This is a genomic window from Rathayibacter tanaceti, from assembly GCF_001634385.1.
Taxonomy (GTDB): Bacteria; Actinomycetota; Actinomycetes; order Actinomycetales; family Microbacteriaceae; genus Rathayibacter; species Rathayibacter tanaceti.
The window spans coordinates 1-52598 of record NZ_LIIN01000006.1; the positions used below are offsets into that span (position 1 = coordinate 1).

Below are 52598 nucleotides of genomic sequence, written 5' to 3' on the forward strand. Positions count from 1 at the left end.
AGGAGGAGAGCTGTTCGCGGGTCCGCCGCGTCGAGCCGTCGACCAGCTCGCGCGCCACGAGCAGGAACGCCTCGCGGCCGGCTCCCACGATCCGGGCGATGCCCGGGCGACCGGAGGAGGGATCGGTGTCCGCGCTCACGGCGGGCGCCTCCTCCGACGCGTCGACGACGAGCAGCGCGCCTCCGGTGCCGAGCTCGAGCGCGCCGAGGGGCGCGTCGAGCTCGCCGGTCGCGAAGGCGAGGACGGCGTCGTCGAGCCGTGCCCCACTCCGCTCGGCGACGGCGAGACCGGCCTGCGCGAGCTCGACGAGCTCGACCGGGTCTCGCCGACGACGACGACGCGCGCGCCCATCGCCGCGGTCGTGGTCGCGAGCTCTCGTGCCAGCGGCCCCGAGCCGATGACCGCGACGCGCGTGTGCGCGACGGAGAGATTGCTCGCGGCAGCCGTCGCCCGCAGGACCGCCTGGGCCCACGCAGCTCGGGCGAGCGTCGCGACGACGCGCGAGGCGGAGGCGTCGGCCGACTCCGGCGCGCCGCGCTGCTCCAGCAGGGCCCTCGCGCGCTCGCGACGCAGCGGGGTGAGGGTGGCGGACATGGTGCTCCAGGGGTCGGGTACTTCCGCCACCGGTCGCGCGCGGGGGGAGGCGCGGAGGGTCTCAGCGGTTAGCGTGTGACCATAGTCGCGCCGTGTTTCCGTGCCGTGCTCGTTTATTACGGCAGCGTGAAACATGTCTGCTCGTCGTCGATCCGGCTGGGGACGACGAGGCGCCGAGTGCCTCGGGATCCGGCGCTCCGTGTCGTTCAGCCGCGGATCAGCTCCTCATCTGCCGACGGCGTCGGCGTTCGAGGATCAGCAGGATCGCGGAAGGGCCCGCCCGACCCGATCCGGCCGGGGGCGGCCGCGAGCCCTGCGGACGCCCGGAGCGGCGGGTGCCGCCGACGACGCTGGTCCTCGGCGAAACCTGCGGGTGCGCCTGAGACGCGGACCTCAGGCGAGGGCCGCGAGCCGCCCGACCACGCCCTCGCCCAGCGTCGCGACGAAGCCCTCCGGGTCCGGCCCCTGCGGCGAGAGCTCGACGAGCGTGATCCCGAGCGCCGCGTACTCCTCCATCGCGCTCACGAACCCGTCGGGGTCGCCGATCGGGTCGCCGCCACCGATGATCGTCTTGGTGATCGAGTCGTAGTCTCGTCCGACGTCGTCGCAGTGGCGTCGCAGAACATCGAGCTTGTGCGCGATGTCGTCGCGTCCCGTCGCGAACAGGTTGCAGGCGTCGCCGTACTCGGCGACCAGCCGCAGAGTCTTCTTCTCGCCGCCGCCCCCGATCAGGATCGGCGGGCCCGGCTTCTGGATCGGCTCCGGGTGGTTCAGCGTCTCGGCCAGGCGGTAGTGCTCGCCCGCGAAGGGTCCGTCGTCGTCGCTCCACATCTGCCGGCAGATCTGCAGCGTCTCCTCGAGCCGCTCGAACCGCTCCTTCAGCGGCGGGTACGGCACACCGAGCCCGAGGTGCTCGCGCTCGTACCAGGCCGCTCCGATGCCGAGCATCGCCCGCCCGCCCGACAGCACGTCGAGCGTCGTCACGATCTTCGCGAGCAGCCCCGGGTGCCGATAGGTCACCCCGGTCACGAGCAGGCCCAGGCGGAGGCGCTCGGTGCGCCCCGCGATGAACCCGAGCGAGGTGTACCCCTCGAGCATCGGGTCCTCGCTCGTCGCGAACTGCTCCATCTGGAAGTAGTGGTCCATCAGCGTGAACCACTCGCAGCCGACGTCCTCCGCCGTCCTCGCCGTGGCCCCGAGGATCGGAGCGATCCCGGCGCTGCCCCCCGGCAGCGTGAAGTTCATGAAGTGAATGCCGACCTGCATGGTTCCTCCTGGTGTCTGAAGCGAGCACGACTCGGACATCGCGCGATGCCCAAGTGTGGCTGCACGGGGGCTCTCGGCGCCCGTGTCGTCCGAGCCTGTCACGCCTGCACGGGTCGGGTCGGACCTCGGAGATCCTTCCCTGCTGACACAGGCACGAGTACTGTGCCGTCCAAAGTATTCCAAACTTATGAGGTTTTCACGCCACGCGATGCATACAGCCATAGTTTTGGATAGCTTTGGCCGGTGACACCAGAGCGAGTACAGCAGCTGATCGATGGTGGTGAGACCCTCGTGGTCGAGTTCACGCGTGGGACACGCGCGCTGAACGACGACGCCATCGTCGAGGCTGTGACGTGCCTTGCGAATGGCGCCGGCGGCACACTCCTTCTCGGAGTAGAGGACGACGGGCGAGTGACGGGTCTCGCGCCCCGCCATGGTGAAGCCACTCAGCCGCACCTCCTCCAGGCCATGATCCTCAATCGAACGGATCCTCCCGTAGCGACCGGCGTCGAGATCATCGTGACCGAAGGACATCCCGTTGCAGTGATCGAGGTCCCCGATCTCGAGGCTCCCGTCGGCACGTCCAGCGGCAAGTACGTCAGGCGTCGCCTGGACGCGAGGGGCGAGCCGGAGTGCACGCCCTACCCGCTCCACGAGATGATGTCGGCCGGACTCTCGGCCCAAGGCCGGGACTACGCCGCGACGGTGGCACGTGGTGCCACGTGGGACGACATCGACTCGGCCGAGCTCGACCGCTTCCGAGCGCTGTGCGGAACCGGCCGAGGTGACGCCGCGCTCTCAGCTGCGACGGATGCGGACATCCTCCGGGCACTGAGACTGATGCAACCGAGTCATGATCTGACTCTCGGCGCGATCCTCTTGTTCGGCACGGCGGAGGCTCTGGAGCGATTCGTGCCTACAGCGGAAACAGTTTTCACCCATTTCTCCGGGCGTGCGATCACCTCTTCTGAGACGTTGCGGCGCCCGCTCCTTCAGACGGCGGCACACCTGCAGGAGCTCATCGCTTCCCGCAACTCCGAGCAGGAAGTGGTCGTTGGACTGCACCGTGTCGGAGTGAGGAGAGTGCCGGACATCGTGATCCGGGAGACGATCGCGAACGCGCTCGTCCACCGGGATTACTCGCTGCTCGGCCCGGTCACCGTCGAACTCGATGATCTCGCCTTCCGTGTCGTCAGTCCCGGAGGATTCCCGAGCGGGATCACCCTCGACAACCTGCTCGACGATTCACGCCCGCGCAGTCCGATCCTGGCCGACGCCTTCAAGCGCGCCGGCATCGTGGACAGAGCGGGCCGTGGCATCCGGGAGATCTTCGAACAGGTCCTCCGCGCGGGCCGCGGCGAACCCGACTACTCCCGATCGACCTCCTCATCAGTCGTCGTCTCGGTCCCGACGAGCGACACCGACATCGAGACCGTTCGATTCATCCTCGAGTTCGAGGACTCGACGAGAACGACACTGACCCTGCTCCAGTTGCGTCTCCTCCACGAATTGAAGGCGACGGGGCCACAATCGGTGGGTGAACTCGTCGCTGGCCTCTCGGAGGTAGAGGCGAAGGTGCGCTCCCAGCTGACGAGACTGGCAGAACTCGGACTGACCGAGGCTCGGGGGACTGGCCGCAACCGCCGCAATCACCTGACGGCGGCGTTCTACCGTCTTGCCGAGTCGAGTGAGTACGTACGACTGCAGGACACCGATCCCCTGCAGCAAGAACGCCTGATCGTGTCCTACGCCGAGCACTACGGTCGAATAACTCGCAGCAAGGCTGCTGAGCTCTGTCGTCTGAGCCCCGAACAAGCTCGGGTCGTGCTGCGACGGCTCGTCGTCTCGGGAGCCTTGGAACTCCGCGGCGAGCGCCGAACCGCGCATTACGTCGTGCCTTCCGAAGATCCCGCCTGACGGACCGCAGCACACATCGCGGCACCGGGCCCCCCGCGGCGGCGAACCGACACGCGAAAACCTGATGGAGCTCCCGCGGAGGCGCCGGGATGGCTGCGAACCGCGAGACGCGACCGGACACAAGCCTGCCGTCCCTTGCAGGGCTCGGCAGCGATCCGGTCGACCTCGCACGCACGGATGTCGTTCTCGTAGGCGCTCTCGCGGTGTCCAGGATCACTGTGTCAGCGTCCTGCTCGATCGAGCGCGACTCGCGGCGGTCGAAGATCGCGAAGAGTTCGGCTGCTCCGAGCACCTGTTCAGCCACGACCAGGCGTCAGGCGCCGACGCTGAACCTGCGCCCGCCGAATCCGACGACATCGCCGACCACCAGCTGTCGCCCACGACGGCGATCCACGACGCCGTTCACCGTCACGCAGCCCTCCGCGACAGCCTCCTTCACCTCGCCACCGGAGTCGACGATCCCCGCGAACTTCAGGAACTGCCCGAGGCGGATGGTCTCCCCGCCGATCGGGACCTCGTCGATCGGAGCCGGATCGGTCACGGGAGCTACACCGCCGGGATGTCCGCGAACCGCGAGAAGTGCCCGTGGAAGCCCACGGTCACGGTGCGCGTCGGACCGTTGCGGTGCTTGGCGACGATCAGGTCGGCCTCGCCGGCGCGCGGGTTGTCCTTCTCGTAGGCGCTCTCGCGGTGCAGGAGGATCACCATGTCGGCGTCCTGCTCGATCGAGCCGGACTCGCGGAGGTCGGAGATGGCGGGCAGCTTGTCGGCGCGCTGCTCGGGGCCACGGTTCAGCTGCGAGAGGGCGATGACCGGCACCTGGAGCTCCTTGGCGAGGAGCTTGAGCGCTCGCGAGAACTCCGAGACCTCCTGCTGGCGGCTCTCGACCTTCTTGCCCGAGGTCATCAGCTGCAGGTAGTCGATGACGACCATCTTGAGCCCGATGCGCTGCTTGAGCCGCCGGCACTTCGCGCGGATCTCGACGAGCGTGAGGTTGGGTGAGTCGTCGATGTACAGCGGGGCGTCGTTGATCCGGCCCCGGGTGGAGGCGATGGTCGTCCAGTCGCGCTGGTCGACCGTGCCCTTGCGCATGTGCTGCAGCGGCACCGATGCCTCTGCCGACAGGAGGCGCATTGCGATCTCGCTGCGCCCCATCTCGAGCGAGAAGAAGATCGTCGCCATGTTGTGCTTGATCGCGGCAGCGCGAGCGAAGTCGAGCGCGAGCGTCGACTTTCCGAGCGCGGGGCGCGCAGCGACGATGATCATCTGACCCGGGTGGAAGCCGTTGGTGAGGTCGTCGAGGTCGGCGAATCCCGTGGGGACCCCTGTGAATGCACCGTCCTTGTGCGCGGCCGCCTCGATCTCGTCGATCGCCACGGTCACCGCATCGGTCAGCGGCACATAGTCCTCCGCCGTCTCGGACCCGGTGACGTTGTAGATCTCGGCCTGCGCCGTGTTGACGAGGTCGAGCACCTCGCCCTCACCCTGGTAGCCCATCTGGGCGATCCGCGTGCCCGCCTCGACGAGGCGGCGCAGCAGGGCTCGCTCGGCGACGATGGAGGCGTAGTAGCCGGCGTTGGCAGCGGTGGGGACCATCGAGGTGAGCGTGTGCAGGTAGTCGGCGCCGCCGGCCCGCTGGAGCTCGCCCTGCTTGGTGAGCTCGTCGGTGACCGCGATGACGTCCGTCGGCTCGCCGTGCGAGTAGAGCGCCAGGATCGCGTCGAACACGATCTCGTGCTTCGGGATGTAGAAGTCGGTGCCCTTGACGCTCTCGACGACATCGGCGACCGCGTCCTTCGAGAGCAGCATGCCGCCGAGGGCCGACTGCTCGGCGAGCAGGTCGTGCGGAGGCGTCCGCTCGCCGCGCGACTCGCCGCGGCCGTGGTCGCCGCGACCGTCCGAGCCGGGTACCGCCAGATGCGCGATCGTCATGCCTTCGGCTCCTCTGTCGGGTGGCCCGCAGAGCGGGTGAGCGTGTCGGGTGCAGAGCGGGTGAGGGCCGGCCGATCCGCGTCGGCTCCAGGTCTAGCAGCGACCTCCGACAGCGGCACCGCAGCGCTCCGCCCGCTCCCCTCTCGGGGCGCTGCGCCACCCTACGGACCGCTCGCCTCGGCATGCAAACCGCCCTGTGGAGAGAGCTGTGCACAACATCGGGGAAACGCCGGACCCACTGTGGGCAACATGTGGAGAACCCTGTGGGAACTCGAGTGATCAGCGACTTTTTTCGACCCTCTGACCTGGCTTTTTCCTCTTTCCACAGCTGTGCGTGGAAAAGAGTCTCAAGAGCACGCTGAAGGTTGGTCGCGCCGGAGGGTGTATGTGGATGGAGCTGTGGACAACGGGGACGACAGAGGGCGGTGCGGCGGGACCGATGAGTCCCGTCGCACCGCCCTCTGCGGCGTTCTCGCGGCCCTACTTGGCCGCGACCACCTGCAGCTTCACGGTGGCCTGGATGTCGTCGCGCAGACGCACCACAGCCTCGTGCTCGCCGACGTGCTTGATCGCGTTCGCGATCACGATCTTGCGCTTGTCGAGCTCGCCGAACCCGGCCGCCGCCACCGCGCTCGCGATGTCGGAGGTCTTCACCGAGCCGAAGAGGCGGCCGTCCTTGCCGGCCTTGACGGTGAGCTTCACCCGGTTGGCCTCGAGGACCTGCTTGGTGTGCTGCGCCTCCTCGATGGTCTTGTGCTCACGAGCGGCTCGCGCCGACTTGATCTGCTCGACCTGCTTCTCGCCGCCGCGGGTCCAGGCGACGCCGAAGCCCTGCGGGATGAGGTAGTTGCGGGCGAACCCGTTCTTCACGTCGACGACGTCCCCGGCAGAGCCGAGCCCGTCGACCTCGTGGGTCAGGATGACCTTGGACATACCGTTACCTACCTTCCGCTGCCAGCGTAGGGCAGGAGCGCCATCTCGCGGGCGTTCTTGACGGCACGGGCGATGAGGCGCTGCTCCTGAACGGAGACGCCGGTGATACGACGGGCGCGGATCTTCCCGCGCTCCGAGATGAACTTGCGGAGGGTCGCGACGTCCTTGTAGTCGATGACACCCACGCGGACCGACTTCGCGGGGGCCGCGTTCTTCGCGCCCTTGCCGCGGATCGGCTTGCGGCGGTCGCCGCTGCTCTTTCCAGCCATAGTGGTTTCCTTAGATTCTGGTTCGCCCCCGACCCGCCGCGAGCGGTCGCGGTACGGGAGAGGCGGGATTCAGGTGAGGAGAGCGTCCGAGCCGAGGCTCAGAACGGCGTCTCGTCGTTGTAGCTGCCCGGCGTGCTCCACACGTCGCCACCGGCCGGAGCGCTGGGCGCCCACGGCTCCTCGGCCTGGCCGCCGCGGTTGCCGCCGGCGTTGCCGGAGCCCCCCTGGTTGCCGCCGCCGAAGCCGCCCTGACCGCCGCCGATCTGCCCGCCGTTGCCCTGACCGCCACCGGCCTGGCCGCGTCCGCCTCCTCCGGAGGTGCGCGTGACCTGAGCGGTCGCGTAACGGAGCGAGGGGCCGATCTCGTCGATCTCGAGCTCGATGCTGGTGCGCTTCTCGCCTTCCTTCGTCTCGTACGAGCGCTGCTTCGACGGCCGGTCGCGATGACGCGGCTCCCCTTGGTCAGCGTTCCCGCGACGTTCTCGGCGAACTCGCGCCAGACGGAGGCCCGGAGGAACAGCGCTTCGCCGTCCTTCCAGTCGTTCGCCTGCCGGTCGAAGGTGCGCGGCGTGGAGGCGATGGTGAAGTTCGCGACCGCGAGCCCGCCCTGCGTGTAGCGCAGCTCGGGGTCTGCGGTGAGGTTCCCCACCACGGTGATGATCGTCTCGCCGGCCATGAGCGCTAGGCCTTGGGAGCGGCCGAGGCCTTGGCAGCCTTGCGGGCGGCCTTCTCGTCGGCGAGCTTCGCGGCGGCCGCGACCTGGGCGATGCCCTCTTCGGCCCGCAGCACCTTGGTGCGCATGACGGCCTCGGACAGCTTCAGCTGACGGTCGAGCTCGTTCGCGGCGGCCGAGGTCGACGTGAAGTCGACGACGGCGTAGATACCCTCGGACTTCTTGTTGATCTCGTACGCCAGACGACGGCGGCCCCAGACGTCGACCTTGTCGATGGATCCACCATCGGTGCGGATGACGTTGAGGAACTTGTCGAGACTCGGAGCGACGGTGCGCTCATCGATCTCGGGGTCCAGGATGACCATGATCTCGTACTGATGCGTCACTAACCCACCTCCTTCGGACTGAACGGCCACGGTATTTCCGTGACAGGAGGGTATGTAGCATCTGCCCACTCCCGCGGACGCGAGCGCGTCTGGTCGTGGACAACCTGTACAGACTACAACAGGAGGGTTCCGACGCGCCGGTCGCGTCCGTTCGGCGCGATGTCGACGGCTCCGTTCAGCGCGACGCCCACCACTCGCGGAGGCGCTGCGTCGCGACCTCCTCGCCGAGCGGCCCCTCCTCCAGGCGCAGCTCCAGGAGGAAGCGGTACGCCGCTCCGACCTCGGGGCCGGGAGGCAGGCCGAGGATCGCCATGATCCGCGTGCCGTCAAGGTCTGGCCGCTTCGAGGCGAGCTCCTCCTTCTCGGCGAGTTCCGCGATCCGCGTCTCGAGGTCGTCGTACGCGTGCGCGAGCCTCTCGGCCTTGCGCCGGTTGCGGGTGGTGACGTCGGCGCGGGTCAGGATGTGCAGACGCTCGAGCAACGGCCCCGCATCGGTCACGTAGCGGCGGACGGCCGAGTCGGTCCACGCCCCGTCCGTGTAACCGAAGAACCGCAGGTGCAGTTCGATCAGACGTGCGACCTCGGCAGTCGACTGCTTGTCGAACGCGAGGGCGCGCATCCGCTTGATCGCCAGCTTCGACCCGACGAGGTCGTGGTGGTGGAAGCTGACCGCTCCGCCGGGTTCCAGCCGCCGCGTCGCCGGCTTGCCGATGTCGTGCAGAAGGGCGGCCAGCCGCAGCACCACGTCCGGTTCAGCTCCGGGATGCCGCGACTGCTCGAGCGCGATCGCCTGCTCAAGCACGGTGAGGCTGTGCGTGTAGACGTCCTTGTGGTGGTGGTGCTCGTCCTGCTCGAGGCGCAGAGCGGGCAGCTCCGGGAGGAAGTAACCGGCCAGACCGGTGTCGACGAGCAGCTCGAGTCCGGCACGCGGACACGCGGTCGCGAGCAGCTTCCTCAGCTCCTCCTGCACCCGCTCTGCCGAGACGTCGCCGATCCGCGCGGCGAGCTCGGCCATCGCCCACTCGACCTCCTCGGTCGTGCGGAAGCCGAGCTGCGAGGTGAACCGGGCGGCCCGCAGCATCCGGAGGGGGTCGTCGCCGAACGAGAGGTCGGGCTCGGAGGGGGTGCGCAGCCGGCCGGCGAGCAGGTCCTCGACGCCGCCGGACGGATCGACCAGGACGACCTCGGGCAGCCGGAGCGCCATGGCGTTGACGGTGAAGTCGCGCCGCACCAGGTCGCCCTCGAGCGACTCGCCGAACTCGACCTCGGGCTTGCGGCTCACTCCGTCGTAGCTGTCGCTGCGGTAGGTGGTGATCTCGACCGTCTCGCCGGCCACCCGGGCTCCGATCGTGCCGAAAGCGCGGCCGATGTCCCAGTGCGCCTCGGCGATCGGAGCGACGATGCTCAGGATGTCGTCGGGCCGAGCCGACGTGGTGAAGTCGAGGTCGTGCACCGCGTGACCGAGGAACGCATCGCGTACCGGCCCGCCGACGAGCGCGAGCTCGTGGCCCTCCGCCGCGAACGCTTCCGCCACCCTCGCCACAGTGGGCGTCCCCGCCAGTGTGCGAAGGGTCTCGAGAGCGGTCTGGACGCTGTGCATTCGCACGATCCTAGTGGGGGCGCGTGACCGGCCAGGGGAGAGCGCAAGGCCGTCACCGTCTCAGGAGGTTACGAGGACTCGACCGGCGCTCAGACGACGCACCGTCTGCCCGGAGGAGGCCTGCCCGTAGAATCACCCGCATGGAGGCCGAGTGAGTTCGATGCATCGGCGCGACCTCATCCCTCCCCGGCGCCCCCGGCTGCTCCGCACCCTCGGCGCGGCCGTGCTCTCGACCGTTCTCCTGGCGACCCCGGCCCTGGGCGCACAGGCGCCCACGGCACTGCGCGCAGCCACCGTCACGACCGGCACCGTGACGGCCACGGTCGGCGCGGCGAACAACGGCCTCCTCCTGCCGAACCAAGATCTGCAACTGTCGATCTCGGTGCGGAACGGCACTACCGAATCGATCGACGGTGCCCGCATCGAGGTCTCCCTCGACTCCGGCACGCTCGACTCACGGGCCGAGCTGGAGGAGTGGCTCGACGGCGAGGCCGACGACGACACCGAGCGGGCCGGTGACGGCGCCGACCTCCGTCTCCTGCCCTCGAGCGCGGCGCAGGCGACGGTCACCGTCCCCGTCGCCGCGATCCCCTTCTCCAACGATCCGGAGGCGCGCGGCGCCCACGCCGTCAGCATCGCCGTCACGAGCCCGGGCGGAGTCGTCGCCACCGCTCGCTCGGCGGTCGAGCTGACCGACGGCGTCCCCACCCCGAGCGAGACCGGAGTCAGCGTCCTCGTGCCGCTCACGGTCCCCGACACGACCGACGGGCTCCTCCCGGCAGACACGCTGCGCGACTACACCCAGTCCACCGGCACGCTCTCGCGGCAGCTCGACTCGGTCTCCGGCCGCGCGGTCGCCATCGGCGTCGACCCGCGCATCCTCGCCTCCATCCGGGTGCTCGGCACTGCCGCTCCGGAGTCGGCTGTGTCGTGGCTGGAGCGCCTCCAGTCTGCGCCGAACGAGGTGTTTCCGCTGCAGTACGCCGACGCCGACGTCGCCGCTCAGGCGCAGGCCGGTCTCGACACCCTCCTCGCCCCGAGCTCCTTCGAGTACGGCATCGACGACACACTCTTCGCCGATGCGCCCGGCACGGCGACCGCCGACCCCACTGACGCTCCCCCGGCGCAGCCCGAGTCAGCCGACCTCCCCGAACGTCCGAGCACCGAGTCCCTCCTCTCCTTCGACTGGACGCCGGGCGTCGGCGCGCTCGCCTGGCCCGACGCGGGAACCGTCCGCGCCACCGACCTCGACGTCTACACGGCGAGCGGATCGACACGCACGGTCGTCTCCTCGGCCAACCTCGCCCTCCCGGACGACGTCGACACCGCCACGCGAGCGAGCGTCGACGGGCACGAGCTCGTCGTCGCTGACAGCAGCCTCTCGGCGAGCCTCGACTCCGCGGTGAGCGCGACCACCGACTCCGAATGGCGGGCGCAGATGACGACGATCACCGCCGGGCTCGCCCAGGTGCAGCGCGAGGGCGAGACCCCCGACGTCGTACTCGCCCTCGACCGCGGCTCCGCCATCGACGGCGCCCGCCTGGCGCAGACCCTGGACGCCCTCGACGGCCTCCCCTGGGCCAGAGGAGCCTCGCTGGGCGACGCGCTGACGGCTCCCGTCACCGACGACGTCTCGATCGTCGACACCCCGGAGTCGTCCGAGCGGCTCTCCGCCGTCACCGACCTGCTGTCCGCCGCATCGCGGCTCTCCTCCTTCGCCGCTGTGCTGACCGAGCCCGATCTGCTGCGCGGCAAGAGCCGCAACGACCTCCTCGCGCTGCTCTCCGTGACCTGGCGCGGCGACGAGACGGGGTGGGAGGAGGCCGTCGGCACGAGCCGCGAGCGCGCCGCCACGACGCTGGCCGCCGTCAGCATCGAGTCCTCGGGCAGCGTGCTGCAGCTCTCCCGCGATTCGAGCATCCCGGTCTACGTCCGCAACGATCTGCCGTGGCCGGTCTCGGTGCGGATCGACGCCTCCACCTCGAACGCCGTCCTCGACATCGACGAGGGCTCGATCGAGTCCACCGCGGTCGACGCCCGCTCGCAGGGTCGCGTCCCCATCCCCGTGAAGGCCCGCGTCGGCAACGGCGAGACCGAGGTGCGGATGCAGCTCAGCGCACTCGACGGCACCGCGATCGGAGCACCCACGAGCGTCGTGACGAGCGTCCGCGCCGACTGGGAGACCCTCGGGACGCTCATCCTGGGCATTCTGCTGGTGATCGTCTTCGGCGCCGGCATCCTCCGCAACATCCGCCGTCGCCGTCGCGGCGACACCCCAGAGGACGAGGAGGATCCGAACGCCGTGCTCGCGGTCCAGCCCGGCCTCGACGACCAGCGATCGGACCCGCGTGGCTAGCTTCTCCCTCGGACGCGCGAGCGCCGTTCTCGCCTCCGGGACGATGGTCTCGCGGATCCTGGGCTTCGTCATGTCCATCGTGATGGCGAACACGATCGGAGCCGCGGTCGCTCCCGGTGCCGACGCCTTCACCACGGCGAATCTGCTGCCGAACACCATCTACTCGATCATCGCTGGAGGCGCGCTCAACGCCGTCCTCGTGCCCCAGATCGTGCGCGCTGGGCTCGAAGCCGATGGCGGGCGCGGCTACATCAACCGTTTGCTCACCCTCGCGCTCGGCCTGCTGCTGGTGACCACGGTCGCCGCGACCGTCCTCGCTCCGCTGCTCGTGCGCCTGTACGCGCCCGGCTACGGACCGGAGCAGTACCAGCTCGCCGTCGCCTTCGCGTTCTGGTGCCTCCCGCAGGTCTTCTTCTACGGGCTCTTCACCATCCTCGGAGAGGTGCTCAACGCCCGCGGCTCGTTCGGCCCCTTCACCTGGGCGCCGGTGCTCAACAACGTCGTCGTGATCGCAGGACTCGTCGCCTTCATGCTGCTGTTCGGCGCCGACCCCGAGGGGAACCGGCCAGTGGACTCGTGGAGCCCGGCGATGGTCACCCTCCTCGGCGGGAGCGCGACGCTCGGCATCGTCGTTCAGTCGCTCTTCCTGATGCTCTTCTGGCGGAGGGTCGGCCTCAGCTACCGCCCCGACTTCCGCTTCCGCGGGGTCGGCCTGGGCACCGCCGGACGGATGTCGCTGTGGTCCTTCGCGACCGTTCTGCTGACCATCGGTGCCGGAATCGTCGAGAGCCAGGTCTCGTCGACGGCCTCCGGAGAAGGGCCGTCGGCCGCCGCGCTGCAGAAGGCCTGGCTGATCTTCATGCTGCCCCACTCCGTCATCGCGATCTCGATCGCTATGGCCTACTTCACGAAGATGAGCGGTCACACGGCGCGCGGCGAGATGAAGGAGTTCCGCTCGGACGTCTCCACGTCGCTCCGCCTGGTGCTGATGATGCTGGTCTTCGCCGCGGCAGCGATCGTCGTCGTGGCGGTGCCCTTCGGCTCAGTGTTCACCGACACCTTCGCCGATGCGCAGGCCATCGGAGCGATCGCGATGGCGTACGTCGTCGCCCTCCCGCTCTTCTCGTCCATCGCGATCATGCAGCGCGCCTTCTACGCGCTCAGCGACGGTGCTCGTCCGTTTCTGTTCACCCTGGTGCAGGTCGTGGTGGCGGTCGCCGGCTACCTGGTCGTCCTGCGTCTCCCGGCCGACCGTGTGGCCGTCGGCATCGCGGCCGCCACCTCCCTCGGCATCTGCGTGCAGGCCGTCGTGGCGGCGCTCCTGCTGCGGCGGCGTCTCGGCGGGAGGGGCGGGAGGCGGATCCTCGTACGTCTCGTGCAGTTCGCGGTCGCCGCGGCGCCCTCCGCGGCCGCAGGCTACGGACTCCTGGTCGCGCTCGGCGGAACCCGCTCAGGTGGTTTCGCCGTCTCGAACTACGTGGAGCCGCTGCTCTCAATGGCCGCCATCGGCACCGTCATGGCGGTCGTCTACTTCGCGATCCTCTGGTTCCTCCGTGTGCCCGAGCTGCGCGCTCTCGCCGCCCCTGTCCTGCGCCGCCTCGGGCGCTGACCAGCCTCCCGAGGCGGTGCCCGGCGGGGCGGCCGCGCTCCCCCAGGCTCGCGGAATAGCGCCCACCTAGGATGTGTTGTAGCCCACGGAGCCGCGGTACGTCCGAGCGAGCGACTCCGGGGCACGGCCTGCGCGCCACCCGCTACCGCTCGTACAGAACCGAGGAGTTGCCGTGCGCGACATCGTCATCATCGGATCCGGCCCCGCCGGCTGGACCGCCGCCATCTACGCGGCGCGTGCCGAGCTGAACCCGGTGGTCGTCGCGTCCTCTGTCGAGATCGGCGGCGACCTGATGAACACCACGGATGTCGAGAACTTCCCGGGCTTCCCCGACGGCATCCTCGGCCCCGAGCTGATGACGGCCATGCAGGCGCAGGCCGAGAAGTTCGGTGCCGACACGTTCTACGACGACGTGACCTCCCTCGACCTCGAGGGGGAGATCAAGACCGTCCACCTGGGATCCGGAGAGAGCATCGAGGCGAAGACCGTCGTGGTCGCGACCGGCTCCGCCTACCGCAAGCTCGGCCTGCACGACGAAGACCGTCTCTCGGGACACGGTGTCTCATGGTGTGCGACCTGCGACGGCTTCTTCTTCAAGGGCAAGACCATCGCCGTGGTCGGCGGAGGCGACTCCGCCATGGAAGAGGCGACCTTCCTCACCAAGCACGCCGCGAAGGTCTATGTCATCCATCGCAAGGACTCCCTCCGCGCCTCGAAGGTGATGCAGAAGAGGGCCTTCGACAACGAGAAGATCGAATTCCTCTGGAACTCCGAGGTCGTCGGAATCACCGGTGAGAACCACGTCGACGGCGTGTCGTTGCGCGACACCGCCGACGGTACCGAATCGCACCTCGCGCTCGACGGCCTCTTCATCGCGATCGGCAACGACCCGCGCACGCACATCGTGCACGGAAAGCTCGACCTCACGAACGAGGGCACGATCTCGGTCGTCGGCCGTTCCTCACAGACCTCCGTTCCCGGCGTCTTCGCCGCGGGCGACGTGATCGACCCGACCTACCGTCAGGCCGTCACCGCCGCCGCATCCGGAACGGTCGCAGCCCTCGACGCGGAGCACTACCTGGCTTCACTCGCCGATGGCACCGCCCACACCGAAGGCTCACCCCGGGCCGAACTCATCACCCGCTGACCCTCCGGTCAACACACAGGAGCCGGTTCTCCGGCTCGTGAAGGAGAGAACATCCATGTCCACCGCGAAGAGCGTCACCGACGCATCGTTCCAGTCCGACGTCCTCGACTCCGAGAAGACCGTGCTGGTCGATTTCTGGGCCGAGTGGTGCGGTCCCTGCCGCATGGTCTCGCCCATCCTCGACCAGATCTCGGCCGAGCACGGTGACAAGATCGAGATCGTCAAGCTGAATGTCGATGAGAACCCGCAGACCGCCGCGAAGTACCAGATCACGTCGATCCCGGCGATGAAGGTCTACCAGAAGGGTGAGGTCGTCAAGACCGTCATCGGCGCCAAGCCGAAGCCGGCTCTCGAAGCCGACCTCGCCGCGTTCCTCTGAGTCCGAACGCCTGACGGCCGCCGAGCCGCCCTCGAGAACCCCTGTCGCCTCGCGCCGGGGGTTCTCGCCGTCCCCGCCTGTGTTTCACGTGAACACCCCAGGCCACCGTGACGGCAGTGGAGTCGTGAGCTCCCGCCGGGCCTCAGCGGCTCCCGGTACTGTGGAACGACCCGGTTGTCATCGGGTGATCCTGTCCACCGAGCGAAGCGACACCATCGTGACCAACCGCGGCACCAATCTCGACCCCTGGTACAACTCCTACGCGGAGCGCACGGCCGGACTGGCCGCCAGCGAGGTCCGAGCCCTGTTCGCGGTCGCCTCACGCCCCGAGGTCGTCTCTCTCGCAGGAGGCATGCCCTTCGTCTCAGCGCTCCCCCAGGACCTCGTCACCGGCGCCATCGAATCGGTGATGCGCGAGCAGGGCCCGGTCGCGTTGCAGTACGGGTCAGGGCAGGGCGTCCCGGTGCTCCGCGAGCAGATCCTCGACGTCATGGCGCTCGAGGGGATCTCGGCCAGCGCCGACGACGTCGTCGTCACCACGGGCTCGCAGCACGCGCTTGAACTCGTCTCGAAGCTGTTCCTCGATCCCGGAGACGTCGTCCTCTCGGAGGGACCCAGCTACGTCACTGCGATGGTGATCTTCCGCTCCTACCAGGCCGAGATCGAGCATGTCCCGATGGACGAGCACGGCCTCATCCCGGCCGCGCTCCGCGAGCACATCGCGAGAGTCAGGGCGGCCGGAAAGACGATCAAGTTCCTCTACACGATCCCGACCTTCCACAACCCGGCCGGAGTCACCCTGAGCTGGGAGCGGCGGGTCGAGATCCTCGAGATCTGCAAGTCCGAGGGGATCCTCGTACTCGAGGACAACCCGTACGGCCTGTTGTACTTCGAGGACGTGCCACCGAAGGCCATGCGCTCACTCGAGGAGGACGGAGTCATCTATCTCGGAACCTTCTCGAAGACCCTGGCCCCCGGCTTCCGGGTCGGCTGGGCACTGGCGCCCCACGCGATCCGTGAACGCCTGATCCTGGCGAATGAGGCGGCCGTTTTGAGCCCCTCCTCCTTCAGCCAGCTCGTGATCTCGAAGTACCTCGAGACCGCCGACTGGCGTGCACAGATCGACACATTCCGCGGTGTCTATCGCGAGCGGAAGGAGGCGATGCTGCGAGGCCTGCAGGCTCATCTCCCCGAGCTGAGCTGGACCGACCCGAACGGCGGCTTCTACGTCTGGCTCACCCTGCCCGACGAACTCGACTCGAAAGCCATGCTCCCGCGCGCGGTGAAGGAGCTCGTCGCCTACACGCCCGGCACAGCCTTCTACGGCAACGGCCAGGGGCGTCAGAACATCAGGCTCTCCTTCTGCTATCCGACACCGGAGCGGATCGGCGACGGCATCCGCCGACTCGCCACCGTTATCAACGGAGAGCTCGATCTGCTGTCCACCTTCGCCGGCACAGGAGCTTTGAATGGCGCCGACGCAACCAGGCGTGACGCCGTCCTGCCCCCGAACGTCTCCTGACTCCGCGCACCTCGATTCTAAGAAAGCCCTGGTCATGACCGATTTCTCTGCGCTCGACCGCTCCCTCGACATCGTCGTGATCAGCGGAGGCATCAGCCATGAGCGCGATGTCTCGTTGCGCTCCGGGCGTCGCGTCGGAGACCGCCTGTCAGCCATGGGCCACCGAGTCTCGCACCACGAGCCTGACGCCGCTCTCCTCTCGACGCTGCTCGATAAGCAGCCAGACGTCGTCTGGCCCGCGGTGCACGGAGCGAGTGGAGAAGACGGCGCGCTGCTCGGACTTCTCGAGGCCGCCGGATTCTCCTACGTCGGGTCCCGAACCGATGCAGCACGGCTCGCCTGGTTCAAGCCGACCGCCAAGACGCTCGTCGGTCGCGGCGGATTCTCGACGCCCCGCTCGGTCACACTCCCCCGCGAGACATTCCGCGAACTCGGCGCCGCCGGAATCCTCGAGCAGGTCGACGCACATCTGCCAGGCCCGCTGGTGGTGAAGCCTGCTCAGGGAGGCTCTGCACAGGGCGTGAGCATCGTGTCCGAATCGTCGCAACTCCCCCGCGCCATGGTCGAGGCCTACACCTACAGCGACGTCGTCCTCATCGAACAGCAGATAGGCGGCACCGAAGTCTCCGTCGGAATCCTCGACCTGGGGGACGGACCGTTCGCTCTCCCCCCGGTCGAGATCGCCCCTGTCGCGGGGCGCTACACCTTCGAGGCTCGCTACAACGCGGGAGAGACGCACTTCTACACTCCTGCGCGCATCTCGGACGACGCGACGACGGAGGTCTCTCGAGTCGCTGTCGCCATCCATGACATCCTCGGACTACGTCATCTCTCGAGGATCGACTTCATCGTCGATGACTCCGGCACGCCCTGGTTCTTCGACGCCAATGTGCTTCCGGGGATGACGGAGACATCCTTGGTGCCGCAGGCGATCGAGGCGTCCGGTCGCTACCTCGGCGATGTCTACTCGACGTTGGCCACACTCGCCGCGGCGGAGTAGTTCCGACCGTTCACGTGAAACGGTCGGCCAGACGAAGATAGGCGAGGCATGTCGACGCGGGCCTGCTGTGCCGGGCAGAGTTGACCGGGAGTGCGCCAGCCGCACCCCGCTCGTGCTCATCGGGAGGCACCTTCCTCCAGCGAGGATAGAAGTTCGCTGCGCTCGTGAAGATCGGGCCGGAGCTGTCGTGACGAGCACGTGGCCCGCCACTGGCCATTGCGGCGACAGCGCGGGGGAGTCAGCGCTGAGCGTGCCGGCCTGACTCGGCGCCACGAGGGCGGGACGGGTTGCGCACGACGGTCCGCCCTGCCGCCGCAAGGACCCGCTACCGAGGACGCCTACGACATTCACCGTTTCACGTGAAACGCTCTATGGAGCCAGAGAGACCTCAGTCGGCTCGCCAATCTCCGCCAGGATTCGATTCAGGTCCTGAATGGTCGCGAAATCGATCACCATCTGGCCCTTGCGCGCTCCCAGAGTCACCTTCACCCGAGTGTTCAGGCGATCACCTAAGTGATCGGCGATCGATGACAGATGTCCGGAGTGGCCTCCCTGCTCCTCCGGCCGAGCCCGATTCGCCGTCTTCGGCGCCTTCATCTGCGCCGCCGCGGCCTCAGCGCACGCACCGACAAGTCCTCGTTCACGATCTTGTCGGCGAGCCGGCGCATGAGCTCGACATCCTCGAGCGAGAGCACCGCGCGAGCGTGTCCGGCCGAGATCACTCCCGCCGCCACTCGAGACTGGACCTCTGCCGGCAGGCGGAGCAGACGCAGAGTGTTCGAGATCTGAGGGCGCGAGCGGCCGAGCCTCGACGCCAGCGCCTCCTGGGTGATCCCGAAGTCGCTCAGCAGCTGCTGATAGGCCGATGCCTCCTCCAACGGGTTGAGGTCGGCCCGATGCAGGTTCTCGAGCAGGGCGTCTCGGAGCATGTTCTCGTCAGCCGTGTCCTTGACCACCGCGGGGATCGTCGTAAGACGGCCGCCTTCGAGGCGCGGAAACGACGCTCGCCCATGACGAGCTCGTACTTCGCTCCGCCACGACCCATCACCGGGCGGACGACGATGGGCTGGAGCACACCGAATTCCCGCACACTATGCACGAGCTCGGCCAGGTCGTCGTGATCGAAGACCGAACGCGGCTGCGAGGTATTGGGGACGATCTCGTCGAGGGGGAGACGGGCAAGACGAGCGCCCGGAACCTCCAACAGCTCATCAGCTCTAGCCGAATCGCCGACCTGATCAGGAAAGAAGACGTCGACAGGCCGCGATCGCGTCTCATCTCCCGTCGGAATCAGCGACCCGATCCCCCGGCCGAGTCCTGTGCGCTTGGTCGCCATCAGCGTGCCTCTCCTTCATGAGCTGCTTCGGGAGTCTTCCGCGCCCCTCGGCGCGCGATCTCTGCTGCTGCCTCCAGATAGGCCAGCGATCCAGACGACTGCGGGTCGTAGGTGATGACGCTCTGGCCGTAGCTGGGTGCCTCCGAGATCCTCACGTTCCGCGGAATCACCGCCTGCAGCACCTCCTTCGGGAAGTGCTCACGGACGTCCGCAGCAACTTGCTGCGAGAGGTTCGTCCTCCCGTCGTACATCGTCAGCAGGATCGTCGAGACTCCGAGATTCGGGTTCAGGTGGCGCTCGATCAGGTCGATATTCTTGAGCAGCTGGCTCAGCCCTTCGAGCGCGTAGTACTCGCACTGGATCGGGATGAGCACCTCGCGTGCGGCGACGAACGCATTGATGGTCAACAGGCCGAGTGAGGGCGGGCAGTCGATGAAGACGTAGTCGAAGGGCTCAGACATCGCTTCGAGCATCCGGTCCAGCGCGCGGCGGAGCCGCTGCTCGCGCGCCACCAGAGAGACGAGCTCGATCTCGGCACCGGCGAGGTGAATGGTGGCGGGGACCCCATAGAGTGACGCGAATTCGGGGCTCTTTTGCACGACATCGGCCAGGGGAGTGTCGTTGACGATCACGTCGTAGACGCTGGCGGTCTCTGCCCTGTGCTCGATCCCGAGTGCGGTCGACGCATTGCCCTGGGGATCGAGATCGATCACCAGCACTTTCGCTTCGCCGCGGGCCAGGCCCGCCGCCAGATTGACCGTCGTCGTCGTCTTGCCAACGCCACCCTTCTGGTTCGAGATCGTGATGACACGCGTCGACTCCGGCTTCGGCAGCGGCTGAGCGTTCAACAGCGCGCGCCGTCGCGTCATGTCCGCGATCTCGCGAGCCAGGGGGGTCGAGGAGTCGAAGCCCCCGGTCAGTCCGGCGGAATCGGATTGTTTCACGTGAAACCTTCGCTCAGCGGGTGGGACGGTGGGCAACACCGACGAGTCGACGACCTAGGAGGCGGGGGATCACTGCATCGTCGTGGCGATCATCCCACTGTAGCCCGGACCACACGGGTCACCTCCGCGAGCACGCCGTCACCGAGCACGAGCACCTCGGGCGGAGAGACGCGGAAGCGGCGTATCTGCTTCGACGCGGCCTCAATCTCCCTCTCGGCGTTGATCCCTTTGAGCAGCACGAGTTCGCCACCGGGACGGACCAGCGGGGCGACAAGGGGGATCAGCTTCGAGAGAGCGCTCACCGCGCGGGCCGTGACCTGATCGAGCGGTTCTGCCAGGCGAACCTCCTCAGCCCGTGCTCGCAGAACCGAGACATTCTCGAGTCCTAGCGCATCGAGCTGCTCCTGGAGCCAAACGATGCGCCGCTCCATCGGCTCGATGAGCACGAATCGGACATCGGGACGAACGATGCCGAGCACGAGCCCCGGGAGGCCGGCACCACTCCCCACGTCTCCTACGAGGCCCGGACGCAGCAGAGGGGCCACCAGGGCGCTGTTGAGCACATGCCTGGTCCAGAGGCGGGGGAGTTCGAGCGGGCCGATCAGACCCCGCTCCTCACCCTGGTCGGCCAGGGTCTCGGTGAAACGACGGAGTACCGGCAACCGGTCGCCGGCGATCGCGGCGGCAGCGGCGGGCTCCGGCTCGAGAGTCGGCTCCACGGTGCTCAGCCGCGCGTGATGACGGTGTGGCGCTCGCGCGCCTCGCCCCGCGACTCCGAGACGAAGCCGCGTTCACCGACCATGTCGTGCACCAGCTTGCGCTCGTACGACGACATGGGCGGGAGGGACGCGGAGGTCGCCCCCTCCTCGATCCGCTCGATGGCGCGGTCGACCAACTGAGCCAGCTCGGCCTCGCGGGCGTCGCGGGACCCACCGATGTCGAGGATCAGGCGCGAGAACGCACCGGTCCTGGTCTGCACGGCAAGGCGCGTCAGCTCCTGCAGCGCCTGCACGGCGTCCGGACGGGAGAGCACACGGAGGTTGGAGTCGCCCGATGCGGTGACGGAGAGGTAGGCGCGGCCATTGCGCACCTCGATGTCGATGTCGCCGTCGAGATCGCAGATGTCGAGGAACTCCTCGATGTAGTCCGCGGCGACGTCGCCCTCGTCCTCGAGCTGCGAGAGCGTTGACTCCGGGGCCTCGACGGCGGCACCGGACTCATCCGGAGAAACGGACTCGTCGGGAGCGGAGCCCGTCTCAGCGCGGGTCTCGTCCTCAGTGAAGGTCTGCATCGGATCGGTCATGGCGGCTCTACTTCTTTCCGGCTTGCTTCTTGGCGCGGTTCTTACCCACGGGCTGCTGCCGTTGCACGGCCTTCTTCTCGACGAGGGTCACCTCGCCGGCATCGGTGGTGCCCTCGACGAGCTTGCCCTTGCGACGCAGGCGCTCCTCACGTGCCTTGGCTGCCTCGCTGCCCGGGGTCGGCATGTTCCGGATGACGATGAACTGCTGGATCATCGTCCAGATGTTCGAGGTCAGCCAGTAGAACATCACGCCGAGGGGGAACGCGAAACCCGAGAAAGCGAACACGAGCGGAAGGATGTAGAGCAGGATCCGCTGCTGCTTGAAGGTCGGCGACGCCTTGGCCTCGGGCGACATGTTCTTCGAGACGATCTGCAGCTGCGTGATGAACTGCGACGCGGTCATCAGAACCACCATGATCACGGCGATGACGATGACCGGCACCTGGCCGCCCTGCGCGAGCGCACCCTGGATGGACTGGTGCAGCGGTGCGACTCCGAACAGGTCGGCCTCACCGAACTGGCGGGCGAGCGTCTCGTCGAGCGGACCGACGCCCTTCTGGCTGTGCTGCGCCGCGTTGAGCACCGAGAACAGGCTGAAGAAGATCGGCATCTGGATCAGCAGCGGCAGGCACGAGGCGAGCGGGTTCGTCCCCGTCTTCTTGTAGAGCTCCATGGTCTCGCGGGACATCGCCTCGCGAGACAGCTGATCGCGCTTGCCCTTGTACTTGTCCTGGATCTTCTTGAGCTGCGGAGCGACCTCGAGCATCCGGCGCTGGCTCTTGATCTGCTTGACGAAGATCGGGATGAGCGCGGCGCGGATGACGATGACGAGGCCCACGATCGAGAGCACCCACGTGATGCCGGCGGCCGCCTCCATACCGGTGAACGTCAGCAACTGATGGAAGGCGACGAGGAGCAGCTCGACCACCCATTTGAGGGGCCAGAGGATCGTGCCGAGGAGGTCCATGGGGTGGGGTCAGTCCTTTCGAGGACCCACGACGAATCCGGCTCGCGTCACAGCGAAGCGGATCCGGCCGGGAGCCGGTCGGTGCAGGGGGATCGAGGTCGGGACGTCGTCGACGCCGCCGGCAGCCCACGGGTGGCAGCGGATGAGTCGACGGGCCGCGAGGACGGAGCCGAGGACGAGCCCGTGGAGCTGGACCGCCTGGAGCGCGTACGCGGAGCACGAGGGGTAGTAGCGGCAGACATCGCCGTAGAGGGGCGAAATGACCGCACGGTAGACGATCAGCAAGAGGATGCCGAGGTTGCGCGGCAGCAACATCAAGCCCCAGCCCAGCCGAGTCGGCCAGCCGGAGGTGCGGGGGAGCACCGCGGTCACGAGGACACTCCCGTCGTTCGGATGGCTCGCGTCCGCGCCATCGCGGCAACGACCTCCGCGCGGAGCTCGGACCAGGGGGCGGTGGCACTACTGGGCAGCGCGCGAACGACCACCTCGGTGCCCGGGTCGATCTGCGGGACGAGCTCGAACGCCACGGCCTTCAAACGACGACGCACGGTGTTGCGCGTCACTGCCGTGCCGACGGTCTTGGCGACGATGAAACCGAACCGCGGGGTGTCCGCGCCGGAGGACCTGCGGACATACGTGACGGTGTGCGGTCCTGTGGACCGCACACCGCGACGGACGACTGTCCGGTACTCGCCTCCGTGGACGATGCGATTGGCTCTGGCCAGCACCGCTGGTCGGTACCGCTCGGTACTACGCGGAGAGCTCGGTGCGCCCCTTGGCGCGGCGAGCGCTCAGGATGGCGCGGCCGGCACGGGTGCGCATGCGCAGACGGAAGCCGTGCACCTTGGCGCGACGACGGTTGTTCGGCTGGAAGGTTCGCTTGCTCATAATCAGATCTCCACGTACGGGTTCCACGACACGATCGAGGCCGCGCGCGTGAGCGGCGACTCCGGATCCTCCGGGAAGAAGGGGTGCCCGACTCCGACTCTGCACGGCCCGCGAAGGCCGGGCGGACGACACCGGGCAGGCGTCAACTGATTAAAACTACGGCCTGCACGGTCACCGGTCAAATGTCGTCCGGGCTAAACCTCGATTCTGCACAGGGGTCGCCACCTTCCGCGCATTGACACGCGGGTGTCGCTGTGATGGATTTGTCTCCCATCGGCTCCGTTCGTTACCGTGTTGAGCCGGAGTTATCCACAGGCTGCATCCGCGTCCTCCCGCGCCCACGCGGGATCCGACGAGGGACCAGTGGATGAGTCTGTGGAGAAGTCGACCCGAAACCGACCGCTCCGCACGCATCGCCCGTGGCCCGGGTGAACCCTGCGACGGGCGCCGGGCGAGCAGCTGGAGCCGGCGACTCACGACAGCGACTTCACAGAGCGACCGAGGACCGGAGACAGATGGCAGACGACACGTCGATGGTCGACGCGTGGAACGTGATCCTCGGGGCACTGTCACAGGACGAGCGGATCACCGCACCTCTCTACGGCTTCGTCTCGCTCGTGGAACCCAAAGGCATCATGGCCGGCACGTTCTACCTCGAGGTCCCGAACGAGTTCACGCGCGGCATGCTCGAGCAGCGCGTACGCGTGCCACTGCTTAGCGCGATCGGGACGCTCGACGACTCCTTCGGGGTCTCGACGTTCGCCTTCGTGGTGAATCCCGACATCGAGCACGAGCCGCTGAGCTCCCCCTCGCCCTCGGAGTCGATGAACCCGTTCGAGCCGATCACCGCTTCCTCCGGGTCCGCCGCGCCGGTGCGCGTCGTCGAGGAGCTGCGCACCGCTCCGGCCACCGACACCCGGCTGAACCCGAAGTACAGCTTCGACAACTTCGTCATCGGAGGCTCCAACCGGTTCGCGCACGCCGCCGCCGTCGCCGTCGCCGAGGCCCCCGCGAAGGCCTACAACCCGCTCTTCGTCTACGGCGACTCCGGGCTCGGCAAGACGCACCTCCTCCACGCCATCGGCCACTACGCGATGAGCCTGTACCCCGGGATCCGCGTGCGCTACGTGTCGAGCGAGGAGTTCACCAACGACTTCATCAACTCGATCGCGAACAACCGGGGCAACGCGTTCCACGGTCGGTATCGCAACGTCGACATCCTCCTGATCGACGACATCCAGTTCTTGCAGGGCAAGGCGGAGACGCAGGAGGCGTTCTTCCATACCTTCAACCAGCTGCACGACCACAACAAGCAGGTCGTGATCACCTCCGATCTGCCACCGAAGGCCCTCACCGGGTTCGAGGACCGGATGCGCTCGCGCTTCGAGTGGGGCCTGATCACCGACGTGCAGGCGCCCGACCTCGAGACGCGCATCGCGATCCTCCGCAAGAAGGCGGTCAGTGAGAAGCTGCTCGTGCCCGACGACATCCTCGAGTTCATGGCCTCGAAGGTGTCGAGCAATATCCGCGAGCTCGAGGGGACGCTCATCCGCGTCACCGCATTCGCGAGCTTGAACCGCACGCCGGTCGACATGTCTCTCGTGCAGACGGTGCTGAAGGACCTGATCACGCTCGACGAGGACAACGTCATCTCGCCGGTCGATATCATCAACCACACCGCCGACTACTTCAAGCTCACGGTCGACGACCTCTACGGTTCCTCCCGCTCGCAGGCGGTGGCGACCGCGCGACAGATCGCGATGTACCTCTGCCGCGAGCTGACGAACCTCTCCCTACCCAAGATCGGGCAGCTGTTCGGCAACCGCGATCACACGACAGTGATGTACGCGAACAAGAAGATCTCGGAGCTCATGAAAGAGCGCCGCAGCATTTACAACCAGGTCACCGAGCTGACCACTCGCATCAAGACCAACCGCTAGCTGGAGAGGCGGTAGCGGCGGTTCCGGCTCTGAGAAGGTGCGGCGGCGTCCGCCGTGGCGGATCAGGGTCCGGAGACGCTGCCGCAGCGAGAGCACCGAGCGCCGTGACGGAGCGGTGAGCTTACGCATCGAGAGGCTCTCGCTGAGCAGCGTGAGAAGGAGCGCATCCCCGATCTTCTGGTCCGTGGAGGGCACCGTCCCCAGATCGAGTTCATCCGATCGCCTCTCCGCTTCGACACGTCTGATCACGGCTCGGAATCCGGTGCCCGGACGATCGGGGAACGGAGCCGGTTCCCGCCGACGAGCCCGGCGAGAAGGTCCATCGCCTCTCTGGTGTCGAGACCGAGAAGAGCACGGCACGCCGTAGGACTTCATCTGACGGTCGCCGTCTCCCCACCCGCTCGTAGGTTCCCGTCTCGATACCCTGCGTCGTGACGAAGCACGGCTTCGCGGCCGGCTCCCGTTTGTCAACGAGGACGACCACCGCGGGCGCACCATCCACTGCCGAGACGTCGATGTGAGCGCGGGGAGAAGGAGCGACAGTGCCGGCCGCGTCGTGCCTGCTTCGCGGCCGAACACCCCGGCCAGGGCGTTCTGGACAAGCGGAGGCATCGAATCCGGCGGCGGGCACGAAACGCACTGCCTCGTCGAGACCGAGGAGGATCAACCCTCCGTTGCCGGTGGCGAAGGCTCTCATAGTGGGCCAGAAGCTCTTCGAGCTCCGCCGTCGACCCTGTCGCCCCGACATCCTGGGCGATTTCCACAGTGTGAGGAACCTGTGGATAACTGTGGACAACCGGCCCGTGACTGTGCGGGCGGAGCGGTCGCCTGTGGAAGGCGTTCGGTCGCTCCGGATCGCTCCACAGGGCGTCCACCGGCGCGCTCACACTCCCTCCACAGGGACGGTCCACCCCGATCCCTGTCCGCAGTAAGGGTCCGAAGCGTTTTCCACAGTTTCCACACGTGTTAACACTGTTAACGCAGTTCTCTCTTTAATCAGACGTCGACCGACAACCTCTCCACACCCGGCTCTCGCCGCTCGAGAGCAGCCCGCTTCCGAGGGGAGCGAGCCCTCCGGGTACGATGGGCGACGGTCTTCGTCCGCAACTCGTCAGGGGTGTACTCGTGAGGTTCCAAGCCAACCGCGATGTCTTCAGTGAGGCGGTGTCGTTCGCGGTCAAGCTGCTGCCGCAGCGCACGACACTGCCGATCCTCTCCGGCGTGCTCATCGAGGCGACAGCCGAGGGTCTGACCCTCTCCTCCTTCGATTACGAGGTGTCGGCCCAGACGCAGATCGCGGCCGATGTCGAAGAGACCGGGACAGTGCTGGTCTCCGGCCGCCTCCTCGCGGACATCGCCAACCGGCTGCCCAACGCGCCCGTGCGCATCGCCACGGAGGAATCGCGCGTCTCGGTCTCGGCGGGCTCGGCCCACTTCACGCTCCTCCAGATGCCGGTGGAGGAGTACCCGAGCATCCCCGAGATCGACGCCTCCACCGGGCTCGTGCCGGCCGACGCCTTCGCCGCGGCCGTGTCGCAGGTGGCGGTCGCAGCCTCCCGCGACGATGTCACCCCCGTGATCACCGGCGTGCAGCTCGAGATCACGGACAACACGATCGGCCTCGTGGCGACCGACCGCTACCGGGTCGCCGTCCGTGAGATCGACTGGGACAACGGCGAGAACCCCGCTCCCGCGCAGCCGGTCACCGCACTGGTGCCGGCGCGCACTCTCCAGGAGGTCGGCAAGACCTTCGGCCACTCGGGCACCGTCTCGATCGCGATCACCAACCGCGACGAGCGCGAGCTGATCGCGTTCACCGCCGACCGGAAGACGGTCACGTCACTGCTGATCAAGGGCAACTTCCCTCCCGTGAAGCGCCTCTTCCCCGCCTCCGTCGAGAACTACGCCGTCATGGCGACGAGCGACCTCATCGAGGCGACCCGCCGCGTCTCGCTCGTGCTCGAGCGGGAGGCCGCCCTCCGCTTCAGCTTCAGCAGCGACGGGCTGACGCTCGAGGCGATCGGCTCGGAGCAGGCGCAGGCCTCAGAGAGCATCGACGCGATCGTGACGGGAGACGACGTGGTCGTCTCGCTCAAGCCGCAGTTCCTGCTCGACGGCCTCGCTGCCGTGCACTCGGAGTTCGTGCGCATCGCGTTCACCAAAACCGAGAACCCCAACAAGCCCGGCCCCGTCCTCATCACGGCACAGACCTCGCGCGAGCAGCCCGGCAGCGACAGCTACCGCTACCTGCTCCAGCCCAACCTGCTGCTGCGCTGACCAGCTCCCGGATCGCAGAGCCGCGACCGTCCCGCTCCCGACGAGCGCCCGCCCGCCGGATATCGAATCCAGGAAGGTTCACCATGCACATCGGACTCGTCGGCCTCGGCAAGATGGGCGACAACATGCGCTCCCGCCTCCGCGAGAAGGGCGTCGAGGTCACCGGATACGACCGCAACCCGGAGGTCTCGGACGCCGCCTCGCTCGACGAGATGATCGCCGTGCTCCCCGCGCCCCGCGTCGTCTGGGTGATGGTCCCGGCGGGTGAGATCACCGATTCGGTGATCAAGGACCTCTCGGAGAAGCTCAGCGAGGGCGACCTCGTCATCGACGGCGGCAACTCCCGTTTCACCGAGGACTTCAAGCACGACGCGCTGCTGAAGCCGCTTGGGATCCACTACATCGACGCCGGCGTCTCCGGCGGAGTCTGGGGACTGCAGAACGGCTACGGCCTCATGGTCGGCGGGCCGAAGGAGCTCGTCGAGTACGCCATGCCCGTCTTCGACGCTTTGCGCCCGGAGCCCCCGCGAGGAGGGCTTCGTCCACGTCGGTGAGGTCGGCGCGGGGCACTACGCGAAGATGGTGCACAACGGCATCGAGTACGCGCTGATGCAGGCGTTCGCCGAGGGCTACGAGCTGCTCGACACCCGCAAGGACATCATCAACGACGTTACCGGCACCTTCAAGGCCTGGCAGCGCGGCACGGTCGTGCGCTCCTGGCTCCTCGAGCTGCTCGTCCGCGCCCTCGAGGAGGACCCGGAGTTCGAGCACATCGAGGGCTACGTCCAGGACTCCGGCGAGGGACGTTGGACGATCGAGGAGGCGATCAACAACGCCGTCCCGGTGCCCACGATCAGTGCCTCGATCTTCGCGCGCTTCGTCTCGCGCCAGGAGGACTCGCCGGCGATGAAGGCGGTCGCGGCGCTGCGGAACCAGTTCGGGGGGCATAGCGTCAAAGCCGTCGACTGAGCGGAGCTCAATCGACGGGCTCGGCCGGTCCCTGCCCGTCCTCGCGGCGGTCGGCTTGTCCAGGTAAGGGCGATTCGCAGAGCCGGTGACGGACTACGGACTGCGGCCCCCGTGAGGCAGGGATGCTCTCGCGGGGGCGGCGGGCCTTCGGCCGCCTTACCTGGTGGGGCGGCGGGCACATGCTGGTCCATGTGGCCTGCAGGGTGTATCGAGACTCCGAGACGAGCGGCGGAGGAGAGGAGCGCGACGTGCACGTGACGCAGTTGGCGCTCAGCGACTTCCGGAACTACGGGTCGGTCGACGTCGCGCTCGTTCCGGGATCGAACCTCTTCGTCGGGCGGAACGGACAGGGCAAGACGAACCTGGTCGAATCGCTCGGGTACCTCTCGACGCTCGGGTCGCACCGAGTGTCGAGCGACCAGGCGCTCATCCGCGCCGGCCGCGACAGCGCGGTGATCCGCGCCAGGCTCCGCAACGGCGACCGTGAGCTGCTCGCGGAGGTCCAGATCAACCGCTCCTCCCCCAACCGCGCTCAGATCAACCGCGGCGGCATCAAGCCGCGCGAGCTCCCCCGCTTCTTCTCGAGCGTCCTCTTCGCACCGGAGGATCTGCTCCTCATCCGCGGCGACCCGTCGGCCCGCCGGCGTTTCCTCGATCAGCTGGTCGTCCTCCGTTCCCCGCGGATGAGCGCAGTGCAAGCCGACTACGACCGGGTGCTGCGCCAGCGCAACTCCCTCCTGAAGTCGGCACGGACGAGCGGGATCCGCGACACGTCGAAGCTCGGCACCCTCGACATCTGGGATGAGCGTCTGATCGCGCTCGGCTCCGAGATAATGCAGTCCCGCATCACCCTTGTGGACGAGCTGAACGGGCCGGTCCGTGCCGCCTACGAGGCGGTCGCCGGAGCCGATCAGCGCCCGATGCTGCGCTCACGGTTGAGCATCGAGGGCGCGGTCGACGACGAGGGTGAGCCGGTCGAGCAGTCAGGCGCCTCCGAGTCGCCCGCGGTGGGCGAGGGGCTGGCGGAGGCGTTCGCGTCCGCCCTGGTCGGGGTGCGGCGCCGGGAGCTCGATCGGGGCGTCTCCCTCGTCGGCCCGCACCGCGACGACGTGCAGTTCGAGCTGAACTCGCTGCCCGCGAAGGGCTACGCGAGCCACGGCGAGAGCTGGTCGTTCGCGCTGGCGCTGAAACTGGGCGCGGCGGAGCTTCTGCGCCACGACTCCCCGATGGGCGACCCGGTGCTCATGCTCGACGACGTCTTCGCCGAACTGGATGCGCGCCGACGCGAGCGCCTCGCCACCGTGGTCGCCGACTACGAGCAGGTGCTGATCACTGCGGCGGTCTTCGACGACGTCCCGGAGGCACTCGCCGCGCAGACGGTGCGGATCGAGGCGGGCCGGATCGTGGGGACCGGAGCCGCCGCCGCTCCGATCACGGCACCTGAGCGGGAGTCGATCGTCGCCGAGCCCACTGCGGCGGAGCCGGCCGATGACTGACCCCGCCCGCCGCGGAGCCCCTGCCCCCGACTCCGAGGCCGCCCGTGTCTACCGGCACCTCAAGGAGGTGTTCGGCGCGGACGGCCCGCGCCGCGTCCGCCGGACCGTCGAGCGCGTAGAGCCCGCGGGCGACGCGATCCCGTTCGGCAAGGGTCGCGACCCGCACGACCTCGGCGACGTCCTTGACTCCCTCACGGTGAAGCTCGGCTGGACCGCGCCACTGGCGCAGGGCGACCTGATGTCGTCGTGGACGGCGATCGCCGGCGAGGAGACCGCGAAGCACTCGACTCCCGTCGGCGTCGTGGACGGCGTGCTCACCGTTGCGTGCGAGTCGACCGCGTGGTCGACGCAGCTGCGGCTGATGCGGATCGAGATCATGAACCACATCGCCGTGAACTTCCCCGACGCGGGTATCGCCTCGATCCGATTCCAGGGACCCGACGTCCCGAACTGGAAAAAGGGTCCCAGGTCGATTCCAGGGCGTGGTCCGCGCGACACCTACGGCTGACAACGCATTTTCGGTCGACCGTTCAACTTTCGCGCCTCAGATCGCCGTCCAGCGCTTCGGAACGGGCTCGTACGCGATAGAATGGGGGGCCGCCGAACCGCAGCGACTCCGCCCCGCGGGTGATCTCCAGATCTTCGCGTGCGCCGCGACGGACCGTCAGAGGAGAACTCCACAGCTATGACACAAGAGCCGAACGACTCCACGTCACCCGCAGAGAACGACCTGGACGCGAACGGCTCCTCCGGCCCCGCCGCTCCGCACGAGAGCATGTCGACGAAGTCGTCCGGCGACTACGGCGCCAATCAGATCCAGGTGCTCGAGGGTCTCGAGGCAGTTCGCAAGCGACCCGGGATGTACATCGGGTCCACCGGGCCGCGCGGTCTGCACCACCTGGTCTACGAGATCGTCGACAACGCCGTCGACGAGGCTCTCGCGGGCTACTGCGACAACATCGAGATCGTCATGCGCGCCGACGGAGGCGTCACCGTCGCCGACAATGGTCGCGGCATCCCGGTCGACATGCACCCCACCGAGGGCATCTCGACCGTCGAGCTCGTGCTGACGGTGCTGCACGCCGGCGGCAAGTTCGGGGGCGGCGGCTACGCGGTCTCCGGCGGTCTCCACGGCGTCGGCTCCTCCGTGGTCAACGCCCTCTCGACGCGGCTCGAGGTCGAGGTCAAGCGCCAGGGCGCGGTGTACCGGATGAGCTTCACCGATGGCGTCCCCGATTCCCCGCTCGAGAAGGGCGAGGCCAGCGACGAGACCGGCACCACGATCACCTTCTGGCCCAACGCCGAGATCTTCGAGACGGTCGAGTTCGACTACGAGACCCTCCGGGCGCGGTTCCAGCAGATGGCGTTCCTCAACAAGGGCCTGCGGATCGCGCTGACCGACCGGAACGAGGTCGAGTTCGAGGGGGAGGGCGAGGCCGAGACCGAGGGCGACCGCACCGACGTCTTCCACTACGAGAAGGGTCTCGTCGACTACGTCGAGTACATCAACTCGCTCAAGAAGTCCGATCTCGTGCACTCCGAGATCATCGACTTCGAGTCGGAGGACTCCGAGCGGCGCATCTCCCTCGAAGTCGCGATGCAGTGGACCACGGCCTACACCGAGAGTGTCCACACCTACGCGAACACGATCAACACCCACGAGGGCGGAACCCACGAGGAGGGCTTCCGCGCCGCGCTGACCTCGCTGGTCAACCGATACGCGCGCGCGAACAACCTGCTCAAGGAGAAGGACGAGAACCTCTCGGGTGACGACATCCGCGAGGGGCTCACCGCGGTTGTCTCGATCAAGCTCGGCGAGCCGCAGTTCGAGGGCCAGACGAAGACGAAGCTCGGCAACACCGAGGCCAAGGCGTTCGTGCAGCGCGTGGCCGGCGAGCAGCTCGCCGACTGGTTCGACCGCAACCCGAGCCAGGCCAAGGACATCATCCGCAAGGCGATCCAGGCCGCCTCCGCCCGCATGGCGGCGCGGAAGGCGCGCGAGACCGCCCGGCGCAAGGGCCTGCTCGAGGGCGGCGGGATGCCCGGCAAACTCAAGGACTGCCAGTCGAAGGACCCGTCGATCTCCGAGATCTTCATCGTCGAGGGCGACTCCGCGGGCGGATCCGCGGTGCAGGGCCGCAATCCCGAGACGCAGGCGATCCTCCCTCTGCGCGGCAAGATCCTCAACGTCGAGAAGGCGCGGCTCGATCGCGCGCTCGGCAACAACGAGGTCCAGGCGATGATCACGGCGTTCGGAGCCGGCATCGGCGAGGATTTCACTCCCGACAAGGCGCGGTACCACAAGATCATCCTGATGGCCGACGCCGACGTCGATGGCCAGCACATCACCACCCTCCTGCTGACCCTGCTGTTCCGCTACATGCGCCCGCTGATCGATCTGGGCTACGTCTACCTCGCTCAGCCGCCGCTCTACCGCCTCAAGTGGTCCAACTCGGCTCACGAGTACGTGTACAGCGACCGCGAGCGCGACGCGCTCCTCGCGCACGGTGCCGCCTCCAACAAGCGCATGCCCAAGGAGAACGGCATCCAGCGCTACAAGGGACTCGGCGAGATGGACTACAAGGAGCTCTGGGAGACGACGATGGACCCCGCCACGCGCACCCTCCTCCAGGTCACCCTCGACGACGCGGCCGCCGCAGACGAGATCTTCTCCACGCTGATGGGGGAGGACGTCGAGTCGCGCCGTTCCTTCATCCAGAAGAACGCGAAGGACGTCCGGTTCCTCGACATCTGAGATCGCGTCGCGATCTCGAGGGTCGAGCACAGACAGCAGCTCCACGCGCCACGGCAGCGGAACCCGACCACCTCGCCACGGCGACGACGGCCCGCAAAGGGCCGCACGACCACCGCCGAACCTCCACCCCGAGAACATTCCGAACGACCACCTGACACCCAGCGCGACCGCCGCCCCCACTCACCAGGGGCCCGGAACCATCTGAGAGACCAGAGATCATGGCAGACGAAGCAGACACACCCACCGGCCCGGACGACAGCGAGGACATCGTCACCGAGACCGGTGTGGTGATCCACGGGCACGACAAGATCGAGCCGGTCGACCTCCAGCTCGAGATGCAGCGCTCGTACCTCGACTACGCGATGAGCGTCATCGTCGGCCGTGCACTGCCCGAGGTGCGTGACGGTCTGAAGCCGGTGCACCGTCGCGTGATCTACGCCATGTACGACGGCGGCTACCGCCCCGACAAGGCCTTCTCGAAGTGCTCCCGCGTCGTCGGCGACGTCATGGGCCAGTTCCACCCGCACGGCGACTCCGCGATCTACGACGCCCTCGTGCGCCTCGTGCAGCCGTGGAGCCTCCGCTACCCGCTCGCTCTCGGCCAGGGCAACTTCGGCTCCCCCGGCAACGACGGCGCCGCGGCCCCGCGGTACACCGAGACCAAGATGGCGCCGCTGGCCCTCGAGATGGTCCGCGACATCGACAAGAACACCGTCGACTTCCAGGACAACTACGACGGGCGCACCCGCGAGCCGGCGATCCTCCCGGCACGCTTCCCCAACCTCCTGGTCAACGGTTCCGTCGGCATCGCGGTCGGCATGGCCACCAACATCCCGCCGCACAACCTCCGCGAGGTCGCTGCGGGTGCGAAGTGGGCGCTCGAGAACCCGGAGGCGACCCGCGAGGAGCTGCTCGAGGCGCTGCTCCAGCGGATCAAGGGCCCCGACTTCCCCACTGGCGCGCAGATCCTCGGCGTGCGCGGCATCCAGGTTGCGTACCGCACCGGCCGCGGCTCCATCACGATGCGCGCGGTCGTCTCGATCGAGGAGATCCAGGGCCGCACCTGCCTCGTCGTCACCGAGTTGCCGTACCAGGTGAACCCCGACAACCTGGCGGTCAAGATCGCCGAGCTGGTCAAGGACGGCCGCGTGTCCGGCATCGCCGACATCCGCGACGAGACCTCGGGCCGCACCGGGCAGCGCCTCGTGATCGTGCTGAAGCGAGACGCGGTCGCGAAGGTCGTGCTCAACAACCTCTACAAGCACACGCCGCTGCAGGAGAACTTCGGCGCGAACATGCTCGCGATCGTCGACGGCATCCCGCGCACGCTCTCGCTCGACGGCTTCATCCGGGCCTGGGTCGACCACCAGGTCGAGGTCGTCGTGCGGCGGACTCAGTACCTCCTCGACGAGGCGGAAGCGCGCATCCACATCCTGCGCGGCTACCTCAAGGCGCTCGACGCGCTCGACGAGTCATCGCGCTCATCCGCCGCTCTCCCACCGTCGAGGAGGCGCGCGACGGCCTGATGGAGCTGCTCGACATCGACGAGGTGCAGTCGCGGGCGATCCTCGACATGCAGCTGCGCCGGCTGGCCGCGCTGGAGCGCCAGAAGATCATCGACGAGCACGACCGGATCCAGGCCGAGATCGAGGACTACAAGTCGATCCTCGCGAGTCCTGCGCGTCAGCGGACGATCATCTCGGACGAGCTCGACGAGATCGTCGAGCGGTTCGGTGACGATCGCCGCACCGAGATCCTCTTCGGCTTCGACGGCGACATGAGCGTGGAGGACCTGATCCCCGAGGAGGAGATGGTCGTCACCGTCACCCGCGGCGGCTATCTCAAGCGCACCCGCAGCGACTCCTACCGCGCCCAGCACCGCGGGGGCCGGGGCGTGCGCGGCGCGCAGCTGAAGGCCGACGACATCGTCGAGCACTTCTTCGTGACCACCACGCACCACTGGCTCCTCTTCTTCACCAACACCGGACGCGTGTACCGCGCCAAGACCTACGAGTTGCAGGAGGCCGGCCGCGACGCGAAGGGCCAGCACATCGCCAACCTCCTCGCGCTCGAGCCGGGAGAGCAGATCGCTCAGATCCTCGACATCCGCGACTACGAGGCGGCGCGCTACCTCGTGCTCGCCACTCGGGACGGCCTGGTCAAGAAGACGGCCCTCTCCGAGTACGACACCAACCGCTCCGGTGGGATTATCGCGATCAAGCTGCGCGACGGCGACGAACTGGTCTCGGCGCTCCTGGTGGAGGAGGACAGCGATGTGCTGCTCGTCTCGCGCAAGGGCATGTCGATCCGCTTCACCGCTTCCGACGAGGCGCTTCGCCCGATGGGCCGCTCGACGTCGGGAGTGCGCGGCATGGCGTTCCGCGGAGAGGACCGCCTTCTCGACGCGAACGTCGTCAGCGACGAGGGCTTCGTGTTCGTGGTGACCGAGGGAGCTTCGCGAAGCGCACCGCCGTCGACCAGTACCGCCTCCAGGGCCGCGGCGGTCTGGGCATCAAGGTGGCCAAGCTCGAGGAGAAGCGGGGCGATCTCGTGGGCGCCATCATCACCGGAGAGGACGACGAGGTCCTCGTCGTCCTCGCCAGCGGCAAGGTGGTACGCTCTGCCGTGGCCGAGGTACCGGCCAAGGGTCGCGACACCATGGGAGTCGTCTTCGCACGATTCGCGGAGGACGACCGCATCATCGCACTCGCCAAGAACACCGAACGCAATCTCGACGCCCAGGACGAGGATCCCGACGCCGCGGCGCCGGCCGAGTCCGGCCCGGTGTCGGAGGAGGATGGGTCCGTAGATGAGTAGCACCGTCGCCGAGAAGCTCGCCAAGAAGTCCGCGAAGAGCCCGGCGGCGAAGCAGGTCCGCCTCAAGTTGGTCTACGTCGACTTCTGGTCGGCCGTGAAGCTCTCGTTCCTGATCGGCCTCACGCTCGCGATCATCACGATCGTCGTCGTCTACCTGGTCTACACGGTCCTGGCGCAGACGAACGTGTTCAACGAGGTCAACGGTCTCGTTCAGGACATCGCGGGCGCGGAGACGTTCGACCTCAACTCGGTCGTCTCACTTCCCCAGGTCATGGGGTTCGCGATCGTCGTGGCCGTGCTCAACACCATCGTGACCACCGCACTCGGGGCCATCGTCGCGGTGCTGTACAACCTCAGCGTGAAGATCACCGGAGGCCTGCTGGTCGGTTTCACCAACCAGTAGGGCGCGCGGAGCCGCCGATTGGGATTCTGACGTCGCGTCGGGTAGAGTCTCATCTGGTCATTTCGGGGGTATAGCTCAGGCGGTTAGAGCGCTTCACTGATAATGAAGAGGTCCCAGGTTCAAGTCCTGGTACCCCCACGGTGCCCATTGCGAGAGCCGCTCCCAGCGCGGCTCTCCGCAGTCGGCTCGTCGACGTGGCCCGTTCCACGGAGCGGGTCACGTCGGCTACCGAGAATCGCTGGCACGCGGTTCTCGCCTCCCGCCTTCATCCGGCGGTAGAACCCTCCTGATCGGCTCGCTGATCACGGGGCCTTAGCTCAGTTGGTAGAGCGCCTGCTTTGCAAGCAGGATGTCGGGAGTTCGATTCTCCCAGGCTCCACACTTCCTCCCAGCGCTCCGAGGTCGCCCTTCTGTCGTGCGATCGCGGTGGCCGACGACCGTGAACGTCTCGTGTGCCGCGCACCGAAGGCGTCGAGCGCCGCCAGTCCATTGGCTGGACGTATCGGTTGCGGCGTCCGGTGCGGCCCCGCCGCGACAGAACCTCTGCGTCGACAAGTGTGCGAACGGAGGAGTCGGCAGCGGGACAGCTGATCCGGCGAGAGGCGACCTCGTCTCCGGCTCGCTGCCATGGTCGTGACTCGAAGGTCGTCCGGGGCCACGGAGGCTGTGGGTGCTCCGCATCGCATCCGGTGATCACTCAACCCGCCTCTCCAGCCCCACCGGATCAAGCGCGGAGAAGACTCCAGCGGGCGAAGGGCTCGGGGTCGTGGTCAGGACTCCTCGCAGGCGAGACCGAGGAAGTTCTCGACCGAGAGGGTCTGGGAGGTGCCGTCGCGGATGTCGCCGACGATGACTTCGCCGACCGAGAGGGTGTCGAACTGCTCGGCGGTGAAGACCACCGGCCGGGCGACCACCGGTTCGCCGTCCGCATAGGCGCCGAGGACGTAGTCGACGCCCGGAGCGAAGCGGTCGATCACGGTGTCCGCGGGCCAGACGGTGCGCCCCACCAGATCCGTCGCTCCGAGCTGAGTGACGACGTCGGGGGAGACCCAGCGCGTGATCCTCCGCACCCCGTCTCCGATCTTCAGGGGAGAACGGTCGTCGACGGCGAGGTCGAGGCCGTTCACGATCCCGGAGCAGACCACGACGACTCCGAGCACCTCGGCGCGCTGGCCACCGCGACCGATTCCGACGGTCGCTGTCGACACCGGGCCTTCGGCCACGCACCCGGAGAGGGCGGCGAGCACGACTCCGATGCTCACGAGAGAAGAGCACCGGCGCATGGGACCTCCCCCGGTCACCCTACGCGGGTAGTGCCAGGGCGAGGGCGGTCAGAGCCTGCGGGAGCGTCGGCGCGCCCTCTGCGCGGAAGACGCCGGCGCCGGCGCTGTCTCTGACGACGATCGTCGGCGTGGAGCGGACGTCCGCCGCCTCGGCCTGGACGGGGTGGAAGGCGACGTCGAACTCGCGGATCTCGGCCGCAGGCACCAGCTCTGCCGCCCTGTCGAGCACCGACCGCGCAGTATGGCAGTCGCCGCAGAAGGCGGAGGTGTAGAGCTCGACGATCACCACAGGGGCAACGCTCCCGCCGATCCGGCGATTCCCGAGGTCAGCGCAGGAGCCACGCCTCGTTCATGGTGAGAGCGGCGTCGATCAGCTCGACGCGCTCCAGCTCCTCCACCTCGCCGACCGGGAACCACGCTGCGGCATCCGTGGACCCGTCGATCTCGTGGGTCAGCTCTCCCGAGACGATGCGGGCGCGATAGACGACGCGGATCGCATGCAGCGGGCCTGCGTCAGGGTCGCTCCGGCGGTGGGCCGGGATCACATGCGAGTCGACGCCGATCAGCGCCTCGAGCTCGGCGTGGTATCCGGTCTCCTCGAAGATCTCGCGGACCGCTGCGTCGGCCGGGGACTCGCCCTCGTCGATCCCGCCGCCCGGCAGCGTCCACGCCGACCAGGGCCCCTGGCTCCAGTGCGCGAGCAGCATCCGCTCACTGTCGATGATCACGCCGTACGCGGCGACCCGGATGTCCATCGTAGAAGCCTAACGCGCCTCTGACTCTGCCGCGGGCGCACGGACGAGCCGGACCCGCTGGGGCCCGGCTCGTCCGTGATGAACGTCAGGAGGCGGTCGAGGCCGCGTTCTGCGCGGCGCTCTCGGGCTCGTCCTCGGCCACCCAGAGCTCGTCGTCGGCGCGGAACGTTTGCCAGACGGCGTACCCGATGCCGCCGACCGCGACAAGAGCGGCACCGATGGCGAAGACCGTGCCCGCCTTGTTCTTCTTCTTCGGGGGAGTGGTCAGCTCCTCCCAGCGCGCCTTCGAGATCTCGGCGAGCTTCGCGCGGTTCTTCGAGTCCTTCGCGGCCCCGAACGCGGCGGCAGCGGTGCCCCCGACTGCCGCGACAGTCGGTGCGACGCGATGCTTGTAGGCGTCGCGTGCCGAGGAGTAGGTGCCCTCGACGGCGGAGACACCGTTGTCGTAGACGGGCTTCACGCGGGAGCGGTACGTGTCCTTGACGAGGGGCACGACCTCCTTCTTCGCGTACTTCGTGGCGTGGCGGCGGCTCTTCTCAAGAACGGCGGCCGCGTGCGCCAGCACCTCCTGCTGCTCGCCCCAGACCGCCTCGGCGTTCTTGCGAAGACGCTTGAGGTCCTTCTTGTGCTTACGTGACAGACCCATGTTGGTCCTCCATCGGCTACGAGCAGCGAACGCATCAATACTGCCACTCATCGATCGTCGTCCGCATCGCGCGCCCAGCGCATTGACACCGGGCGTTGCTGGGGCCTACAGACGCGCTGTGCGAGAATCCCTCCATGCCTTTGCACACCGCCGTCGCGACGTTCCACACCAACAAGGGCGACATCGTCGTCAACCTCTACGGGAACCACGCTCCCAAGACGGTCCGCAACTTCGTCGGTCTCGCGACCGGCGACATCGAGTGGACCCACCCGGCGACGGGCGCGAAGACGAAGGAGCCGCTCTACAACGGCACCGTCTTCCACCGCATCATCCCCGACTTCATGCTGCAGGGCGGAGACCCGCTCGGCCAGGCGTCGGCGGACCCGGCTACCAGTTCGACGACGAGATCAGCCCGGAGCTCGACTTCACCGAGCCCTACATCCTCGCCATGGCGAACGCCGGCAAGCAGGCGGGGCGCGGCACCAACGGCTCGCAGTTCTTCATCACGGTAGCGCCGACCACCTGGCTCCAGGGCAAGCACACCATCTTCGGCGCTGTCGCCGACGAGGAGTCGAAGAAGCTCGTCCAGTCGCTCTCGGCCATCCCTACCGACGGCCGTGACAAGCCGCTCGACGACGTGGTCATCGAGAGCGTCGAGATCACCGAGGCCTGATCGCCTCGTCCACCACTCACTCGAGGGCCGGGTCCGTGAGGATCCGGCCCTCGTTCTCCCCGGAGGCACGTCCGTGACCCAGGTCCCGCCGAGCAGCGCGTACGCCTGCTACCGCCACCCCGATCGGCAGAGCTTCGTGCGCTGTCAGCGGTGCGGCCGCACCATCTGCGGCGAGTGCCAGACGCCGGCCCCGGTCGGCGTGATCTGCCCGGACGACATGGCGCAGCAGCGCGCAACCGCTCCGCGCACCCGCAGTCCGCTCGTCTCGCGCGTGCGAGCGATGACCCGGGCCGACCAGCCGACGGTGACCTACGCGATCATCGCGCTCTGCGTCGTCCTCTGGATCCTCGAGATCCTCCCGTTCGTCGGCGGTCCTGTGATCAACGCGCTCCTGTACGCCCCCGCCTACACGCTTCCCGGCTTCGGCGCCGACTTCGAGCCGTGGCGGATGCTCACCTCGGTGTTCCTGCACAGCACCTCGCTCTTCTTCGTCATCCCGTTCCACCTCGTGCTGAACATGTACACGCTGTGGGTGTTCGGGATGGCCCTCGAGCGGATGCTCGGCCGCGGGCGCTACCTCACGCTCTTCCTCCTCAGCGGATTCGCCGGCTCGGTGGGCGTGCTGCTCCTTGCCGACCCGCTGACGCCGGTGATCGGTGCCTCCGGGGCGATCTTCGGGCTGATGGGCGCGTACCTGGTGATCCTCCGGCACCTCGGCGGCCAGGCCTCGCAGCTGCTCGTACTCGTGGGGCTCAACCTCGTGATCGGTTTCCTCCCCGGGATGAACGTGGCCTGGCAGGCGCACGTCGGCGGCCTCGTGGCGGGTGCTCTGATCGGTCTGGTCTTCACCCGCACACGGCAGCGCTCGCAGCGGCGGTCACAGGACCTCCTGGTCGGGCTGATCGGCGTCGCCCTCGTGGCGATCACCGCGGGGGCGTACGTCCTGGCCTGATCCGGCGGCCCAGGTGCGCGGTGGGACCCCGCGGCGTCCCGGATCTGCCGCGGGCTGGGGTGTCCGCGGGCTGGGGAGGAAGTTATCCACAGAGTTGTTAACACTGGGGAGAACGAGGCGGGTGTCACCCGGAGCAGGACGGCGGGCGGGCGCGAGGGGGCGGCCGGACCAGCGTCAGGCCGCCGATCGCGGGCGTCGGCGTCTCCGATCGGCTCTGGGCCGTTCGGTCGCGGATCTCTCCACAGTAGTTTCCACAGCTGGGGATAATTACAGCCGTGTAGTTCGCCGGCGGCGGGCCACGACCACCGTCGCATCGCGATCGTCGTCACGGAGGACGGACGCACTGAACCCCGAGCCCTCGAAGGCGGCGGCACTCGCCCGGGCCTGACGCTCCCCGACCTCGATCACCACGGCGCCGTCGGGAGCGAGCCACTCCGACCCCTCGGCGGCGATGCGCCTGTGCAGTTCGAGGCCGTCCGGGCCACCGTCGAGCGTGAACCGCGGCTCGTGGACGCGCGCCTCGGGAGGCATCAGGCTGATCGCCTCCGTCGGCACATAGGGCGCGTTCACGACCACCACGTCGATCCTCCCCCGCTCGTCCGGCGGGAGCGCGGCGAAAAGATCGCTCTCGACGACCGTGGCCAGCTCCTCGAGGGTCTGCCGCGCGCACGCGACCGCCGCGGGGGAGAGATCGGCGGCGAGCAGGCGCACGTCCGGGCGCTCCTCGGCGATCGCGCGGGCGATCGCACCTGCCCCGCAGCAGAGGTCGAGCACGGTCGCGCCCGGCCGCAGCAGCGGCAGAGCGGAGTCGACCACCCACTCCGTCCGCACGCGCGGTACGAAGACACCGGGAGTGACCGGGACGCGCAGGCCCCGGAAGGCGACCCAGCCGAGGATCTGCTCGAGCGGTTCCCCTGCCTCGCGCCGGCACAGGAGGAGCTCCAGAGCGGAGGAGGACGCGGCCGCCTCCTCGAGGAGCACCGCTTCCTCCTCCGCGAAGACACAGCCGGCGGCGCGCAGGCGGGCCACCGACGACGAACGCCCCGTCGGCGGACCGGACGGGGCGTCGTTCACAACTGCGGGCTCAGCGCCAGCGGGTGGTCATCAGGAAGCCGATGAAGGCGATCCCGAACCCGATCAGAATGTTGAGATTGCCGAGATCGGGGATCGGCAGGATGCCCTGGCTCACGTAGAAGACGATGATCCAGATGAGGCCGAGCAGCATGAAGCCGAACATCACGGGCTTGAACCAGACCGGATTCGGTGCGTTCTCGCCGGTCCGGGCCTCGTCGCGCTCGGGCTTCGGGCTCTTCGTCGCTCGTGCCATGCCGACAACTGTACCCGGCGGAGGCTGGTGCCCGGGAGCAGGCCCGCGGCGCCCGACCGGGCCGGTCGCCGATCCGCGCGGTCCACGGCGTGGATCGGCACGACTCCGCAGGACGGGTCGTGCCCTCACAGCGTTGCGGATCGCGAGTCGTCCACAGGGCGCCGAGGACCTCCGCGGCCGCGCGTGCAGCACGCCTAGACTCGTCGCATGAGCGCCCAGAACACCGACGGGACGGCTCTGCGGCCGCGAGGGAAGCGGCGCAGAGCCCGCCCGGCCCGCCGCCTCTCGATCTTCGGAGTCGTCGGCGAGCTCCTGATGACGGCCGGCGCCCTCGTGCTCCTCTTCCTCGGCTGGCAGCTCTGGTGGAACGACGCGGTGATCGCCGGCCAGCAGACGACGCAGGCGGCCGAGCTGCGCGAGAGCTGGGGCGGCGCTGCTCCGCTCGACACCGCCGACACCTCGGCTCCCACCGAGCCGGTCGTCGCGACCGCGGCGGCGCTCGACACCTCCTTCGGCAACCTCTACATCCCCCGCTACGGCGACGGCTGGGTGCGCACGATCGCCGAAGGGATCGACGCCGAGAACGTGCTCGACGAGGGCAGCATCGGTCACTACCCCGGCACGCAGATGCCCGGGCAGCAGGGCAACTTCGCGCTCGCCGCCCACCGCAGCGCGTACGGCGGCGGGATGCATCTCATCGACGAGTTCCAGCTCGGCGATCCGATCTACATCGAGACCGCCGACGGCTGGTACACCTACCGTTTCCGCAACCTCGAGTACGTGCAGCCCTCCGACGTCCAGGTGATCGATGCGGTGCCGTGGACGCCCGATGCCTCGCCCGGCGACCGTCTGATCACCCTGACCAGCTGCAACCCGCTCTACTCGACCGCCGAGCGCATCATCGCCTACGGCGTCTTCGACTCGTTCCAGCCGCGCTCGGCCGGTGCCCCCGCCGAGATCGCCGGCTCGCTGGCTCAGGAGGGCTGAGCGTGTACGCGGCGCTGTGGCGCCTCCTGCCGGGACCCTGGTGGGTGCGGCTCCTGATCGTGCTCGCCCTGGCGGCGGCGGTGCTCGTCGCGCTCGACGAGTGGGTGTTCCCGTGGGTGCAGTCGCTGGTGCTCGACCGGAACGTGACCGTCGGCTCGTGATCGCGGGTGCGGGCCTGCGGATCCTGGTGGTCGACAACTACGACAGCTTCGTCTTCACGCTGGTCTCGTACCTCCGCGAGCTCGGAGCCGATGTCGACGTGGTCGAGGGAACGGAGTTGGGCGTCGACGGACTGCTCGCCCGCGCGCGGGGTGCCGACGGGGTCCTGATCTCGCCCGGACCGGGCCGACCGGAGGACGTCCCTGCCTCGGTGGCTCTGATCGGGCAGGCGCGCACTCTTTCGCAGCCACTCCTCGGGGTCTGCCTCGGACACCAGGTGCTCGTCCATGCCCTCGGCGGGCGCGTGCAGGAGGGGCCGGACCCGGTGCACGGGCGCACGTCGCGAATCCGTCACGACGGTGACCCGCTGTTCGCCGGGCTCCCCTCGGGCTTCGCGGGAATGCGATATCACTCCCTCCTGGTTGACCGCGAGTCCCTGCCGGGTGAGCTCCAGGTCATCGCTGTCTCGGAGGAGGGCATCGTCATGGGCGTGCGCCACCGTGAGGCTCCGCTCGTGGGCGTGCAGTTTCATCCAGAGTCAGTGCTGACCGAGGGCGGCCACAAGCTGATCGACAACTGGCTCGCCGACATCGCAGCGCGGAAACCGCCCGCGCGCTGATCCCGACACGCCCGGGCATTCGATATCGAGTGTTCTGCCGGATCGATTTCGGGCCGCTTATCGCCCTCTTTATCGTGGCGAGAGTGTGAGAATGAGCGGTGCTCTGTGTACCCCGAACGGGGGTGGGAGTTCCGCGTCAGGTGGGGTGCAGAATCCGCCAATTGACGGGTAAGAAAGAGGGTAAGACTGATCCGTGCCGGACGTTCCCGCGGGGCGGCGGCGCTCAGTCCCCTGCACACCCCCCGATCAGGTGTCGTGATGTGACGGGTCCGAGGCGGCGAAGGAGACCCCTTCTCCATGCATAATCGGAGGGCGTCAGCATGGGGACTGGCAGCGAGAGAGACTACCGGGGGAACAGATGGTCAAATCGATATCCTGGGCCTTTTCAGGTATTCGCGAGCTCGAGAACCTCGGGCCGCGGATCGTGGCGAAGCCCGGAACAGTCCCGAGCATTTCCGGCTCGGGATTCGGCACGGGCGACCTCAGCGTCGTACTGATGACCGTCTCACCCCTGCGGATCCTCCGCGGGACCTGGGCGGGAGACGACACCTCGTTCCTGAACTTCACCTTCCTCATCGACGGCTTCGTGCGCATGGTCGCGCCGGAACGCACGGTGCTCCTGCGCCCCGGTTCGGTCTCGTACCAGCAGGGCAACACGACCTTCACGACCGAGTCGACGACGCCGGCCACCCTGCTGCACGTCTCGATCCGCGCCGATGAGATGCGACGCTACGGCTTCGACACCGCGTCCCCCGTCCATGCGCTCGATCCCGACGCGCGCTCGACCCGGGCGGCTTACGCCTTCACCACGGCGTTCGCCCTTGCCGCGGAATCGGGAACCGGACTGCCCGGTGAGGGAGAGGTCACCGGCTTCGCCCACGTGGTCAAGCAGCTCCTGACGAGCGCATTCCTCGCTGCCGCCAGCGTCCAGCCTGGCACCACCAGTGTGCGGGCCGCGACGCTCGGTCGCGCTCGCACTGTGATCGACCGCACGCACCGCACTCCGCGCTGCACCCCGGAGGCGGTGGCCGACGCTGTCAACGTGTCGACCCGCTCCCTCCAGCGGCTCTTCGAGGACGCCGGTACCACGGTGGCCAGCGAGATCGAGCGGGCTCGTGTCGCGAGTGCGGTCGAGCTGCTGCGCCGTCGCCCGCGGGAGGTGCCCCTCGAAGCCATCGCCGCAGCATCCGGCTTCTCGTCCGCCGACCACCTCCGCAGGGCGTTGAAGCGCCGCGAGGGGCTCACTCCGAGCGACATCCGCGCTCGGACGACCCGACGCTCGAGCGACGCGACCCAGGGCGAGGTCGTGCGGCTGCAGCCTCCGCTCGCGGGAGTGCGCCGCGCCTAGCCCGCCCGTGGCTCAGCCCGCGCAGTAGCCGAGCTGGATGGTCGAGCCCTGGGGTACGTCCCCGGGGGCCCTCGACTGCGTGGTGATCGGCGGATTCGCGCGGGTCGCGTCGCAGCTCTCGTCAGGCACCTCGACCCCGACGAGCTGCAGCTTCTCGGAGGCGAGGGTCGCCAGCGCGCTGCTGAGGGAGGTGCCGACGAGGTCGGGCAGGGTGACCTGGCCGGACGAGACGACCAGGTCGATCGGAGTGCCGGGGGCGACCTGCTGGCCAGCTGCGGGAGAGGCGGACAGGACGACGTCTCCCGCCACGGTCGGTGAGTTCTCGCGCGTCTGAGACCCCTCGACGAATCCGGCCGCGGTGATCGCCTCGATCGCCTCGGCGAGCGTCTTCCCGGCGGTCTCGGGCACCGCCACAGGTTGCGGGCCCTGCGAGACGACGACGCGGATCACGGTCTCGGGGGCCACGATGGTGCCCGAACCGGGATCGGTCCGGATGACCTCGCCCTCGGGAACGCTCGTGCTGTACTCGGTGACCTGGCTCGGGACGAGGTCGATCGCCGTCAGTGTCTCCTGCGCGCTCTCGTAGGTGGTTTGCGTGAGCGAGGGGACCTCCCGCGACTGCGAGGGCAGGGTCGAATCGGGTTGCAGAGTCAGCACCCAGATCACCAGCGCGGCCACGATGACGGCGAGCACGACGATCGACGACCAGATCCAGAGCACCGGAGGGCGCCGCTGAGTGCGCACGATCGAGTTGTCCTCGGCCAGCTGGCGCAGGGCGAGCTCGGAATCGGTGACGCCGCCCTGGCTGCGGGCCGCGAAGAGCGAGGTCGTCAGCTCGTCGATCGGGCGGTGGTCGGGGAGGCGGCCGGCCGCGGCCTCGCGCAGGTCGTCGCGGAACTCCGCCGCGCCCTGGAAGCGCTCGTACCGGTCCTTCGAGAGGGCGCGCGCGACGACGGCGTCGAGGGCGGCGGAGACGGTGGGGTTGATCGAACTCGGCGCCGGCGGCGTCTCGCTGACGTGCTGATAGGCGACGGCGACGGGGGTGTCGCCGCGGAACGGCGCGCGACCGGTCAGCAGCTCGAAGAGCACGATGCCGGCCGAGTAGAGGTCGCTCCGTGCGTCGACCTGCTCGCCCTTGGCCTGCTCGGGAGAGAAGTACGCGGCGGTGCCCAGGATCGCGGTGGTTTGGGCGACGGTCGCGGCCGAATCGGAGACGGCACGGGCGATGCCGAAGTCCATCACCTTCACCTGGCCGGAGGGGGTCAGCATGATGTTGCCGGGCTTGATGTCGCGGTGCACCACTCCTGCCCGGTGTGAGTACTCGAGGGCTGTCAGGATGCCCTCGGTGATGCGGACGGCCTCGTCGACCTCGACGGGACCCTCGGCGATGACGTCCTTCAGCAGGCGCCCCTCGATGTGTTCCATGACGATGAAGGGACGGCGCGACTCGCCGCCGTTCTCGTCGACGGTGACCTCCTCGCCGGCGTCGAACACGCGGACGACGGTCGGGTGCGACATGCGCGACGCAGCCTGCGCCTCCTGCCGGAAGCGGAGCCGGAACGCGGAGTCGGAGGAGAGGGAGAGCTTCAGCTCCTTGATGGCCACGGTGCGGCCGAGCCGTGTGTCCGTTCCGAGGTGGACCTCGGACATCCCTCCGCGGCCGAGGCGGGGCCCGACCTGGTACCGACCCGCGATCAGGCGACCCTCATCCGTCACGCGCACGCTCCTGCCCTGTACTTCCGTGTGCCACGGCCCCGAGGGAGCCAGGGCAAGTGTACCTACGGGCCCCGGGTGTTCCCGGTGGGCGGCGCGGTGAGGGGCTCAGCCGCCCGATCCGGCGTCCGGTCACGCGATGAGGCCGCCCGGACCTCGCGGTCGGGCGGCCTCATCGGAGCGCGGCTACCGTGTCGACGGGGTGGCGGTACCGGACGGAGTGCTCGGCGACGGCGACGGCGTCGGTGCATCGACGGCGACCGTGAGGGTCGGCGAGGCCGCCGACTCCGTCTCGCCGCAGAGGACCGTGTAGGTGACGGCGATCTCGCCGGCGGCGGGGCCGGCCTGGATGCTCGCGGTCGTCGAGGTCGACGGGTTCGTGCTGGTCACGCTCGCGCCGTCTCCGGACGCGGCAACCCGGTAACCACTCACGGAGGTTCCACTCGGGCACTGGTTGTAGTTGCTCCAGGTCACGGTGAAGGTGGCTCCTGCGTCGACGCTCGATGCGGCCGGGGTCACCGTGGGCACGGCCGTCGGGGCGTCGGGAACAGCGACCGCCGTGTAGACCGAGACGTCGATCGTCGTGCCCTTGACGACGTTCGCGGTCGGATTGACGTCCTCGACGAGGCCGACCTGGTCGGCGGTGGGAGCGCTCGGCCCGTCGGTGCGGCGGACGCCCATGCCCAGCGCGTCGAGCTCGGTCTCGACCTCATCGAACGCACGACCGACGTAGTCGGCCTTGTTGATCACGACGGTGTTGGAGGTGGGTGTCGGCGTCGCGCTCGGAGTCTGCGACGGCGTCGGCGAGGGCGCCGTGCTCTGCGGGGCGCTCGCCGTGGGACGGGCCTGGGAGTCGCCTCCGGTCGTGAGAGCGAAGATCGTGCCTGCGATCACGACCGCGAGGATGACGATGAGGGCGATGAGCGGCCAGGTCCACGGGCTGCGCTTGCGCGGCTCCTCGGCGGGAGGTGCGGGCTCGTCGAGCGCCGCGAACGGGTCGGCCGCAGCGGCCGCGGCGGAGGGGAGCACCGTGGTGGCCTGGGTCGCGCCCTGAGGGGAGGGGAGGACCGTGGTGGCCTGGGTCGCCGCGAGATCGCCGGCGACGGCGGGCACGGCCACGGTTGCTCCGCGCACGTCGCCCGAGCGCAACGCCTGGGCCGCGCGGGCGAGGTGCGCCGCGGTGGCGGGGCGATCGGCCGGCTTCTTCGAGATGCAGGAGTAGACGAGGTTGCGCACCGGTTCCGCGACCGTGACCGGGAGCTCCGGCGGGGTGTCGTTGATCTGCGCCATCGCGATCGCGACCTGCGACTCGCCGGTGAAGGGGCGGCGACCCGCCAGGCACTCGTACGCGACGATGCCGAGCGAGTAGATGTCGGTCGCGGGGGAGGCGGGCTGGCCGCTCGCCTGCTCCGGAGAGAGGTACTGGACGGTGCCCATGACCTGGCCGGTCGCGGTCAGCGGGACCTGATCGGCGATGCGGGCGATGCCGAAGTCGGTGATCTTGACGCGGCCGTCCGGAGTGATCAGCAGGTTGCCCGGCTTGACGTCGCGGTGCACGAGGCCCGCGGCATGCGCGGCGTGCAGGGCCAGAGCCGTCTGCGCGACGATGTCGAGGACCTTGTCGGTGGAGAGGACGCGTTCGCGTTCCAGCACGGTCGAGAGCGCCTCGCCGGGGACGAGCTCCATGACCAGATAGGCCGAGCCGTCCTCCTCGCCGTAGTCGTACACGTTGGCTATGCCTCGTGGTTGACCAGCGCCGCGTGGCGGGCCTCAGCGCGGAAGCGCTCGAGGAAGCCGGGGTCGCCGAGGTACTCGTCCTTCAGGATCTTGATCGCGATCGTGCGGCCGATGACCAGATCGGTCGCCTGCCACACCTCTCCCATGCCGCCGATGGCGATCCGGGACTGCAGCTCGTAGCGTCCCCCGAAGGTGAGGCCTGTCGTGGGTCTCATTTGTTCAGCACCGCCTCTAGTACCTGTTGTCCGATGGGTGCGGCGATCAGGTTGCCGTACCCGTTCTGGCCGAGCCCTCCACCGTTCTCCACGAGCACGGTGATGGCGTACTGCGGGTCGTCCGCGGGCGCGAAGCCGGTGAACCAGAGGGTGTACGGGTCGTCCGCGCCGTTCTCGGCGGTACCGGTCTTACCGGCCACAGTGACGCCCCCTATTGTTGCATTCGTCGCCGCGCCTCCCTGGACGCTGGCGACCATCATCGCCTTGACGGCGTCCGCGGTCTGCGTGCTCACCGCCCGGCCGAGCGACCTCTCCTGGAACTGCTGCAGGACGCTGAGGTCCTGCGAGCGGATGGAGTCGACCAGGTTCGGCTGCATGACCTCGCCGCCGTTCGCGATCGCCGCCGAGACCATCGCGATCTGCAGCGGCGTCGCCTTGACCTCGTACTGCCCGAACGCGGTGAGCGCCGTCTGCGCGTCGTCCGTGGCGGAGGGGTACTGGCTGGCCTCGACCGACATCGGGATCTCGAGCTCCGTGTCGAAACCGAACTTCTCGGCCTGCGAGCGGATCGCGTCGGCCCCGAGCTGCACGCCCATCTCGGCCATCGGCACGTTGCACGAGAGCGAGACCGCGGTCGCGAGCGTGACCGTGTCACCGGGGCCGCAGAGGCCGCCTCCGGAGTTGGTCACCTGAGAACTCGACCCGGGCAGCGTGAAGGACGCGGCGTTCGGGAAGCTCGAGTCCGCCGTGAAGCGCCCGGACTCGAGCGCAGCGGACGCGACGACCAGCTTGAAGACCGAGCCGGGCGGGTTCAGCGAGCCGCCGATCGCGCGGTTGACGAGCGGCTGCGAGGAGTCGTCGTTCAGGGCGCGGTAGGCGGCGAGCACGTCGCCCGTGTCGTGGGGGGTGAGAGCAGTGGGGTCGAAGCTCGGCTTCGAGACCATGGCGAGGATCCGCCCGGTGGCCGGCTCGGTGACGACGACCGCTCCGGTGTAGTCGCCGAGGGCGTCGAAGGCGGCCTGCTGGGCGACCGGGTCGATCGAGAGCTCGACCGACGCGCTTCGGGTCCTGGCCGGAGACGAGGTTGTTGATCTCGTCGAAGAACTGCGAGTTCGAGGTGCCCGAGAGATAGTCGTTGAGCGAGCGCTCGACACCCGTGGTGCCCTGGTCGAGAGTGAAGTAGCCGGTGACGGCCGAGTAGAGCGGGCCGTTCGCGTACTGGCGCTGGAACTTGTACAGATCGTCCGAGGGCGTCGAGGAGGCGATGGGCTGCCCCGCGACGAGGATCGGCCCGCGCTCGGTCGAGAAGCTCTCGTAGAGGGTCCGCGTGTTCCGTCCGTCCTCCGCGAGTGAGTCGGCCTGGATGACCTGGATCGTGGTCGTGGACAGGAAGAGGGCGACGAACATCGTCAGCACGACGAGGCTCACGCGTTTGAGTTCTCGGTTCATCGACGGATCACACCACCAGACGAGGCTGACTGCGGACTGTGTCGGAGAGGCGCAGCAGCACAGCCACGATCATCCAGTTCGCCACGAGGGAGGAGCCGCCGGCCGCCAGGAAGGGCGTGGTCAGGCCGGTCAGCGGGATGACGCGGGTGACGCCTCCGATGACGATGAAGCACTGCAGGGCGATCACGAACGAGAGGCCGACTCCCAGGAGGCGGCCGAAGTCGTCCTGCCCGGCGAAGCCGATGCGGAAGCCCCGCGAGACAAGGAGGAGGTAGAGGCCGAAGATCGCGAACAGGCCGGCCAGGCCCAGCTCCTCGCCGAGGCTCGCGATGATGTAGTCGGACTGCGGGACCGGAGTGACATCCGGCATTCCCTGGCCGAGCCCCGTTCCGAGCAGGCCGCCGTGCGCCAGGCCGAACAGACCCTGGACGAGCTGGTAGCTGCCTCCCGGGTCGGCGCTGTAGCGCTCGGCGCTCAGAGGCTCCAGCCAGTTCGCGAAGCGGTTGCCCACGTAGTCGAGGGTCTGACTGGCCAGCAGCGCGCCTCCGAGGAACAGGCCGACGCCGATGAGCACCCAGCTGGTGCGCCCCGTGGCGACGTAGAGCATCACCAGGAACAGGCCGAAGTAGAGCAGTGCGGTGCCCAGATCGCGCTGGAAGACGATGACGCCCATCGTGACGGCCCAGATGACCAGGATCGGCCCGAGGTCACGCAGGCGCGGGAAGCGCATCCCGAGCACGGTGCGGCCGACCATCGAGAGGGAGTCGCGGTTGCGCACGAGGTAGCCGGCGAAGAACACGGCGAGGGCGATCTTGGCGATCTCGCCGGGCTGGAAGCTCGCGACGTCACCGATGCCGATCCAGACGCGGGCGCCGCTGACCTCGCGACCGATGAACGGCAGCAGCGGAAGCAGGAGCAGCGCGATCGCGACGAATCCGGCCACGTAGGTGTAGCGGAACAGCACGCGGTGGTTGCGGATCACCAGTAGGACAACGATCGCGGCGACGACCGCGAGGCCGCTCCAGAAGAGCTGCCGTACGGCGACCGAATCCCAGCCGGTGACTCCGTCGGCGATGTCGATGCGGTAGATCTCGGCGACGCCCAGGCCGTTCAGCACCGTCGCGATGGGCAGCAGGAAGGGGTCCGCTGCCGGGGCGGCGAACCGCAGCACCACGTGGACCGCCAGCACCAGGCCCGCGAGACCGGCGCCGAGCGAGACGAGCGTGCTGTCGACGGCGCCGAGCGCGCCGAGCTGCACGAGGACGATCGCGGCGGCGTCGATGACGCACGCGAAGACCAGCAGGAGCAGCTCGAGGTTGCGCAGCTTCTGCCGGAAGAAGCCCTGCCGCTCGGAGGTGGGGCGGGCGGTGGCCGTGGCGGCGTCCGTCATGGTGCTCCGTTCGCGTCCGTCAGGCGCTCGACGATCTCGACGGCGGCCGGGTAGGAGTCGGCGCTGATGGTCTGCTCCAGCTGCTCGACGTCGTAGGCGCGCAGGGAGTCGATCGGGATGCCGGTGTCCTCCCTCACCTCCGACAGTGAGAGCGGGCCGACCGACTGCTGGATGCCCTGGTAGATGATCACGGTGTCGCCGTCGGTGCCCACGTAGAAGCGCGACTGCGTCCAGTCGTAGGCGAGCAGCACGCCCAGGAAACCGATGATGAGCACGAGCGAGAGGCCGACGAGCCAGGTGATGCGGCGGCGCAGGTGCCGGCGGCGGTCCTCCTCGATGAGCTCGTCGAGGTAGTCCTCGGAGGCGGGCTCGAAGTGGGTGGGGCCCTGCGCGGCCGGTGCGCGGGTGTGCAGGCGGAGGCCGGGGATCCTCCCGCGGCTCTGCGACTCGTCGGTGCTCAGCGGTGTCGGCGAAGCGGCCGAGCCGACGACCACCGGCTCCTCGCTGGGCGCGAGGATCTGCGCGGTGTCGCCCGCTCCGGGGATGTCGAGGATGACCACGGTCACGTTGTCGGGGGCGCCGTGCGAGAGGCTGTCCCGGATCAGCCGGTCCGCCACCTGCTGCGCGGTCTCGTCGCGGCTCAGTTCCTTGAGGATCTCGTCGTGCGGGACGACTCCCGACAGGCCGTCGGAGCAGATCAGCCAGCGGTCGTGCGGCTCGGTCTCGAGGGTCAGCGTGTCGATCTCGGGGTTGGCGTGGACGTCGCCGAGCACCCGCATCAGGACGGAGCGGCGCGGGTGCGTCATCGCCTCCTCCTCGGTGATGCGGCCCGAGTCGACCAGTCGCTGCACGAAGGTGTGATCGGTGGTGACCTGCTCGAGCTTGCCGTCGCGCAGGACGTAGATGCGGGAGTCGCCGATGTGGGCGATAGCGACCGACTCGCCCACCCGCGCGATCGCGCTGACCGTCGTGCCCATCCCCGTGAGCTCCGGATGGTCGACGACGGCCTCGGCCAGCAGAGTGTTCGCGGCGAGCAGCGTCCGCTTGAGCTCGTCCTCGGCCTCATAGGTCGAGGCGTAGGGGCGGTCGGCCTCCGCGATGCGCTTGATTGCGATGGAGGAGGCGACGTCGCCTCCCGCGTGCCCGCCCATGCCGTCGGCGACCACGAAGAGCTGTCGCCCGGCGTAGCCGGAATCCTGATTGTTCGAGCGGATCCGGCCGACGTGCGAGACGGCGGCGCTCTCGCGCACCGCGCCGGAACCGGAGGCGCTCTCCGGAGTCGATGCCACGCGCTACGACCGCCGCAGTTCGAAGGTGGTGGTGCCGACCTTGACGGGCGTGTTCAGCGGAACCTTCGTGGGCGCGCCGACGCGACGGCCGTCGAGGAACGTTCCGTTCGTCGAGTCGAGGTCCTGGATCATCCACTCGTCGTTCCAGAGGAGCAGACGTGCGTGGTGGGTCGAGGTGTAGTCGTCGCGGATCACCAGGGTCGACTCGGCGGAGCGGCCGATGGTGAGTGGCTCGCCCGCTAGCTCGAGCTCGGTGCCCCGCTTGGGGCCGGAGGTGATGACGAGGCGCTGGGCGGTGTGGACGGTCGCGGCGCCTCCCGGCTCGGGACGCTCGGCAGCGGCCTCGCGGCTGCGGCGGGCCGACGGGGCGGACGGCGG

The 52598-nt window shown here is 68.5% G+C and carries 44 protein-coding genes, 2 tRNA genes and 7 pseudogenes; 24 read left to right on the forward strand and 29 right to left on the reverse strand.

Annotated elements, in window-relative coordinates:
* Positions 1-135 precede the first annotated feature (135 nt).
* Together ACH61_RS01605 and ACH61_RS01610 are read right to left on the reverse strand one after the other, a co-directional pair.
* Positions 136-594 carry a hypothetical protein gene (locus tag ACH61_RS01605; protein ID WP_068207781.1) on the reverse strand — a complete coding sequence of 153 codons (459 nt, stop codon included), beginning with the start codon at positions 592-594 and terminating at the stop codon, positions 136-138.
* 393 nt (positions 595-987) lie between these two features.
* Positions 988-1860 (reverse strand): LLM class F420-dependent oxidoreductase, encoded by an 873-nt coding sequence (locus tag ACH61_RS01610; protein WP_068207783.1) that lies wholly within the window; start codon positions 1858-1860, stop codon positions 988-990.
* Between the two features lie 243 nt (positions 1861-2103).
* On the opposite strand from ACH61_RS01610, the gene ACH61_RS01615 reads away from it, so the two are divergent.
* On the forward strand, positions 2104-3777 hold the full coding sequence (locus tag ACH61_RS01615) for an RNA-binding domain-containing protein (protein WP_068207785.1): 1674 nt from the start codon (positions 2104-2106) through the stop codon (positions 3775-3777).
* Between the two features lie 313 nt (positions 3778-4090).
* Here ACH61_RS01615 and ACH61_RS01620 read toward each other — a convergent pair whose 3' ends face one another.
* The 7 genes and pseudogenes from ACH61_RS01620 to ACH61_RS01645 all read right to left on the reverse strand — a co-directional run bounded on the left by ACH61_RS01620 (position 4091) and on the right by ACH61_RS01645 (position 9570).
* Positions 4091-4318, reverse strand: a complete 228-nt coding sequence (locus ACH61_RS01620) for an RNA-binding S4 domain-containing protein (RefSeq protein WP_068207786.1) — start codon at positions 4316-4318, stop codon at positions 4091-4093.
* A 5-nt stretch (positions 4319-4323) separates the two neighbouring features.
* Complete coding sequence (gene dnaB / locus ACH61_RS01625; RefSeq protein WP_068207787.1) at positions 4324-5709, reverse strand: replicative DNA helicase; 1386 nt, start codon at positions 5707-5709, stop codon at positions 4324-4326.
* A gap of 480 nt (positions 5710-6189) precedes the next feature.
* Positions 6190-6642 carry a 50S ribosomal protein L9 gene (rplI, locus tag ACH61_RS01630; RefSeq protein WP_068207790.1) on the reverse strand — a complete coding sequence of 151 codons (453 nt, stop codon included), beginning with the start codon at positions 6640-6642 and terminating at the stop codon, positions 6190-6192.
* Positions 6643-6650: 8 nt separating this feature from the next.
* Positions 6651-6911, reverse strand: a complete 261-nt coding sequence (gene rpsR, locus ACH61_RS01635) for a 30S ribosomal protein S18 (protein WP_055784551.1) — start codon at positions 6909-6911, stop codon at positions 6651-6653.
* A gap of 98 nt (positions 6912-7009) precedes the next feature.
* Positions 7010-7587: pseudogene (locus ACH61_RS15965) on the reverse strand (single-stranded DNA-binding protein).
* Between the two features lie 5 nt (positions 7588-7592).
* Positions 7593-7970, reverse strand: coding sequence for a 30S ribosomal protein S6 (gene rpsF / locus ACH61_RS01640; RefSeq protein WP_068207796.1), 378 nt, complete (start codon positions 7968-7970; stop codon positions 7593-7595).
* Between the two features lie 175 nt (positions 7971-8145).
* The gene (locus ACH61_RS01645; protein ID WP_068207799.1) at positions 8146-9570 is read right to left on the reverse strand and encodes a CCA tRNA nucleotidyltransferase; all 1425 of its coding nucleotides are present in this window, start codon (positions 9568-9570) and stop codon (positions 8146-8148) included.
* Between the two features lie 160 nt (positions 9571-9730).
* On the opposite strand from ACH61_RS01645, the gene ACH61_RS01650 reads away from it, so the two are divergent.
* The 6 genes from ACH61_RS01650 to ACH61_RS01675 all read left to right on the forward strand — a co-directional run bounded on the left by ACH61_RS01650 (position 9731) and on the right by ACH61_RS01675 (position 17583).
* Positions 9731-11926, forward strand: a complete 2196-nt coding sequence (locus ACH61_RS01650) for a DUF6049 family protein (protein ID WP_153038773.1) — start codon at positions 9731-9733, stop codon at positions 11924-11926.
* Positions 11919-13535 (forward strand): murein biosynthesis integral membrane protein MurJ, encoded by a 1617-nt coding sequence (gene murJ, locus ACH61_RS01655; protein ID WP_082844928.1) that lies wholly within the window; start codon positions 11919-11921, stop codon positions 13533-13535. Before ACH61_RS01650 ends, murJ begins: the two co-directional genes overlap by 8 nt.
* 172 nt (positions 13536-13707) lie before the next feature.
* A complete protein-coding gene (gene trxB / locus ACH61_RS01660; protein ID WP_068207804.1) occupies positions 13708-14682 on the forward strand; it encodes a thioredoxin-disulfide reductase in 975 nt (324 codons plus the stop codon).
* Between the two features lie 55 nt (positions 14683-14737).
* Positions 14738-15061: a thioredoxin gene (trxA, locus tag ACH61_RS01665; RefSeq protein ID WP_055784535.1), complete on the forward strand. Its 324-nt coding sequence runs from the start codon at positions 14738-14740 to the stop codon at positions 15059-15061.
* A 184-nt stretch (positions 15062-15245) separates the two neighbouring features.
* On the forward strand, positions 15246-16583 hold the full coding sequence (locus tag ACH61_RS01670) for an aminotransferase-like domain-containing protein (protein WP_236713491.1): 1338 nt from the start codon (positions 15246-15248) through the stop codon (positions 16581-16583).
* A 34-nt stretch (positions 16584-16617) separates the two neighbouring features.
* Positions 16618-17583, forward strand: a complete 966-nt coding sequence (locus ACH61_RS01675) for a D-alanine--D-alanine ligase family protein (RefSeq protein ID WP_068207807.1) — start codon at positions 16618-16620, stop codon at positions 17581-17583.
* A gap of 369 nt (positions 17584-17952) precedes the next feature.
* On the opposite strand, the pseudogene ACH61_RS01680 reads toward ACH61_RS01675, so the two are convergent.
* From ACH61_RS01680 to rpmH, 8 genes and pseudogenes are all read right to left on the reverse strand, one after another.
* A pseudogene (locus ACH61_RS01680) lies at positions 17953-18919 on the reverse strand (ParB/RepB/Spo0J family partition protein).
* Entirely contained in the window at positions 18919-19788 is an 870-nt protein-coding gene (locus ACH61_RS01685) for a ParA family protein (protein ID WP_082844934.1), read from the reverse strand. The pseudogene ACH61_RS01680 and the gene ACH61_RS01685 overlap by 1 nt, the downstream one beginning before the upstream one ends.
* Before the next feature lie 164 nt (positions 19789-19952).
* Positions 19953-20582 (reverse strand): 16S rRNA (guanine(527)-N(7))-methyltransferase RsmG, encoded by a 630-nt coding sequence (rsmG, locus tag ACH61_RS01690; RefSeq protein WP_068207812.1) that lies wholly within the window; start codon positions 20580-20582, stop codon positions 19953-19955.
* Between the two features lie 5 nt (positions 20583-20587).
* On the reverse strand, positions 20588-21166 hold the full coding sequence (locus ACH61_RS01695; protein WP_236713492.1) for a Jag family protein: 579 nt from the start codon (positions 21164-21166) through the stop codon (positions 20588-20590).
* 7 nt (positions 21167-21173) lie between these two features.
* Entirely contained in the window at positions 21174-22133 is a 960-nt protein-coding gene (gene yidC / locus ACH61_RS01700) for a membrane protein insertase YidC (RefSeq protein ID WP_068207814.1), read from the reverse strand.
* A gap of 9 nt (positions 22134-22142) precedes the next feature.
* Positions 22143-22448 (reverse strand): membrane protein insertion efficiency factor YidD, encoded by a 306-nt coding sequence (yidD, locus tag ACH61_RS01705; protein ID WP_068207866.1) that lies wholly within the window; start codon positions 22446-22448, stop codon positions 22143-22145.
* Positions 22449-22501: 53 nt separating this feature from the next.
* Positions 22502-22861 carry a ribonuclease P protein component gene (rnpA, locus tag ACH61_RS01710; RefSeq protein WP_068207816.1) on the reverse strand — a complete coding sequence of 120 codons (360 nt, stop codon included), beginning with the start codon at positions 22859-22861 and terminating at the stop codon, positions 22502-22504.
* Between the two features lie 22 nt (positions 22862-22883).
* A complete protein-coding gene (gene rpmH, locus ACH61_RS01715) occupies positions 22884-23021 on the reverse strand; it encodes a 50S ribosomal protein L34 (protein ID WP_027692766.1) in 138 nt (45 codons plus the stop codon).
* A gap of 635 nt (positions 23022-23656) precedes the next feature.
* On the opposite strand from rpmH, the gene dnaA reads away from it, so the two are divergent.
* From dnaA to ACH61_RS01765, 11 genes and pseudogenes are all read left to right on the forward strand, one after another.
* Positions 23657-24961: a chromosomal replication initiator protein DnaA gene (gene dnaA, locus ACH61_RS01720; protein ID WP_413784016.1), complete on the forward strand. Its 1305-nt coding sequence runs from the start codon at positions 23657-23659 to the stop codon at positions 24959-24961.
* Positions 24962-26086: 1125 nt separating this feature from the next.
* Positions 26087-27238, forward strand: a complete 1152-nt coding sequence (dnaN, locus tag ACH61_RS01725) for a DNA polymerase III subunit beta (RefSeq protein ID WP_068207869.1) — start codon at positions 26087-26089, stop codon at positions 27236-27238.
* Between the two features lie 83 nt (positions 27239-27321).
* Positions 27322-28207: pseudogene (gnd, locus tag ACH61_RS01730) on the forward strand (phosphogluconate dehydrogenase (NAD(+)-dependent, decarboxylating)).
* Between the two features lie 248 nt (positions 28208-28455).
* A complete protein-coding gene (gene recF, locus ACH61_RS01735) occupies positions 28456-29703 on the forward strand; it encodes a DNA replication/repair protein RecF (protein ID WP_068207822.1) in 1248 nt (415 codons plus the stop codon).
* Complete coding sequence (locus ACH61_RS01740) at positions 29696-30211, forward strand: DciA family protein (RefSeq protein ID WP_068207825.1); 516 nt, start codon at positions 29696-29698, stop codon at positions 30209-30211. Before recF ends, ACH61_RS01740 begins: the two co-directional genes overlap by 8 nt.
* Positions 30212-30388: 177 nt before the next feature.
* Positions 30389-32458, forward strand: coding sequence for a DNA topoisomerase (ATP-hydrolyzing) subunit B (gyrB, locus tag ACH61_RS01745; protein WP_082844930.1), 2070 nt, complete (start codon positions 30389-30391; stop codon positions 32456-32458).
* Between the two features lie 440 nt (positions 32459-32898).
* A pseudogene (gene gyrA, locus ACH61_RS01750) lies at positions 32899-34817 on the forward strand (DNA gyrase subunit A); the annotation flags it as partial.
* Positions 34818-34963: 146 nt separating this feature from the next.
* A complete protein-coding gene (locus ACH61_RS18075) occupies positions 34964-35275 on the forward strand; it encodes a DNA gyrase C-terminal beta-propeller domain-containing protein (protein ID WP_236713495.1) in 312 nt (103 codons plus the stop codon).
* Positions 35268-35678, forward strand: coding sequence for a DUF3566 domain-containing protein (locus ACH61_RS01755; protein ID WP_068207827.1), 411 nt, complete (start codon positions 35268-35270; stop codon positions 35676-35678). The genes ACH61_RS18075 and ACH61_RS01755 overlap by 8 nt, the downstream gene beginning before the upstream one ends.
* 64 nt (positions 35679-35742) lie before the next feature.
* Positions 35743-35816, forward strand: a tRNA-Ile gene (locus ACH61_RS01760).
* Positions 35817-35984: 168 nt separating this feature from the next.
* Positions 35985-36057: transfer RNA gene (locus ACH61_RS01765), tRNA-Ala, on the forward strand.
* 391 nt (positions 36058-36448) lie between these two features.
* Here ACH61_RS01765 and ACH61_RS01770 read toward each other — a convergent pair.
* The 4 genes from ACH61_RS01770 to ACH61_RS01785 all read right to left on the reverse strand — a co-directional run bounded on the left by ACH61_RS01770 (position 36449) and on the right by ACH61_RS01785 (position 38362).
* A complete protein-coding gene (locus ACH61_RS01770; protein WP_068207829.1) occupies positions 36449-36940 on the reverse strand; it encodes a hypothetical protein in 492 nt (163 codons plus the stop codon).
* Positions 36941-36980: 40 nt separating this feature from the next.
* Positions 36981-37250: a glutaredoxin family protein gene (locus tag ACH61_RS01775; protein ID WP_236713493.1), complete on the reverse strand. Its 270-nt coding sequence runs from the start codon at positions 37248-37250 to the stop codon at positions 36981-36983.
* A 37-nt stretch (positions 37251-37287) separates the two neighbouring features.
* Complete coding sequence (locus ACH61_RS01780; RefSeq protein WP_068207832.1) at positions 37288-37716, reverse strand: NUDIX hydrolase; 429 nt, start codon at positions 37714-37716, stop codon at positions 37288-37290.
* Positions 37717-37801: 85 nt separating this feature from the next.
* Complete coding sequence (locus tag ACH61_RS01785; protein WP_068207835.1) at positions 37802-38362, reverse strand: hypothetical protein; 561 nt, start codon at positions 38360-38362, stop codon at positions 37802-37804.
* A gap of 134 nt (positions 38363-38496) precedes the next feature.
* On the opposite strand from ACH61_RS01785, the pseudogene ACH61_RS01790 reads away from it, so the two are divergent.
* Both ACH61_RS01790 and ACH61_RS01795 read left to right on the forward strand, forming a co-directional pair.
* Positions 38497-39035, forward strand: a pseudogene (locus ACH61_RS01790) (peptidylprolyl isomerase).
* 73 nt (positions 39036-39108) lie between these two features.
* Positions 39109-39987 carry a rhomboid family intramembrane serine protease gene (locus tag ACH61_RS01795; protein WP_068207837.1) on the forward strand — a complete coding sequence of 293 codons (879 nt, stop codon included), beginning with the start codon at positions 39109-39111 and terminating at the stop codon, positions 39985-39987.
* 267 nt (positions 39988-40254) lie between these two features.
* On the opposite strand, the gene ACH61_RS01800 is transcribed toward ACH61_RS01795, so the two are convergent.
* Both ACH61_RS01800 and ACH61_RS01805 read right to left on the reverse strand, forming a co-directional pair.
* A complete protein-coding gene (locus ACH61_RS01800) occupies positions 40255-41061 on the reverse strand; it encodes a putative protein N(5)-glutamine methyltransferase (RefSeq protein WP_199220834.1) in 807 nt (268 codons plus the stop codon).
* 10 nt (positions 41062-41071) lie between these two features.
* Positions 41072-41314 (reverse strand): cell division protein CrgA, encoded by a 243-nt coding sequence (locus ACH61_RS01805; RefSeq protein ID WP_068207843.1) that lies wholly within the window; start codon positions 41312-41314, stop codon positions 41072-41074.
* A gap of 207 nt (positions 41315-41521) precedes the next feature.
* Between ACH61_RS01805 and ACH61_RS01810 the strand changes: the two genes are divergently transcribed.
* The 4 genes from ACH61_RS01810 to ACH61_RS01820 all read left to right on the forward strand — a co-directional run bounded on the left by ACH61_RS01810 (position 41522) and on the right by ACH61_RS01820 (position 44427).
* On the forward strand, positions 41522-42301 hold the full coding sequence (locus tag ACH61_RS01810) for a class E sortase (protein ID WP_068207847.1): 780 nt from the start codon (positions 41522-41524) through the stop codon (positions 42299-42301).
* Positions 42302-42303: 2 nt separating this feature from the next.
* Positions 42304-42462, forward strand: coding sequence for a hypothetical protein (locus tag ACH61_RS17790; protein ID WP_166971874.1), 159 nt, complete (start codon positions 42304-42306; stop codon positions 42460-42462).
* Positions 42459-43079: an anthranilate synthase component II gene (locus ACH61_RS01815; RefSeq protein ID WP_199220835.1), complete on the forward strand. Its 621-nt coding sequence runs from the start codon at positions 42459-42461 to the stop codon at positions 43077-43079. Before ACH61_RS17790 ends, ACH61_RS01815 begins: the two co-directional genes overlap by 4 nt.
* Positions 43080-43575: 496 nt before the next feature.
* Positions 43576-44427 carry a helix-turn-helix domain-containing protein gene (locus ACH61_RS01820; RefSeq protein ID WP_158286082.1) on the forward strand — a complete coding sequence of 284 codons (852 nt, stop codon included), beginning with the start codon at positions 43576-43578 and terminating at the stop codon, positions 44425-44427.
* Between the two features lie 12 nt (positions 44428-44439).
* Here the strand turns inward: ACH61_RS01820 and pknB are convergent, their stop codons facing one another.
* From pknB to ACH61_RS01850, 6 genes and pseudogenes are all read right to left on the reverse strand, one after another.
* Entirely contained in the window at positions 44440-46143 is a 1704-nt protein-coding gene (pknB, locus tag ACH61_RS01825; protein ID WP_068207852.1) for a Stk1 family PASTA domain-containing Ser/Thr kinase, read from the reverse strand.
* Positions 46144-46326: 183 nt separating this feature from the next.
* Positions 46327-48092: pseudogene (locus ACH61_RS01830) on the reverse strand (protein kinase domain-containing protein).
* Positions 48089-49541: pseudogene (locus ACH61_RS01835) on the reverse strand (peptidoglycan D,D-transpeptidase FtsI family protein). The pseudogenes ACH61_RS01830 and ACH61_RS01835 overlap by 4 nt, the downstream one beginning before the upstream one ends.
* Positions 49542-49548: 7 nt before the next feature.
* Entirely contained in the window at positions 49549-50931 is a 1383-nt protein-coding gene (locus tag ACH61_RS01840) for an FtsW/RodA/SpoVE family cell cycle protein (protein ID WP_068207853.1), read from the reverse strand.
* On the reverse strand, positions 50928-52220 hold the full coding sequence (locus ACH61_RS01845; RefSeq protein WP_236713494.1) for a Stp1/IreP family PP2C-type Ser/Thr phosphatase: 1293 nt from the start codon (positions 52218-52220) through the stop codon (positions 50928-50930). The genes ACH61_RS01840 and ACH61_RS01845 overlap by 4 nt, the downstream gene beginning before the upstream one ends.
* Positions 52221-52223: 3 nt before the next feature.
* A partial coding sequence (locus ACH61_RS01850) for an FHA domain-containing protein FhaB/FipA (RefSeq protein WP_153038774.1) occupies positions 52224-52598 on the reverse strand: 375 nt, incomplete at its 5' end.

Excerpts from the sequence above, each read along its gene's own strand:
- ACH61_RS01785 (WP_068207835.1), bottom strand. The coding sequence starts at position 38,362 with ATGGGTCTGTCACGTAAGCACAAGAAGGACCTCAAGCGTCTTCGCAAG.
- dnaB (WP_068207787.1), bottom strand. The coding sequence starts at position 5,709 with ATGACGATCGCGCATCTGGCGGTACCCGGCTCGGACGGTCGCGGCGAC.
- ACH61_RS01645 (WP_068207799.1), bottom strand. The coding sequence starts at position 9,570 with ATGCACAGCGTCCAGACCGCTCTCGAGACCCTTCGCACACTGGCGGGG.
- rplI (WP_068207790.1), bottom strand. The coding sequence starts at position 6,642 with ATGTCCAAGGTCATCCTGACCCACGAGGTCGACGGGCTCGGCTCTGCC.
- ACH61_RS01610 (WP_068207783.1), bottom strand. The coding sequence starts at position 1,860 with ATGCAGGTCGGCATTCACTTCATGAACTTCACGCTGCCGGGGGGCAGC.
- ACH61_RS01805 (WP_068207843.1), bottom strand. The coding sequence starts at position 41,314 with ATGGCACGAGCGACGAAGAGCCCGAAGCCCGAGCGCGACGAGGCCCGG.
- yidD (WP_068207866.1), bottom strand. The coding sequence starts at position 22,448 with ATGTTGCTGCCGCGCAACCTCGGCATCCTCTTGCTGATCGTCTACCGT.
- ACH61_RS01605 (WP_068207781.1), bottom strand. The coding sequence starts at position 594 with ATGTCCGCCACCCTCACCCCGCTGCGTCGCGAGCGCGCGAGGGCCCTG.
- rpmH (WP_027692766.1), bottom strand. The coding sequence starts at position 23,021 with ATGAGCAAGCGAACCTTCCAGCCGAACAACCGTCGTCGCGCCAAGGTG.
- rpsR (WP_055784551.1), bottom strand. The coding sequence starts at position 6,911 with ATGGCTGGAAAGAGCAGCGGCGACCGCCGCAAGCCGATCCGCGGCAAG.
- ACH61_RS01675 (WP_068207807.1), top strand. The coding sequence starts at position 16,618 with ATGACCGATTTCTCTGCGCTCGACCGCTCCCTCGACATCGTCGTGATC.
- dnaA (WP_413784016.1), top strand. The coding sequence starts at position 23,657 with ATGGCCGGCACGTTCTACCTCGAGGTCCCGAACGAGTTCACGCGCGGC.
- ACH61_RS01695 (WP_236713492.1), bottom strand. The coding sequence starts at position 21,166 with ATGACCGATCCGATGCAGACCTTCACTGAGGACGAGACCCGCGCTGAG.
- ACH61_RS01780 (WP_068207832.1), bottom strand. The coding sequence starts at position 37,716 with ATGGACATCCGGGTCGCCGCGTACGGCGTGATCATCGACAGTGAGCGG.
- ACH61_RS01650 (WP_153038773.1), top strand. The coding sequence starts at position 9,731 with ATGCATCGGCGCGACCTCATCCCTCCCCGGCGCCCCCGGCTGCTCCGC.
- ACH61_RS01840 (WP_068207853.1), bottom strand. The coding sequence starts at position 50,931 with ATGACGGACGCCGCCACGGCCACCGCCCGCCCCACCTCCGAGCGGCAG.
- ACH61_RS01685 (WP_082844934.1), bottom strand. The coding sequence starts at position 19,788 with ATGACGCGACGGCGCGCGCTGTTGAACGCTCAGCCGCTGCCGAAGCCG.
- ACH61_RS01810 (WP_068207847.1), top strand. The coding sequence starts at position 41,522 with ATGAGCGCCCAGAACACCGACGGGACGGCTCTGCGGCCGCGAGGGAAG.
- yidC (WP_068207814.1), bottom strand. The coding sequence starts at position 22,133 with ATGGACCTCCTCGGCACGATCCTCTGGCCCCTCAAATGGGTGGTCGAG.
- ACH61_RS01820 (WP_158286082.1), top strand. The coding sequence starts at position 43,576 with ATGACCGTCTCACCCCTGCGGATCCTCCGCGGGACCTGGGCGGGAGAC.
- trxA (WP_055784535.1), top strand. The coding sequence starts at position 14,738 with ATGTCCACCGCGAAGAGCGTCACCGACGCATCGTTCCAGTCCGACGTC.
- ACH61_RS01755 (WP_068207827.1), top strand. The coding sequence starts at position 35,268 with ATGAGTAGCACCGTCGCCGAGAAGCTCGCCAAGAAGTCCGCGAAGAGC.
- ACH61_RS01740 (WP_068207825.1), top strand. The coding sequence starts at position 29,696 with ATGACTGACCCCGCCCGCCGCGGAGCCCCTGCCCCCGACTCCGAGGCC.
- gyrB (WP_082844930.1), top strand. The coding sequence starts at position 30,389 with ATGACACAAGAGCCGAACGACTCCACGTCACCCGCAGAGAACGACCTG.